This window comes from Streptomyces sp. NPDC037288 (assembly GCF_055603265.1).
The window spans coordinates 1-54,565 of sequence record NZ_JBVJVY010000042.1 but is presented as its reverse complement, the minus strand read 5'-3'; the positions used below and the strand labels follow the sequence as shown (position 1 = coordinate 54,565).

At 69.3% G+C, this 54,565-nt stretch carries 52 protein-coding genes and 8 pseudogenes (1 of these 60 cut by a window edge); 25 read left to right on the top strand and 35 right to left on the bottom strand.

The window, feature by feature from the left end:
• Positions 1–659, bottom strand: partial view of a zinc-binding dehydrogenase gene (locus ACZ7GZ_RS34025; protein ID WP_471030214.1) — the 5' portion only. The gene continues 388 nt to the left of window position 1, outside the view; only the first 659 of its 1,047 coding nucleotides appear in the window; the start codon lies at positions 657–659; its stop codon lies beyond the left edge, outside the window.
• A 77-nt stretch (positions 660–736) separates the two neighbouring features.
• Between ACZ7GZ_RS34025 and ACZ7GZ_RS34020 the strand changes: the two genes are divergently transcribed.
• A complete protein-coding gene (locus ACZ7GZ_RS34020; protein ID WP_471030211.1) occupies positions 737–1,135 on the top strand; it encodes a winged helix-turn-helix transcriptional regulator in 399 nt (132 codons plus the stop codon).
• Between the two features lie 219 nt (positions 1,136–1,354).
• On the opposite strand, the pseudogene ACZ7GZ_RS34015 reads toward ACZ7GZ_RS34020, so the two are convergent.
• Positions 1,355–1,956 (bottom strand): annotated as a pseudogene (locus ACZ7GZ_RS34015) (transposase); the annotation flags it as partial.
• A 248-nt stretch (positions 1,957–2,204) separates the two neighbouring features.
• Between ACZ7GZ_RS34015 and ACZ7GZ_RS34010 the strand changes: the two are divergent.
• Positions 2,205–2,633, top strand: a complete 429-nt coding sequence (locus tag ACZ7GZ_RS34010) for a VOC family protein (RefSeq protein WP_471030210.1) — start codon at positions 2,205–2,207, stop codon at positions 2,631–2,633.
• A 373-nt stretch (positions 2,634–3,006) separates the two neighbouring features.
• Here the strand turns inward: ACZ7GZ_RS34010 and ACZ7GZ_RS34005 are convergent, their stop codons facing one another.
• Positions 3,007–4,491 carry a protein kinase domain-containing protein gene (locus ACZ7GZ_RS34005; protein WP_471030208.1) on the bottom strand — a complete coding sequence of 495 codons (1,485 nt, stop codon included), beginning with the start codon at positions 4,489–4,491 and terminating at the stop codon, positions 3,007–3,009.
• Between the two features lie 1,047 nt (positions 4,492–5,538).
• Positions 5,539–6,234 carry an NADPH-dependent F420 reductase gene (locus ACZ7GZ_RS34000; RefSeq protein WP_471030207.1) on the bottom strand — a complete coding sequence of 232 codons (696 nt, stop codon included), beginning with the start codon at positions 6,232–6,234 and terminating at the stop codon, positions 5,539–5,541.
• 65 nt (positions 6,235–6,299) lie between these two features.
• On the opposite strand from ACZ7GZ_RS34000, the gene ACZ7GZ_RS33995 reads away from it, so the two are divergent.
• Positions 6,300–6,713, top strand: coding sequence for a winged helix-turn-helix transcriptional regulator (locus tag ACZ7GZ_RS33995; protein ID WP_471030205.1), 414 nt, complete (start codon positions 6,300–6,302; stop codon positions 6,711–6,713).
• Positions 6,714–7,028: 315 nt separating this feature from the next.
• Here the strand turns inward: ACZ7GZ_RS33995 and ACZ7GZ_RS33990 are convergent.
• The 3 genes and pseudogenes from ACZ7GZ_RS33990 to ACZ7GZ_RS33980 form a co-directional block, all read right to left on the bottom strand.
• Positions 7,029–7,346 (bottom strand): annotated as a pseudogene (locus ACZ7GZ_RS33990) (transposase); the annotation flags it as partial.
• Positions 7,347–7,480: 134 nt separating this feature from the next.
• Positions 7,481–7,681, bottom strand: coding sequence for a hypothetical protein (locus ACZ7GZ_RS33985; protein WP_471030203.1), 201 nt, complete (start codon positions 7,679–7,681; stop codon positions 7,481–7,483).
• Complete coding sequence (locus ACZ7GZ_RS33980; RefSeq protein ID WP_471030200.1) at positions 7,678–8,190, bottom strand: carboxymuconolactone decarboxylase family protein; 513 nt, start codon at positions 8,188–8,190, stop codon at positions 7,678–7,680. Before ACZ7GZ_RS33980 ends, ACZ7GZ_RS33985 begins: the two co-directional genes overlap by 4 nt.
• Before the next feature lie 103 nt (positions 8,191–8,293).
• On the opposite strand from ACZ7GZ_RS33980, the gene ACZ7GZ_RS33975 reads away from it, so the two are divergent.
• Positions 8,294–8,842: a TetR/AcrR family transcriptional regulator gene (locus ACZ7GZ_RS33975; protein WP_471030199.1), complete on the top strand. Its 549-nt coding sequence runs from the start codon at positions 8,294–8,296 to the stop codon at positions 8,840–8,842.
• Positions 8,843–9,049: 207 nt separating this feature from the next.
• Here ACZ7GZ_RS33975 and ACZ7GZ_RS33970 read toward each other — a convergent pair.
• Positions 9,050–9,368, bottom strand: a pseudogene (locus ACZ7GZ_RS33970) (IS5/IS1182 family transposase); the annotation flags it as partial.
• A 10-nt stretch (positions 9,369–9,378) separates the two neighbouring features.
• Complete coding sequence (locus tag ACZ7GZ_RS33965) at positions 9,379–10,548, bottom strand: hypothetical protein (RefSeq protein WP_471030197.1); 1,170 nt, start codon at positions 10,546–10,548, stop codon at positions 9,379–9,381.
• Between the two features lie 239 nt (positions 10,549–10,787).
• Here ACZ7GZ_RS33965 and ACZ7GZ_RS33960 point away from each other — a divergent pair.
• A pseudogene (locus ACZ7GZ_RS33960) lies at positions 10,788–10,901 on the top strand (helix-turn-helix domain-containing protein); the annotation flags it as partial.
• 348 nt (positions 10,902–11,249) lie between these two features.
• On the top strand, positions 11,250–12,011 hold the full coding sequence (locus tag ACZ7GZ_RS33955) for a class I SAM-dependent methyltransferase (protein ID WP_471030195.1): 762 nt from the start codon (positions 11,250–11,252) through the stop codon (positions 12,009–12,011).
• Between the two features lie 14 nt (positions 12,012–12,025).
• On the opposite strand, the gene ACZ7GZ_RS33950 is transcribed toward ACZ7GZ_RS33955, so the two are convergent.
• Positions 12,026–12,625 carry a TetR/AcrR family transcriptional regulator gene (locus ACZ7GZ_RS33950; protein WP_471030194.1) on the bottom strand — a complete coding sequence of 200 codons (600 nt, stop codon included), beginning with the start codon at positions 12,623–12,625 and terminating at the stop codon, positions 12,026–12,028.
• A gap of 122 nt (positions 12,626–12,747) precedes the next feature.
• Here ACZ7GZ_RS33950 and ACZ7GZ_RS33945 point away from each other — a divergent pair, with 122 nt between their 5' ends.
• The gene (locus tag ACZ7GZ_RS33945; RefSeq protein ID WP_471030191.1) at positions 12,748–13,404 is read left to right on the top strand and encodes a peroxiredoxin-like family protein; all 657 of its coding nucleotides are present in this window, start codon (positions 12,748–12,750) and stop codon (positions 13,402–13,404) included.
• Positions 13,405–13,824: 420 nt separating this feature from the next.
• On the opposite strand, the gene ACZ7GZ_RS33940 is transcribed toward ACZ7GZ_RS33945, so the two are convergent.
• A complete protein-coding gene (locus ACZ7GZ_RS33940) occupies positions 13,825–14,454 on the bottom strand; it encodes a pyridoxamine 5'-phosphate oxidase family protein (protein ID WP_471030189.1) in 630 nt (209 codons plus the stop codon).
• Positions 14,455–14,628: 174 nt separating this feature from the next.
• On the opposite strand from ACZ7GZ_RS33940, the pseudogene ACZ7GZ_RS33935 reads away from it, so the two are divergent.
• Positions 14,629–15,047: pseudogene (locus ACZ7GZ_RS33935) on the top strand (IS630 family transposase); the annotation flags it as partial.
• Positions 15,048–15,065: 18 nt separating this feature from the next.
• Here the strand turns inward: ACZ7GZ_RS33935 and ACZ7GZ_RS33930 are convergent.
• On the bottom strand, positions 15,066–15,305 hold the full coding sequence (locus tag ACZ7GZ_RS33930) for a hypothetical protein (protein ID WP_471030187.1): 240 nt from the start codon (positions 15,303–15,305) through the stop codon (positions 15,066–15,068).
• Positions 15,306–15,462: 157 nt separating this feature from the next.
• Between ACZ7GZ_RS33930 and ACZ7GZ_RS33925 the strand changes: the two genes are divergently transcribed.
• The gene (locus ACZ7GZ_RS33925) at positions 15,463–15,621 is read left to right on the top strand and encodes a hypothetical protein (RefSeq protein ID WP_471030185.1); all 159 of its coding nucleotides are present in this window, start codon (positions 15,463–15,465) and stop codon (positions 15,619–15,621) included.
• Between the two features lie 161 nt (positions 15,622–15,782).
• Here the strand turns inward: ACZ7GZ_RS33925 and ACZ7GZ_RS33920 are convergent, their stop codons facing one another.
• Positions 15,783–16,634, bottom strand: a complete 852-nt coding sequence (locus ACZ7GZ_RS33920; protein WP_471030182.1) for a LysR family transcriptional regulator — start codon at positions 16,632–16,634, stop codon at positions 15,783–15,785.
• Positions 16,635–16,729: 95 nt separating this feature from the next.
• Between ACZ7GZ_RS33920 and ACZ7GZ_RS33915 the strand changes: the two genes are divergently transcribed.
• Both ACZ7GZ_RS33915 and ACZ7GZ_RS33910 read left to right on the top strand, forming a co-directional pair.
• Positions 16,730–17,461 carry an SDR family oxidoreductase gene (locus ACZ7GZ_RS33915; RefSeq protein WP_471030180.1) on the top strand — a complete coding sequence of 244 codons (732 nt, stop codon included), beginning with the start codon at positions 16,730–16,732 and terminating at the stop codon, positions 17,459–17,461.
• 392 nt (positions 17,462–17,853) lie between these two features.
• Positions 17,854–18,311, top strand: a pseudogene (locus ACZ7GZ_RS33910) (transposase); the annotation flags it as partial.
• A 238-nt stretch (positions 18,312–18,549) separates the two neighbouring features.
• Here the strand turns inward: ACZ7GZ_RS33910 and ACZ7GZ_RS33905 are convergent.
• On the bottom strand, positions 18,550–19,023 hold the full coding sequence (locus tag ACZ7GZ_RS33905) for a hypothetical protein (protein ID WP_471030178.1): 474 nt from the start codon (positions 19,021–19,023) through the stop codon (positions 18,550–18,552).
• A gap of 421 nt (positions 19,024–19,444) precedes the next feature.
• Between ACZ7GZ_RS33905 and ACZ7GZ_RS33900 the strand changes: the two genes are divergently transcribed.
• A complete protein-coding gene (locus tag ACZ7GZ_RS33900) occupies positions 19,445–19,663 on the top strand; it encodes a hypothetical protein (protein WP_471030175.1) in 219 nt (72 codons plus the stop codon).
• A gap of 172 nt (positions 19,664–19,835) precedes the next feature.
• On the opposite strand, the gene ACZ7GZ_RS33895 is transcribed toward ACZ7GZ_RS33900, so the two are convergent.
• The 3 genes from ACZ7GZ_RS33895 to ACZ7GZ_RS33885 all read right to left on the bottom strand — a co-directional run bounded on the left by ACZ7GZ_RS33895 (position 19,836) and on the right by ACZ7GZ_RS33885 (position 21,623).
• Positions 19,836–20,159: a hypothetical protein gene (locus ACZ7GZ_RS33895; protein WP_471030174.1), complete on the bottom strand. Its 324-nt coding sequence runs from the start codon at positions 20,157–20,159 to the stop codon at positions 19,836–19,838.
• Positions 20,138–20,689 (bottom strand): GNAT family N-acetyltransferase, encoded by a 552-nt coding sequence (locus ACZ7GZ_RS33890; protein WP_471030171.1) that lies wholly within the window; start codon positions 20,687–20,689, stop codon positions 20,138–20,140. The genes ACZ7GZ_RS33895 and ACZ7GZ_RS33890 overlap by 22 nt, the downstream gene beginning before the upstream one ends.
• Before the next feature lie 397 nt (positions 20,690–21,086).
• Positions 21,087–21,623: a hypothetical protein gene (locus ACZ7GZ_RS33885; RefSeq protein ID WP_471030169.1), complete on the bottom strand. Its 537-nt coding sequence runs from the start codon at positions 21,621–21,623 to the stop codon at positions 21,087–21,089.
• Positions 21,624–22,115: 492 nt separating this feature from the next.
• On the opposite strand from ACZ7GZ_RS33885, the gene ACZ7GZ_RS33880 reads away from it, so the two are divergent.
• Both ACZ7GZ_RS33880 and ACZ7GZ_RS33875 read left to right on the top strand, forming a co-directional pair.
• On the top strand, positions 22,116–22,613 hold the full coding sequence (locus ACZ7GZ_RS33880; RefSeq protein ID WP_471030167.1) for a hypothetical protein: 498 nt from the start codon (positions 22,116–22,118) through the stop codon (positions 22,611–22,613).
• A gap of 865 nt (positions 22,614–23,478) precedes the next feature.
• Positions 23,479–25,671, top strand: a complete 2,193-nt coding sequence (locus ACZ7GZ_RS33875) for a putative Ig domain-containing protein (protein ID WP_471030165.1) — start codon at positions 23,479–23,481, stop codon at positions 25,669–25,671.
• Positions 25,672–25,674: 3 nt separating this feature from the next.
• On the opposite strand, the gene ACZ7GZ_RS33870 is transcribed toward ACZ7GZ_RS33875, so the two are convergent.
• Together ACZ7GZ_RS33870 and ACZ7GZ_RS33865 are read right to left on the bottom strand one after the other, a co-directional pair.
• Positions 25,675–25,848 carry a hypothetical protein gene (locus ACZ7GZ_RS33870; RefSeq protein ID WP_471030163.1) on the bottom strand — a complete coding sequence of 58 codons (174 nt, stop codon included), beginning with the start codon at positions 25,846–25,848 and terminating at the stop codon, positions 25,675–25,677.
• A gap of 1,815 nt (positions 25,849–27,663) precedes the next feature.
• A complete protein-coding gene (locus ACZ7GZ_RS33865) occupies positions 27,664–29,277 on the bottom strand; it encodes an FAD-binding oxidoreductase (protein WP_471030161.1) in 1,614 nt (537 codons plus the stop codon).
• 69 nt (positions 29,278–29,346) lie between these two features.
• On the opposite strand from ACZ7GZ_RS33865, the gene ACZ7GZ_RS33860 reads away from it, so the two are divergent.
• Positions 29,347–29,985, top strand: coding sequence for a TetR/AcrR family transcriptional regulator (locus ACZ7GZ_RS33860; protein WP_471030158.1), 639 nt, complete (start codon positions 29,347–29,349; stop codon positions 29,983–29,985).
• 339 nt (positions 29,986–30,324) lie between these two features.
• Here the strand turns inward: ACZ7GZ_RS33860 and ku are convergent, their stop codons facing one another.
• A complete protein-coding gene (gene ku, locus ACZ7GZ_RS33855; RefSeq protein ID WP_471030157.1) occupies positions 30,325–31,413 on the bottom strand; it encodes a non-homologous end joining protein Ku in 1,089 nt (362 codons plus the stop codon).
• 907 nt (positions 31,414–32,320) lie between these two features.
• Here ku and ACZ7GZ_RS33850 point away from each other — a divergent pair.
• Positions 32,321–33,235 (top strand): hypothetical protein, encoded by a 915-nt coding sequence (locus tag ACZ7GZ_RS33850; protein ID WP_471030156.1) that lies wholly within the window; start codon positions 32,321–32,323, stop codon positions 33,233–33,235.
• Here ACZ7GZ_RS33850 and ACZ7GZ_RS33845 read toward each other — a convergent pair.
• Genes ACZ7GZ_RS33845 through ACZ7GZ_RS33830 form a run of 4 tightly spaced genes read right to left on the bottom strand, consistent with a single transcriptional unit; the run spans position 33,225 to position 36,023 of the window.
• Positions 33,225–34,196: an ABC transporter permease gene (locus tag ACZ7GZ_RS33845; RefSeq protein WP_471030154.1), complete on the bottom strand. Its 972-nt coding sequence runs from the start codon at positions 34,194–34,196 to the stop codon at positions 33,225–33,227. The two genes, ACZ7GZ_RS33850 and ACZ7GZ_RS33845, sit on opposite strands and share 11 nt — an antisense overlap.
• A complete protein-coding gene (locus ACZ7GZ_RS33840) occupies positions 34,193–35,158 on the bottom strand; it encodes an ABC transporter ATP-binding protein (protein WP_471030152.1) in 966 nt (321 codons plus the stop codon). The genes ACZ7GZ_RS33845 and ACZ7GZ_RS33840 overlap by 4 nt, the downstream gene beginning before the upstream one ends.
• Entirely contained in the window at positions 35,155–35,505 is a 351-nt protein-coding gene (locus ACZ7GZ_RS33835; protein ID WP_471030151.1) for a transcriptional regulator, read from the bottom strand. The genes ACZ7GZ_RS33840 and ACZ7GZ_RS33835 overlap by 4 nt, the downstream gene beginning before the upstream one ends.
• On the bottom strand, positions 35,502–36,023 hold the full coding sequence (locus ACZ7GZ_RS33830; protein ID WP_471030149.1) for a hypothetical protein: 522 nt from the start codon (positions 36,021–36,023) through the stop codon (positions 35,502–35,504). The genes ACZ7GZ_RS33835 and ACZ7GZ_RS33830 overlap by 4 nt, the downstream gene beginning before the upstream one ends.
• Before the next feature lie 206 nt (positions 36,024–36,229).
• On the opposite strand from ACZ7GZ_RS33830, the gene ACZ7GZ_RS33825 reads away from it, so the two are divergent.
• Both ACZ7GZ_RS33825 and ACZ7GZ_RS33820 read left to right on the top strand, forming a co-directional pair.
• Positions 36,230–36,598 carry a VOC family protein gene (locus ACZ7GZ_RS33825; protein WP_471030147.1) on the top strand — a complete coding sequence of 123 codons (369 nt, stop codon included), beginning with the start codon at positions 36,230–36,232 and terminating at the stop codon, positions 36,596–36,598.
• A gap of 40 nt (positions 36,599–36,638) precedes the next feature.
• Positions 36,639–36,812, top strand: a pseudogene (locus ACZ7GZ_RS33820) (transposase); the annotation flags it as partial.
• Positions 36,813–36,825: 13 nt separating this feature from the next.
• Here ACZ7GZ_RS33820 and ACZ7GZ_RS33815 read toward each other — a convergent pair.
• From ACZ7GZ_RS33815 to tap, 3 genes are all read right to left on the bottom strand, one after another.
• Positions 36,826–37,413 carry a histidine phosphatase family protein gene (locus ACZ7GZ_RS33815; protein ID WP_471030146.1) on the bottom strand — a complete coding sequence of 196 codons (588 nt, stop codon included), beginning with the start codon at positions 37,411–37,413 and terminating at the stop codon, positions 36,826–36,828.
• A gap of 80 nt (positions 37,414–37,493) precedes the next feature.
• Complete coding sequence (gene tpg / locus ACZ7GZ_RS33810; RefSeq protein WP_471030144.1) at positions 37,494–38,051, bottom strand: telomere-protecting terminal protein Tpg; 558 nt, start codon at positions 38,049–38,051, stop codon at positions 37,494–37,496.
• 9 nt (positions 38,052–38,060) lie between these two features.
• Positions 38,061–40,361 carry a telomere-associated protein Tap gene (gene tap / locus ACZ7GZ_RS33805; protein WP_471030143.1) on the bottom strand — a complete coding sequence of 767 codons (2,301 nt, stop codon included), beginning with the start codon at positions 40,359–40,361 and terminating at the stop codon, positions 38,061–38,063.
• Between the two features lie 93 nt (positions 40,362–40,454).
• Between tap and ACZ7GZ_RS33800 the strand changes: the two are divergent.
• Positions 40,455–40,556: pseudogene (locus ACZ7GZ_RS33800) on the top strand (zeta toxin family protein); the annotation flags it as partial.
• 240 nt (positions 40,557–40,796) lie between these two features.
• Here ACZ7GZ_RS33800 and ACZ7GZ_RS33795 read toward each other — a convergent pair.
• Positions 40,797–41,222 carry a hypothetical protein gene (locus ACZ7GZ_RS33795; RefSeq protein ID WP_471030227.1) on the bottom strand — a complete coding sequence of 142 codons (426 nt, stop codon included), beginning with the start codon at positions 41,220–41,222 and terminating at the stop codon, positions 40,797–40,799.
• A gap of 399 nt (positions 41,223–41,621) precedes the next feature.
• Here ACZ7GZ_RS33795 and ACZ7GZ_RS33790 point away from each other — a divergent pair, with 399 nt between their 5' ends.
• The gene (locus tag ACZ7GZ_RS33790) at positions 41,622–42,662 is read left to right on the top strand and encodes a helix-turn-helix domain-containing protein (protein ID WP_471030141.1); all 1,041 of its coding nucleotides are present in this window, start codon (positions 41,622–41,624) and stop codon (positions 42,660–42,662) included.
• Positions 42,663–42,944: 282 nt separating this feature from the next.
• On the opposite strand, the gene ACZ7GZ_RS33785 is transcribed toward ACZ7GZ_RS33790, so the two are convergent.
• Genes ACZ7GZ_RS33785 through ACZ7GZ_RS33775 form a run of 3 tightly spaced genes read right to left on the bottom strand, consistent with a single transcriptional unit; the run spans position 42,945 to position 45,470 of the window.
• The gene (locus tag ACZ7GZ_RS33785) at positions 42,945–44,174 is read right to left on the bottom strand and encodes a cytochrome P450 family protein (RefSeq protein ID WP_471030139.1); all 1,230 of its coding nucleotides are present in this window, start codon (positions 44,172–44,174) and stop codon (positions 42,945–42,947) included.
• The gene (locus tag ACZ7GZ_RS33780) at positions 44,161–45,249 is read right to left on the bottom strand and encodes a cytochrome P450 (RefSeq protein WP_471030136.1); all 1,089 of its coding nucleotides are present in this window, start codon (positions 45,247–45,249) and stop codon (positions 44,161–44,163) included. The genes ACZ7GZ_RS33785 and ACZ7GZ_RS33780 overlap by 14 nt, the downstream gene beginning before the upstream one ends.
• A gap of 56 nt (positions 45,250–45,305) precedes the next feature.
• Positions 45,306–45,470 (bottom strand): tryptorubin family RiPP precursor, encoded by a 165-nt coding sequence (locus tag ACZ7GZ_RS33775; protein WP_471030135.1) that lies wholly within the window; start codon positions 45,468–45,470, stop codon positions 45,306–45,308.
• Positions 45,471–45,732: 262 nt separating this feature from the next.
• Between ACZ7GZ_RS33775 and ACZ7GZ_RS33770 the strand changes: the two genes are divergently transcribed.
• Positions 45,733–46,158: a VOC family protein gene (locus ACZ7GZ_RS33770; RefSeq protein WP_471030224.1), complete on the top strand. Its 426-nt coding sequence runs from the start codon at positions 45,733–45,735 to the stop codon at positions 46,156–46,158.
• A 104-nt stretch (positions 46,159–46,262) separates the two neighbouring features.
• On the opposite strand, the gene ACZ7GZ_RS33765 is transcribed toward ACZ7GZ_RS33770, so the two are convergent.
• Complete coding sequence (locus ACZ7GZ_RS33765; protein ID WP_471030134.1) at positions 46,263–46,634, bottom strand: MerR family transcriptional regulator; 372 nt, start codon at positions 46,632–46,634, stop codon at positions 46,263–46,265.
• A gap of 48 nt (positions 46,635–46,682) precedes the next feature.
• Between ACZ7GZ_RS33765 and ACZ7GZ_RS33760 the strand changes: the two genes are divergently transcribed.
• Positions 46,683–47,564, top strand: coding sequence for an SDR family oxidoreductase (locus ACZ7GZ_RS33760; protein WP_471030132.1), 882 nt, complete (start codon positions 46,683–46,685; stop codon positions 47,562–47,564).
• A gap of 47 nt (positions 47,565–47,611) precedes the next feature.
• Positions 47,612–48,295, top strand: coding sequence for a MarR family winged helix-turn-helix transcriptional regulator (locus ACZ7GZ_RS33755; protein WP_471030131.1), 684 nt, complete (start codon positions 47,612–47,614; stop codon positions 48,293–48,295).
• A gap of 243 nt (positions 48,296–48,538) precedes the next feature.
• On the opposite strand, the gene ACZ7GZ_RS33750 is transcribed toward ACZ7GZ_RS33755, so the two are convergent.
• A complete protein-coding gene (locus ACZ7GZ_RS33750) occupies positions 48,539–49,261 on the bottom strand; it encodes a hypothetical protein (RefSeq protein WP_471030226.1) in 723 nt (240 codons plus the stop codon).
• 32 nt (positions 49,262–49,293) lie between these two features.
• Positions 49,294–51,498, bottom strand: a complete 2,205-nt coding sequence (locus ACZ7GZ_RS33745; protein ID WP_471030128.1) for an MMPL family transporter — start codon at positions 51,496–51,498, stop codon at positions 49,294–49,296.
• 190 nt (positions 51,499–51,688) lie between these two features.
• Between ACZ7GZ_RS33745 and ACZ7GZ_RS33740 the strand changes: the two genes are divergently transcribed.
• Together ACZ7GZ_RS33740 and ACZ7GZ_RS33735 are read left to right on the top strand one after the other, a co-directional pair.
• Positions 51,689–52,312, top strand: coding sequence for a TetR/AcrR family transcriptional regulator (locus tag ACZ7GZ_RS33740; RefSeq protein WP_471030126.1), 624 nt, complete (start codon positions 51,689–51,691; stop codon positions 52,310–52,312).
• Positions 52,313–52,779: 467 nt separating this feature from the next.
• Complete coding sequence (locus ACZ7GZ_RS33735; protein ID WP_471030125.1) at positions 52,780–53,682, top strand: FG-GAP repeat domain-containing protein; 903 nt, start codon at positions 52,780–52,782, stop codon at positions 53,680–53,682.
• Positions 53,683–54,149: 467 nt separating this feature from the next.
• Here ACZ7GZ_RS33735 and ACZ7GZ_RS33730 read toward each other — a convergent pair whose 3' ends face one another.
• Positions 54,150–54,302, bottom strand: a complete 153-nt coding sequence (locus ACZ7GZ_RS33730) for a MarR family transcriptional regulator (protein WP_471030122.1) — start codon at positions 54,300–54,302, stop codon at positions 54,150–54,152.
• Positions 54,303–54,565 lie beyond the last annotated feature (263 nt).

Below are 54,565 nucleotides of genomic sequence, written 5' to 3'. Positions count from 1 at the left end.
ACGCTGCCCCCCGGAGTGAGCAGGTTCCATGCCGCGACCAGTTGAGGGCCGCCGACGCTGTCGATGACCGCGTCGACCGGTCGCTGGAGTCCCTCCAGTCCGATCAGCACTTCGTCGGCACCGGCCTCGGCCAGCCCCTCCCCGCGAGCAGCCGAGCCCACGGACGCGATCACGTGGGCACCGGCCCGCGCCGCCAGCTGGACGGCGAACCGTCCGACGCCGCCGGAGGCCCCGGTGACCAATACCCTCTTGTCCGGTCCGAGCCCGGCGGCCCGCAGCGAGCGCAGTGCCGCGACTCCGGCGACCGGCAGCGCCACCGCCTGCGCCAGGTCCAAGCTCTTCGGCACCTCGGCGAGCGCAGCCACGTCGATCGCGACGCGCTCGGCGAACGCCCCCGAGGTCATGCCCACCACTGGGGTGCCCACCGCCGGGCCGGTTCCGTCGGCTGCGGCCTGGATGACCACTCCGGCGGCGTCCGAACCGAGCACCGCACCAACCGGGATCCGCCCGGAGCGGGCGTCGTTGAGGTCGCCGTAGTTCAACGAGGCGTGGGAGACGTCCACCAGGACCTGGCCCGGCCCGGGCACGGGGTCGGGCACCTCGGCGAGGCGGACGGCCGCGGATGCGGACGGATCGACGACGAGTGCATGAACAGACATCTCTTCCCCCTAGGTTCACGACTTGTAACAACAGTCATCATCGATAACCTTGCTGGTCATCGGAAGGAGGCACTTTCATGTCACGCAGTCACACCCGTGTTACACAAGCGCTGAGGGACGAAGCCTGCCCGGTCACCGAGGTGCTCGACCGCGTGGCGGGCAAGTGGAGCATCGGCATCCTGATCGCCGCCGCCCACGGCCCCGTCCGCTTCACCGAACTGGAACGCGCTATCAAAGGCATCAGCCGACGGATGCTCACCCTCAACCTGCGCAGGCTGGAGCGGGACGGACTGCTCGTTCGCACCGTGTATCCGACCGTGCCGCCCAAGGTCGAGTACAGCCTCACACCCATGGCCCAGGAACTCCACGCTTCGCTGACCGGACTGGTGAGCTGGGCCGAGCGGCATCGGTCCGCCATCGCCGAGGCGCGCGCCGCTTATGACACCGCGGCAGAGCAGAGACCCGACTCCGCCTGAACGGGCCCGGACGGCTCGCGCTTCTACGAATCCGCAACAGCCGGCGGGGGGATGGGCCAGCCATCCACGTCACGAGACCTGCATGATCGCCCGGACAGGTCCTAGAAGCGCTTCGCCAGGTTCTGCTTCTGCTGGTCGGCGGGGGTCGGCCGCAGATGGCGCGGGTGCCGGTCCAGCACCTCAACAGCTCCTGAAGAACGTCGAGGACCTGGTAGAGAGTCAGGCCGACGTGTCTGCGTTTGGGTCGAGCCGCCGCAGGGTGAGGAAGGCCTGGGCGGCGGTGACGAGGGTGACGTGATGGTGTCAGCCGCGCCAGGTGCGACCCTCGAAGTGCTCCAGGCCCAGTCCGTGTTTGAGTTCACGGTAGCCATGTTCGATCCGCCAGCGCTTCTTCGCCCACCGGACGAGTTCCTCGACGGGGCGTGGTGGCGGGAAGGTTCGAGATCCAGTAACCGGTTGGAGCGTCCTGCCCGGCTGGCCATTCCACCAGCACGGTGTAAGCGGGCAGGACGCCGTCCCGTCGGTAGTGCCTGCCTCCTGCCTCCTGCCTCCTGGGCGGCGGCCAGGGACTGCTCGCCCGCCGGACGCATGGTGAGTACGGCGAACCGTGAGGTCATCCGCCCTTTGCTGCCCTGCCGCCAGGTCACCTCGGCGACCCTGTCCGTGGTGATCTGGGCTACCTGCTGGAACAGGGCTCGCGGCGGGGTCCGGCAACGGGGCAGGGCCGGTGGTCCGAGGCCTCCGTAGTCGGGCCGGTGCGGCTCGGCCTCCTCGGGGTGGGCGACTTCTTTCCCGGTCAGTGCCGGCACATGAGCCAGGCCGATTCCGGCAGCGACTCGGCCTGCGGCGGAGCACAGCCAGGAAACGGCGTTGCCTCACCCCGCACTGGTCACTAAGGTCAGTCACGTGACTGCCGGGTCGGCCATGGGCCATGCACGAGTGAGGTTCCCGGCCTCGGCGTGAGCGCGAGGCGGGCAAGAGGCCCGCCCCCCTTCTCCGCATCTTTGCTCCCGGCGCCCGCGCGCGGCGCCCCGTTCCAGCAGACCGCAAGACCGGAGACGCATCACTGATGTCCCATGACCAGCAGTACCCGCACAAATCCGAGCTGCCGGCGGCCGCCGTCCAGCTGAACCACACCGCCATCTACGCCAGCGACCGGCACCTGTCCGCCGAGTTCATCGCCGCGATCCTGGGCCTCAAGGTCGGCGCCCCGTTCGGGCCGTTCCTGCCCGTCGACCTCGGCAACGGCGTGACGCTCGACTATTACGAGAAGCGCGACGAGCCGATCCAGTCGCAGCACTACGCCTTTCTCGTGCCCGACGCGCAGTTCGATGCCATGATCACCCGTTTGGAGGCGGTCGGGGCCACCTACTACGCCGACCCCAGCCACACCGAACCCGGCCAGATCAACCGTCTGTTCGGCGGTCGCGGCGCCTACTTCGACGACCCGGACGGCCACAACATGGAGATCATGACCCGGCCCTACGTCCGCCCCTAGCAGGACGCTGAGCAGCGGCCCCGCCTGTCCTCCCGCCGAGCGGCTCTCGTCTTACCCGGCCCAGGTAAGAGGAGTGAGCCGCTCGGCGGCGCGGGCGATGAACACATGCCGATGACGGCGAGCCGGCTGATCGAAGAGACACCGCCCGAAAGCAAGCACGGTTCTCGCACCACCGCTGAGGCGTGCGCGCTCCCCCTCTGGCCGCGAGGAGGGACCGCTCTCAGGTTCAAGACCATTCGCATGTGGACGGTGCCGTGCATGATACGCAGACCGCGATGCGCCCGTCCTCGGTGAGTTCTGCCTGAGCAGCCCCGAGTCCCATCCGCGTTCGCCGAGAGCGGGCCGTTCGATGCCCTCGTCATCATCTGAGGTTTCAGGGCAACGTGCCCGTGAGCCGGCGGCCAGGCGGCGCCACGCCGGCGGACGGCCCTTCCGGCGCTGCCCGCCCGTCCCCGGCCCGGCGCCGCACGAGGGCGACGGCTTCCCACGACGCTGTGGCCATCGCCACCAGCATCAGCAGCAGGTAGAAGACGAAGAGCTTGTGCAGGTCGTCGAGGAAGTACCAGGCCGACGCCGTGGCACTGAACCAAAAAGCAACCAGTGAGCCGGCACCACGCTCCCGGCTACCCAGCGCACCGACGAAAAGGCAGGCCGCGGCCAGCGCCAGCAGGGCAGCGATGGCGACGTACGAATGGCTCCAGCCGACGTCGGCGCGCCGCAGTTCGGAGTTGACCGCCACGGCCTCGGCCACCGGACCCCAGCTCACCGCGCACGACAGGCGTGTCGACCACGGCAGTGTCACCACTCCCAACACGCCGGCCGCGATGGCGACCCGGCCGAAGTGAGCGGTGTCCACCAGGTGGCCATGTGCGCACAGCACCGACAGCAGACATCCGAGCAGGGCCAGAGCGCGGTCGACCGAAGGGCGCAGCGAGACACGGACCTTGTTCCGGGAGGCGGTCCGGCCGCCGGACTGCGTCACCGGGGGCCGCGGCGCGCTGTCCCGGGCGGTCGGCACGGAGGTCTGTGTCAGGGCGTCGGTGAGGGCCGCGCGCATCTGTCCCGCATCGGCGAACCGTTCCGCCGGGTCCTTGCGCAGTGCGCGCAGAATCACCGCCTCCACCGCCGGCGGTATGTGCGGCCGGAACAGGGAGACGGGCTCGGGTTCGGCGAACAGATGCCGGTGCATGACGGCGAAGGCCGATTCGCCACGGAACGGGGGGTGCCCGGTGAGCAGTTCGTGCAGCAGACACCCCATCGCGTAGAGATCGGCCCGATGATCGACCTCCGCCCCGTTGATCTGCTCGGGAGAAAGGTAGGCGGGAGTGCCAACCGCCGCACCGCTGCCAGTGATACGGGTGGCGGCCTCGGTGAACGCCTTGGCGATGCCGAAGTCGAGGACCTTCACGGTGTCGGGCCCGGTGAGCATGATGTTCGAGGGCTTGATGTCCCTGTGCACGATGCCGCGTTCGTGGCTGTGCCGCAGCGCGTCCAGTACCGCACATGCCGCATCGATCGCCTCGGCGACGGGCAGTGGGCCGCCACGCAGGGCCTCGGCGAGGGTGACGCCTTGCACGTACTCCATGACCAGGTAGGGCCGCGGCCCATCCGGGTGCGGTTCCTCGCCGACATCGTGAATGGTGGCCACCGCCGGATGGTTCAGCGCGGCGGCCGCGTGCGCCTCGCGCCGGAACCGGGCTCGCGACTGCGGATCGTGGGCCAACTCGGAGGAGAGCAGCTTGACTGCGACGGTACGGCGCAGCTGCCGGTCCACCCCGCGATGCACCGTTCCCATACCGCCCTGTCCGAGCTTCTCGACCAGCTCGTACCGGCCACTGAGGACCATTTCCCGCCCCACCCACGCCTCCCGTGAATCAGAAACCCGACGCAGCTTACGGCGCGACCTCGACGGGCCCATCGCCACCGCCGCATCCCGGCAGGTCGTAGAGCAGGGGCGCGCCCCCGTGCCGAACCCACGTGCCCAGGGGCTCAGGGGCTCAGGGACCGGGACCAGACGGTTCCGGCCGATGATCAGGAGGTCGCGCCGTGCAGCAGGACCGCGGTGCCGAAGCCCGAAGCTCGACGCGCACCCACCCAGGCGGCCTTCGAATGCCGACCCCCATATGGTCTCGGCCACTCCCAGAACGTCGACGCCAGCCGGGCGCTGACCTCCCCCGGCCAGTGAGGCACCACCAACATCGAGTCCGAACTCGACGCCGTACTCCGCCCGGCCTGCGCGGCCACGCCGATGAGAACGAGAGTCGACCACGGATCCCCGCCCGAGTGGCCAGAGCTGCACCACCCTCGCGTCCCTGACACGACCGCGACGAGTCCTCCCACTCCACAGCGACGCGGTCTGAGCAGCGGCCGGTAAAGACACTTCGACCACATGGTGCGGCTCGGACGCATCCGCCCACCGCAGTCGACCGAGGTCCGCTTCGGCACCAGCCGCGCCGGGGCCCTCCACACCGCGCTCCGCACCACGGCGTCCGTCGACGCGGCCGTTGCCTCGACCCCGAAGTCGACTGGGAGCACCTGTGAACGGTGGAAACGGCCCGCGGTCCTCACTCGCCGCCCTGCGGCCCGCCCCGGCCTGACCGGCTCCGCCCCCACCGTCGACACCTCTTCCCTTCGACTGCCGCGCGCAGAAGAGGCGTCATCGGCCCCCGGACGGCTCACCCGGGGGCTGCCTGCCGGAATGGACGGTGTTCGTGTGGGCATAGGGCGCCGAATCAGGGCCGGTGGGCCTGCCGCCGCTGTTACCACGCCATTGGCGGTGAGGCCGTCGGTCACAGCGTTCGAGGATGGTGTGCTTGATCTGTCAACGCCGCAGGTGTCGGCGGTCGCAGCGTGATCAGTACACTTCGTCGCTGCTCAGACGGCCCAAGCACGGACACGCCCACCCCTAGTCGTCGACGGCTCCGGGGGCCAGGGCTGGGGCCGGGAAAGCGTGGCGGACTTCGCTGCCGGACCACCACACGCCGATGGCGAAGACCGCTGCAGCCTCCAGGAGCGCCGCCCGCTCCAGACCGCCACACGGCAGCGGGGTGCAGCCCATCGACGTGATCAACTGCCTCGTCACAGCGTCAGCGGGCGGGGCATCCGTGCAGTAGGGCACCGCCAGCGGAGCACCCTCGAAAGCCGGTTGTGGCAGGGCCCAGATGCTCTCGTGGCAGATGCCGAACACCTTGGCTACACGGGCGAAGGGCGCGGCCGCGGCGATGCGCAGGGCGGCCGAGTCCGTACCTCCGGCAGTGGAGAGGACCGGGCCGCCGTCGCTGGAGGGCCGCATCGGCACTGTGCAGTCGAGGACGGTCCGTCCGGCGAGGTCCGCCGCCAGTTCCCCGGCCACCTGCGGTGCGACATCGGCGGGGACGGCAAGAAGTACGGCCTGGCCGTACCGCGCCGCCTCGGCGGGGCCGCCGTGCGCGGCGGCCCCGATGCGGGCGGCCGTAGCGGCGGCGGAAGCGACGTTCCGGCCGCCCACCATGACCTCGTGCCCGGCCCGTACCCAGGCCCCGCCCAGTGCCTCCGCCATGGCGCCCGTGCCGAGAATGCCGATGCGCATCGTCCTGCTCCTGTTCGCGTCGTGGAATGTCATGCCCCGGACGCTAGGCGAGCCGATGCGCACCGTCTGGTAGGCATCGGCCAGGGCAGGATGTCCGTATGGGACAGGTGGATGGGGACGAGGACGACCTGGGCGGAGCTCCGTTTGCGGCGGACTGCCGGGCTCGGATCGCCGTCGAGGTGCTGGCCAACCGCTGGGACAGCGTGGTCATCTACGTCCTCGGCGAGTCGGGTCCGATGCGGCCGCGCGCGCTGCTGGCCCGGATTGGCGGGATCAGCCCCAAGGTGCTCAACGAGGCGCTGCGGCGGCTGGAGTACAACGGCCTGGTGCGGCGCCGTCGTTACGCCGAAGCGCCGCCCCGCGTCGACTACGCCCTGACCGAGGCCGGCACCGCCCTGCTCATCCCGATCCGCGCCCTGGGTGCCTGGGCAGCGGCCTACGGAGACGATGTGCTGGCGGCACAGGACTGCTTCCACCGACGCCAACGCGTCTCGGACGGTCCGGCCGGATGACGACCCCTCGGACACACCCTGGTCGCGGGGTTCTTCGAGAAGGTCGTCCACCACATGACATCGAATTGTGGGATGCGCTCAGCGATCGCCTTACTCTCAGGGCTTCCGCCTTCCAGGTCGAGTCCCGGGCACCGTTCGCGAGTGGCGGCATCCGGCCACCGTGCGTACGCCACCCAGATGCCGTCATCGGCCTGATGCAGACGCGATCCGTAGCTGCCACAGTGCTGGCGCATCGCCTGTGTCACAGGATGCCAACCGGCTGCGAATGCCGTTCATGCCTTCGCGCGAACGCCACCGGTAGATCACCGCAGACATGCGTGCTCCGGCGTGGTGCTGGTGGGCCGGGACGATGGTGGAGTCCACCGACACGGTCCAGTCGATGCCGGCGTCGGCGTCTGCCGCTGCCAGGACGCCGGTCAGGGGCATCTCCCGGTTGTCGTCGACGGCTCATCCGAGCAGCCGTGTGCGGGCGGTCTTGAAGGGGCCGAGCTCGTCGGGAAGGTCCCGCCAGGGCGACCTTGTGCGGTACGTCCACGCGATGGCCCCGAGAGTGCGGCGATGGTCGGCCCACCGCCGTCCACGGACCGGATCGGCCGGCATCAGCGGGTCGATCCGGTCCCACATCGCATCCATGATCTGTCACCGGACAGACACATCCGATCAACTGCCCAACTCCCAAAGAGAGGCACGCTGGGCAGGAGACGCAGGGCTTTCCGGTAGGCGGGTGCGGAGGCCGCCTTGCGGAGAAGGCCAACCAGTGCGCGAGGTCAGGATTCGCAGGTGATCAGACGGACGGCCGGAGCTGAGACCACCTGGGTGTGGCGGGCGCCAGGGAGTCGGACGTTGACGAAGCCGCCCTCGAGTGCGAAGTCGACGTCCGCGGCGCGGCTGACGGAACGGCCCTCGGCGTCGGTGATGGTGTAGCCGGACACGAGCTCGACCGAGCCCCTGCGCCACTCGCGGATCACGCGGACACCTCCGGGAAGTCGAGGTCCGGCTGGGCAAGGTGGTTGAAGTAGTTGGACAGCGTATTGAGTGCGATGTGGGCGACGATCTCAGCAAGCTCGGCATCGGTCACCCCGGCTCGGCGGGCTTCGGCCAGCGCGGTGTCCTCAACGCGGCCGCCGGTGCGCATGACCTCGCGAGCGAGCCGCAGCACTGCGTCGGCGTGCGGGTCGGTGTCGTCGGCAGCCTCGCGGGTGCGGATCAGGTCCTCGTCACTCAGGCCCAGCTTCCGGCCCCGCAGCGTGTGGGCGCTGACGCAGTACGTGCAGTGGTTCTCCTGCGCGGCCAGGAGCGCGAGCTGCTCGCGGAGGCGGGCGGGCAGAACGCCGCGGCCGAGGTGATCGCGCAGGGCCAGGTACCCGGCGAGTGCCGCCGGGCCGTTGGCCAGCGCCGCATACAGGTTGGGCAGTCGGCCGAGCTGGCGGCGGGTCTGGTCGAGAAGCCCCGAGGGGTCGTCGGCGAGCTGTGGCATGCGTGGCACGAGTCCTCCAGATGGTACCGATCGGTTCCGTTTCCGTGCGGCAAGACGGTACTGATCGGTTCCGTAATCGTCAAGATCGGGATAGCCTGGTGCCATGGCCACCCACGCACGCGAACGCCTCCTCGACGCCGCCGAGGAACTCTTCTACGCCGAGGGCATCCGCGCCGTCGGCGTGGAGCGCATCCTGGCCGAGTCCGGAGTCGGCCGCGCCTCCTTCTACCGGCATTTCGCCAGCAAGGACGACCTGGTTGTGGCCGTCCTGCAACGACGCGACCAGGCCTGGCGCGCCTGGCTGGCCGAACGCGTGGACGCCTTCGGCGGAGAGCCCCTGGACGTCTTCCATGCGCTGGCCGAGCGTTTCGCCAACGCCGACTTCCGCGGCTGCGCCTTCATCAACACCATGGCCGAGACCGCCGACACCGGCAGCGCGGCGTACCGGGTGGCTGCCGAGCACAAGGAGCGCGTCACCGCGTACGTTGCGAGCCTGCTCGCCAAGAGTGGGCACGAGGACACCGAGGCACTCGCGCGACGGTTCGTGCTGCTGATGGACGGTGCGATCGTCACCGCGCTGCGGGAACGCACGTCGGCTCCCGCAGCGGAGGCACGCGCGGTTGCGGCAGCCATGCTCCGCAACGCAGCGTGACCTTGCCCAGGAGGTCCCCCCACCATGCCGCAGGCCCGCCCCGCGGTGTGTGCTTGAGTTGGCCAGCCCGGCCAACTCAAGCACTCGGTCACACGAGGACGGCCGTGTTCGACGACCTGCCCCCGACGCGCTTGTCGGAGCGTTGAGCGCGGTAGTGAAAACGATCGAGCGGAAGCGTGGCCATCGTCAACGGATCAGTGAGCCTTTTCAGCGTTGCCGCTCCAGGGTGAGGACGGCCACGGCGATTGACGACATTCGGTTCGGGCTGCACCGGGCCCTGCGGCACTCGCCACGCCTTCAGCCGCCCGACGCCGCGCTTGACCGGTGTGGCTCGTGCCGCGGACAGCGCGCGGTTGAGGGTTCGCTGTGTTCGGGCGGGGTCGCGGCCCGGCGGGCGTCTGAGGGGTGTCGTCACCCACGGACAGGCGCCAAGGTAGGTGCGGTGACGAGGGCCGGGACGTCCTGGCGCTCGCAGATCCGGTGTCCGGTGGGCACGCGCCGAGGTCAGGTCGTGGGTGCGGCGGGGACGCCGTCCTTCAGGGCAGGAGGCCGTGAAGCACTCCGCCCCAGGCGTCCATGGCCCGGCGCAGTTCCTCACCGCTGGCTGCCGCAACTGTCAACGACGAGAGTACCGATCTGATAATTCCACGGTTTCGTCGTTCAGAAGGAGTCTGCGCGGCCTCGGCGAGATACCCGACATTGTCGAGCAGGTCCCGCCGCTCGTCTTCATCCAAGCCGGCCTGGCGCAGCACGGCCTGCTCCAACTCCTTCAAAGCCTCGGCCACATCCGGGCTGCCGTGCTGGACGACACCCGCGATCGTGGAGTTGATGTTCGCGATCTGTGCGGCGAACTGACCGCCGTAGAAGGTCCCCCCGCTGAAGGACAACGAGATGCTGGGTTCGGGCACTGCCTGCCCCGACGCCTCGGCATAGTCCGGCATGCGCTGTTGCACCTCTTCCAAGTAGGCCAGACCAAGAGCCAGATAGGCCCGGCTCAAAACCACCGGATCGGTGACGACCGGACTCTCACAGGCTCCGAGACCCCGGGTCAGATCCATAAAGCCGAGTAGATAAGGGATGGCGGTCGACTCCAGCACCTTCGCGCGCCAGGACTGCACGGTCGTCTCCCCGACCCCGCCGACGGTCAGCCGCTCCTCCAGTGCCCGACCGGTGTTGATGTGGTCGGCGAGGTCCTCAGCCACAAGCCGGGCGAGTGTTCCCTCGAGCAGCTGCCCGTACCGGGGCGGATGGGACTCATCGGGGATGTCGAGCGCCGACCCGACTATCTGTGCCCCCCGGCAGTTCTCCGCTATCTGCTCGGCGAGGAGATAGACGTTCTCTATGGCTCTCCCGGCGTCGGCGTCTCCCTGCCGGAAGCGCTCAAGGTCCCGCTCCTCGTACTGAAGGTCCACTTCGGAGCTGCCGAGGCTGCCGTACTCGTGGCCGGAGACCGCGATCATGTAACGCAGCCCTCCCGGAAGCCCCCGGTTGGCAGATGCCCATCTGCTTGCATCGACGAGCGCGCGGAGAGCTTCGGGTTTTGCACGCCCTGTGAAGAGGGTGGTGGCTGAACCACTCCGCCACGGGCGGAGGGTTGCCGCGACGGCCTGAGCCTTACGGCCGCGCTCGGCCAGCATCTGTCGCAGTCGTGCCCGTACCTCCTCGTCCTGGGACCGGATGATGCGCCTGGCCGTCTCCCCGTCCATGCCCTCATCGTCTGCTGCAAGACCGGTAGTTGACAAGGGGATCGGGATCCTCGCCCGCACCGGCAACCGCGAGAGATGGTTTCCCGTCGACTGGAGTAGTCACTGAGCTCTTTCAGCATTGCTGCTGGCCGGGTGACGAGGTAGGCATCCGCAACGGACAAGGCTCCTGTGCCGTTGAGGGATGTGTTCGACACCTCATCTCACTGGCGCGGGAACCTTGTTGGTTTCCTATAAGCAGGCACGACACCCTCGCGGAGATCGCGGTCGGCTTCGGTGTTTCCATCGGCACCGCCCACGCCTACGCGACCTCGGTGATCGGCCTGCTTGCCGACCGTGCACCGGGCCGTCTGCGCGCGAGGCACGTCCGCGACAACCTCGTGGCCCGCATCATCGGGGCCGGACGCAACGGCTGGCAGGGCGAGTTGGAAGGGCCTGAGGTCAGCCTCGCCGTAGCCCAGGACAAGCGCGCAGCTGGATGCGGAACAGGCCCGCCGGACCACTGCCGTTGACCTCGGCATCCCGACCTTCCGCAACGTCGCCGGCCGGGACGGCACCTCACCCCTGCCGCCCGGGGGACGTGCGGACCCTTCCCGATTCACGGCGCCGGCCACACGTGTGCGAGAGAGCTGTTACCAGCAACGATCGCCGAGTTGCGTGCTCGGTTTTCCTGTTACACAGGGTCGGGGAACGATGATGGGGGGATGACTTCGAGAAAACGTGCTCATTCGTTCAACTCGGCTGCCGACCAGTACGGGGCGAGCCGCCCTTCGTATCCGTCGGCGCTCTTCGACTCTGTCGAGGAGTTCATGGGCCATTCTCTGGCGGGGGTCCGCGCCGCGGATGTCGGTGCGGGGACGGGCATTGCGACCGCGCTGCTGTGTGAGCGGGGTGCTGAGGTGATCGCGGTCGAGCCCGGTGAGGGGATGGCCGTCGAGTTTCGCCGGTTCCTCCCTGACGTGCCGATCGTCCGGGGCGACGGCAATGCCCTGCCTCTCGCCGATTCCTCTCATGACCTCATCACTTACGCACAGTCCTGGCAGTGGACGGATACCGGGCGTTCCGTCCCTGAGGCACTGCGTGTGCTGCGCCCGGACGGCGCGCTCGCGATCTGGTGGAACACGACCGCTTTCGATGTGCCGTGGATTCGTGCCCAGCACGAGCGCCTCGCGCACCACTGCGGTGTGCCTCCGCGTTCCGCGGTACGTCCCGATGACAGGGAGGCCGTCCGGCTCGCGGGCCTGACAGGGCTACGGGTGGTGCGCCGGCAGATCCGCTGGCAGCGAATGGTCACCCTCGACACGCATCTGGCCAACATCAGCAGTCGTTCGGCGTTCCTTGTCCTGGAGCAGGCCGCCAACCGAGCGTTTCTCGCCGGTGAACGCAGGCGACTGCGCGAGGCTTTCCCCGACGAGGTGCTGGAAGAGACCTACCTGGTTGACCTGCTGCTCGCTGCTCACCCATGACGTGAGCCGCTTCCTCACGGGCTTGACCGGCCGGTCACCGCATCGATGGCCGCCTCCACGGTTTTCTGCAACTGCCGTGCGTCCGCTCCGGCACGGGAGCGCAGATTCACCCCGTGCGCCAGGAGGGCCAGCACCTCGGCCGCGGTGTCCGGGGCGGCTCCCGCAGCGATCTGGTGCCGCCGTTGCGCCGTGCAGAGCGCGGCGTGCAACGCCTCGCGCAGCCGTTCGTGCTGCCGGTCGAGCACGGCGCGCACTTTCGGATCGCCGTTCTCGACACCTGCGTGCGCGTTGGAGACCATGCAGCCCCACTGGGCGTACTCGCCCGCGCAGCGCGTCTCGATCAGTCGGCTGAAGAACTCCGTGACGGCCGGCAGCCCGCGGTCGTCCCCGGTGAGCAGGCTGAGCCTCGGGCCGGAACGTTCTTCTACGTAGCGTTCCAGGGCAGCGAGGTACAGCTCCTGCTTGCCACCGAAGGTCGCGTACAGGCTGGAGCGGTTGAGTCCGGTCGCGTTCACGATGTCCTGCACGCCGGTCGTGGCCACGCCCTGTCGCCAGAACAGCCGCACCACGGTGTCCAGGACCGCGTCCGGATCGAAGTGTTTGACGTCCGGCATGACCCACCCCACCATCTTGAAATGAGAGTTCCAAGATACCTCCCCAGGCACTGGCCCGGCGTGCACCCGAGCCCCTATCTTGAAACAGTCGTTCTAAGAATCTTGCCGGAAGGAAGCCCCCCGTGAGCCTCAATGCCGAGCTGCATGCCTTCTACGACAGCCGCCAGAAGCAGATCCCCGCAGACGTCCGCGCCGTGATGCAGCGAGCCACTCAGGAACTGGCGCAGTCCGGCCAGGCCGACCGCGCTGTGAACGTAGGCGCCGACGCCCCGTCCTTCACCCTTCCCTCAGCCACCGGACAGGCCCTCGCCCTGGACGAGTTGCTCGCCGAGGGCCCAGTGGTACTGACCTTCTACCGCGGCGCATGGTGCCCGTACTGCAACATCGCCCTGCGTGCACTCCAGCAGCACCACGACGCGATCATCGCCCGCGGAGCCCGCCTGGTCGCCGTCTCCCCGCAGATCCCCGACGAGTCCCTCTCCCTCGCCGAGAAGCACGAACTGACCTTCGACGTCCTGAGCGATGTCGGCTCCGACACCGCCAAGCAGTACGGCCTCGCCTTCGACCTGCCCGACGACCTCGCCGCCGTTTACGACCGCCTGGGCATCGACCTCGACCGGGCCCATGGCGGCCACACCCGCACCCTCCCGGTGCCCGCGACCTACGTCATCGACCGCCAGGGCATGATCCGCTGGGCCTTCGTCAACACCGACTACACCACCCGCGCCGAACCGGCCGACATCCTCGCCGCACTCGACGCCCTCGACGCCCTCGACTGAGCACGCTCCCTGTGGAGTACAAGTCCCGGATCGACGACCGCTAACACTCCGCAGCTACGGCGGCATTGCCGTAGCTGTGGACCGAGCCGGACATAGTCGAATTCCGTCGGCGTTTCGACACGCAGAGCTTCTCTGCCAATCCCGTGGCCGCCGAGCAAGGACCGTTCAAGGGCCTGTAAGGGGTGCAGGTCGCGGCGGATGCGGACCTGGCCGGCGATGACGGCGGCGTCTTTGGCGTCGGTCCTGCCTTCGCCGCGGTAGCTCGAGGGGATACCTCGTTGGCAGCCGAGTCGTCGTGGGGCGCCGAGCGGCCAATCGTTTCCAGCTACCAGCGGCAGATCAGTCAGAGCCACGCTCGACGCCCCTGGGTGGGTGAACCATACGAAGACACCGCGGCCCGCAGAACACCGTAGGGACCAGTTACTGGTACAGGCGCTCCAGGTACTGCGAACCGTAGTACGCCTCCAGCTCCTCCACGCTCTCCGAACGGCGATCGTGCGCCTTCGCCAGCACCGCGCGGGACGGCGCCGCTTCCGGCCGCCAGGTCTCCGGCTGCCAGACTCCACCGCGCAGCAGGGCCCTCGGGCAGTGGTAGAAGACCTGGTCGATCTCGACCAGCAGGGCCAGCTGTGGACGATTCCCCTTCACAACCATGTCGTCGAAGAATGGTGCATCGCGCAGGATGCGCGCGCGGCCGTTGATGCGCAGCGTGTCGGGGCGACCGGGTATCAGGTAGAGCAGCCCCACGTGGGGATTGGTCAGGATATTGCGGAACCCGTCGGCCCGGCGGTTCCCGGGACGTTCGGGAATCGCGATCGTCGTGTCGTCCAGCACGAGCGTGAACCCGGCCGGGTCACCCTTCGGTGACGCGTCGCAGGTGCCGTCGGCGTCCGAGGTCGCCACCACGCACAGCGGCGACGCGGCCAGCCACTGGCGGTCGTGCTCGTGCAGGCTCGGCCGGACCTTGACCAGCGCGCCCGGTGTCGGCTCGCCGAGCAGTTCCCCCAGCTCGTCCGGTGACGTCACCTCGACCAGGTCTGTGAGCAGCACGGACCTCACCCCCTCCCATTGGTACGTGAACAGGTCGAGCGTAGACGACGGCTCGCTATCAGTGGCCGGTGCGAGGATCCCTCGCGCATGCCCGAGTCGTAGGCGCCGCAGGGCTCTGGGGCACCGGGGGTGCATGCGCTGGACGGCGCCTGCGGAGCGCTACGCGTCGACCATGGCCGGCCCGAGCGGCATCCCGCCACCTTCCACCGCACGCACGGGGTGCGCTATTTCCACAGCTGCTACTCCGTCGGCGACGACGAACTCTGGGGCGTCAACCGCATGAAGAAGGGCGGCGCGAACACCCTGGCCGCACTGAGGTCGATCCGGGCCGCCCGGCCGGGGCGAAGAAGGACCGGGTCGAGTTGTGCCTCACCCCAGCCTACGCCTCGTGGGCGAACCCGATCGAGGCCCACTTCGGACCGCTGCGGCAGTTCGTCATCGCCAACTCCCACCACCGCAACCACCCAGCACAGACCCGGGCCCTGCCCGCGTACCTCCGATGGCGCAACACCAACGCCCGCCACCGCGACGTACTCGCCGCCCAGCGTCGCGAACGCGCTCGTAACCGCAGCGAGAAGGGCATCCGCTGGTGAGCCCGAGCGGCAGCCTGATCAGTTGCTGACGTTGAACGTTGCGTATGCCTCGACGCCGAGCTCGCCGAGCGTGGCACGCAGCCGATCCAAGGTGGGGCCGGGATCCAAGGTTGCGTCGGTCTTCACGTCGAGGCGGCAGCGTCCCGTGCCGCTGCCCGCTCCAGTGATCTCGCCGTCGGGGCCCAGCGCGCCTTCCAACGCGTCCTCGACGTCATCGCGATCGATCGGCAGACCGGCGAGGACGATCTCAACGCACACCGTGCTCCTCCCCTCCAACCCGGCGAACGAGACGGGTCAGATCACTGGCCACGAGCCATTTGAACGTGTTCAAATAATGGTGCGTGATCGGAGAGAAGACTGCCGATGCACGCCGGGCGGGTGACAAGAGGGGGCATGCATGGGTTCAGGTGCGAGTGTGATCGTCTTCGCCGTCTTGGTCGTCTGGCCCATCCTCATGACGGCATTCGGCCTCTTTGTCGGTTCAAGGACATCCTGGAGGATGGGCTTGCTGATGTCGGTTCCCTTGATCGTCATGCCCTACGGGTTGTGGCTGTTCGGCGTGGCTACCCAGTGACTGCAGGTCCGTGAGGGAGGACTAGATGAATGATGCGAGGGTGTGAGTGGTCGAGATGGATGTCACCTGGTCGCGCAGACTGACACCAGCCGCGTGCACCCACCGCGATCTGCCGCCTGAGCCGGGCCACGATGGGTGGAGCCTGACCGGGCGGGTGGGAGCTACTGGAGACGTGTCGCAGTCCGGATGAGGTCGGCGACGGCTCTGGACCGGCTATGCGGTGGCCAGGCGATCACGGTGGTGACCGTCGGCGCATCCAGCACGGGCACGGCGGCGAGGTCACCGTGCAGTTGAGCTCGGCACGACTCCGGTGAGACCGCACAGGCACGGCCGAGCGCGACGAGCTGCAACAACTGCGCATGGTCGCGGACCTGCGGGCCGGGTCCGGGCGGGTAGGTGCCGTCGGGGTCGGGCCAGCGTGGGAGGGGCAGGCCCGGCAGCCCGGTGATGTCGGCCATGTGCACATAGGCCCGGGCGGTGAGCGGATGCCCGGCCGGCAGGACCACAACCTGACTCTCCGTGCTGAGCTCTTCGGTGTGGAATCCGGCCGTCGAGTCGAACGGCCGGTGCAGCAGCGCCACGTCGGCCCGGCCCTCGCGCAGGAGTCGTTCCTGCTCGGCCGGACCGCACAGGATGACGTCGACGGGGACCGCGCCGGGTTCGGCGGCGTACGCGTCGAGCAGTCTCGCCAGCAGTTCCCTGGACGCGCTGGCCTTCGTGACCAGGACCAGGCCGGGGCGGCCGGTCACGGAAAGGGCGGCGCGGCGGGTCCGACGCTCAGCGGCCTCGACCGCGTCGAGAGCCGCCCGGCCCTCGACCAACAGCACCGAGCCGGCCTCGGTCAGCGTGACAGTGCGACTGGTCCGATCCAACAGCACTGCCCCGAGCCGGCGTTCGAGCCGCTGGATCGCCCGTGACAACGGTGGCTGCGCGATCCCGAGCCGCTGCGCGGCACGTCCGAAGTGCAGCTCTTCAGCGACAGCGACGAAATACCGCAGTTCCCGGGTCTCCATCCGGCCACGCTATCCCGGATCAATACCCTGACGGTATCGTTGCGCACTCGATCGGTCTTGGACCCCTGCCGAGGCCCGAAGGCAGCATCGTCCCTATGACTGAACGGACGATCGCGCTGGTCACCGGCGCGAACAAGGGAATCGGCTACGAGATCGCCGCAGGCCTGGGCACCCTCGGCTGGAGCGTCGGCGTCGGCGCCCGCGACGACCAGCGCCGAAGCGCCGCGGTGGAGAAACTGCGCGCCGCTGGCATCGACGCGTTCGCCGTACCGCTGGACGTGACCGACGACGCGAGCGCGACCGCCGCCGCACGGCTGATCGACGAACAGGCCGGACGCCTCGACGTGCTGGTCAACAACGCCGCCATCGCAGGCGACATGCCACAGGAGCCCACCCGGATCGACCCCGCCACCATCCACACGGTCGTGGACACCAACGTGATCGGCGTCATCCGCGTCACCAACGCGATGCTGCCGCTGCTGCGCCGCTCCGCTGCACCACGGATCGTGAACATGTCCAGCAGCGTCGGCTCTCTCACCCGGCAGTCAGGACCCGCCGCCGAGCAGACGGCAGGTCCGGTGTCCGCGGCGTACGCGCCGTCGAAGACGTTCCTGAACGCCGTCACCCTCCAATACGCCCGGGAGCTTAGCGGCACGAACATCCTGATCAACACCGGCTGCCCCGGCTACGTCGCCACCGACCTCAACGGCTTCAGCGGCGTGCGCAGCCCCGAACAGGGCGCGGCGATCGCCATCAAACTCGCGACCCTGCCCGACGACGGCCCCACCGGACAGTTCTTCGACGACGCCGGCGTAGTGCCCTGGTGATGTGCACGGCGGCCATCACCCGCCAGGCTGATGCCGCTGCGCCCACACATCTCGAACAGATCCGTGGTGGCCGTCCTTGCCCACGCTCCGGTGCCCGGGGCAACGCCCCGCACCGCTACCGGCTCCAACAATCGTGACCCGGGATCCGAATCGCAAGACCTGACTGCTATTCACGAATCCTCCGACCTGCCGAATCTCCATGTGCTCGGTGACAACTGGGCCGGAAACTCGGAGCACATGGCAACAAGGTCGACCATCTGCTGACAAGTGGCGCGACCGCTGCGCCACCGAAGCCCAGGTCGGCCCGCAGAATTGGTGACACCTATCTTGGCAGGTCACAGAAGGGCTCGCTGGCGCGCATGACATGAAGCGAGGGAGTCCGAAGGTCGGTCGTGACGCCAGACCTGGACTCCCTCGCGACCGCGCTCTACGTGAAGACCGACGACCTGCTGAAGGAATCGCCGCACCTGGCGCCGTGGCGCGAGACCGCAGAGCAATCCGACCTGGCTGGCTGGGCCGAGTACGGCTACTACGCCAGCCACTCCCGGTACTTCTGGGGCCTGCGCCTGCACCTGGTGTGCACTCTGCACGGCCTGCCCCTCGCCTTCACGCTCACCGGCGGAAGGCCGACGAACGGCAGACCCTGCTCGACATGCTCCACGCCGAGCCCGACCTCGTAGCCTCCCGCCCGGGACAGACCCTCATCGCCGACCGGCACTACTACGGCCGCACCTTCGAACACGAGCTCACCGAGGCGGGAGTCCGCCTGCTGCGGCCGGCCCGCAAGGGCGAACCCCCACGGGCCGGATCCGCCCTGTTCAAGCCGCTACGACAGGTCTTTGATTCCGTCAGAAACCGCGGCGCCGCGACCGCCGCCGGTGCCATCGTGGCGTACGCAGGCGTCTGGATTAGACCTGCTGAAGCAACCGCTGGCAGTGCATCAAAGGCCCGGCCCTCAAGCCGGGGGGCGATCACACCACACCGCGACCAGACGATGCGCATGGACTCCATCTGCTCGCGGGTCCCGAGCCCAGCAGCCTCACCGCTACGCATCCCGCGAGCCAGAGCGCACTCGTTCTGCCGTGCCGTCAGCAGTAGGTCCTCTGGGACGCCGGGACGAATTTCACACGGGTGTGGTAGTGGGCGAACTGGACCCGGTTGTAGTCGCGGCGGTCGACGCGGTACCAGACGTTGTCGCGGTCGTCGTCGCCGTTGACGTCGTCCAAGCGGACGCACCAGCGTTCCGGGCGGATCTCCTTGCGGTAGGACTCGGTGCCGTGCTGCACCCTGTGACAGTCCTGATGGCGCTCGGTGGTGTACCAGGTGCGGGTCCGGCGGTGGCTGCCGGAGCCGGTGGTGGAGGAGTGGCCGACCCGGACGGTGCTGGTCGTGCACTGCTTGACCATGTGCGGGCGGGTGGCTGGGATGGTCTTCCGGGGGATGTGCCGGAGGTCGTCCTTGAGGCCGTAGACGGGATCGGGGCCGTCGAGGCCGCAGGCGGTGAGCGTGGCCAGCAGGATCGCCGCCAAGGTGAGTGTCGCTCTCAGCCGTCTGTCGAACATCCGTTGCTCCCCCTGTCATTTGGACGCGTAGCGTATCCGACCGACGCGGGGCCGTGGCCAGTTCACGGCGAAGGGCCGTTCTTCCGCGAGGTGGCTGCGGAGGTACGGCCCTTCGGCGCATCGATTCAGCCCGCGAAACGCGAGTCAAGTGACCGGGTGTGAGGCGCGGACCCGCGTGATCGCCCGAAGTTGCCAGACTTCACCGGATGAAGGAGCCGTCGGGCAGCGCGTCCCGGGCGTCGGATCGTTCAGCTCGCGCGGGCGGCTTCCTCCAGCAAGGCTCAGCTCTGTAGCTCGTAGGCTCGCAGATCCCAGGGAGCGCGCCGTTGGGTGGTTGCCCACGTTGGGTTCCCGTGCTGCGGTGGGCGTTTCGACTGCTCAGGGGGTGCTGTCGTCTGAGTTCTACAGAGTACGAGGTGCCGTGAAGCTCCCATCCGGCGGTGCCGTCACCGATGTCCGCCACGATGGTGTCGTTGACGAAGTGGTCCTCGAACGCGTCGGTGAACTCGCCGGCCAGCCAAAGTTCACCGCGCTCGCGTTCGTCGTCGCCCGTTTTGACCATGCCACTGATCTCGAACTGGCCCCCTTCTTGACATGGTCGGGGATCGGGTCATCGGGGACGATGGCGGCGTTCTCGTAGGCGCGGTGGATGATGTCGCGGAAGCGTGGCGCCCGGGGAGCCGCCGTGGCCGGTGGGGTCCGGCCATCAGTCGTGCCTTCGGGGATGATCCCGCCGCGCTGGATGAACCTGGCCTTCACTTCACCGAAGCCGGCCCCGATCCGGTACGTGTCGGGCGGGGTGCTGGGAGGCGTCAGAAGACGACCCCGTCGACGTTGCGCAGAGCGAGGAGTGTACGGCCTTCCCGGACGGCCTTGAAGGCCACCGTCCAGTGTCGGACGGAGGCTTCGGCGGCCATGCTCATGCGCCAGTCAGGCCGCCAGGACCGGGGGCGCTGTTCCTGACGCTTGGGCCACAGCAGGCGCAACGCGATGGACAGCGGGGTCTTGTATGCCTTGTCGCGGATCGCCGCCAGCCTGGACCAGCTCGGCGCGTGCCTGCCGGGTCGCCGTGCAACCTGCCGGGTCGCCGTGTAAAAGGGCTTGAAGAGGCTGCTCAGCTGCCCAAGCCCTGCCACTCCCGTGCCAACACCGACCAGACCTCGGCGTCGTGGCGGACGCCCCGGTAGAGGTAGGTTTCGCGCAGGACGCCCTCACGGGTCATGCCGAGCCGCTTGGCGACGTTGATGCTGGGTGTGTTCTTCGGCGACGCCAGCCACTGCACACGGTGTATGCCGCGTTCGTTGAATGCCCAGTCGATGATGTGCCGTACCGCACGTCCGACCAGGCCCCGGCCTGTGGCGGCGGGCTCCAGCCAGCAGCCTGCCTCGCAAATACCGGCGGCGGCGTCGAATTTCGGGAAGGAGACGCCACCCACGAGGGTGCCGTCGAGCCAGATTCCGTACAGTCGGCCAGTGTCGGTGGCTGCCTTGTCGGCGTAAAGCTGGAGATAGCTGCGGGCGGAGTCGAGGTTTGTGGCGAGGTCGGGCAGCTCCATGTACTGACCGACGAACTCCCGGCCCCGGTCCATATGCGCTAGGAACTCCTCGGCCTGCCACGGCTCCAAAGGCCGCAGCTCGGCCCCGTCCCCCAGAGAAATCGCGAACATAGCCGTCCTTCGAAGTGCGCGTATCCGACCGTTGGATCTTCGCACGCCCGCCCGCCTGCTCCGGACGGCGGTGGAGCTTGCCACCTCATACGGGGCATTTAAGGATGTTAAGTCCGATCTTTCTCGATTCGAGATCGCTCGATCGTGGTACTGATCGTAACGCGAGCCTTCTGCCGGGCATGTCCATCGTGGGATGCGGGGCATACACAGAGAGCCCGGCCCCAGCGACTTATCGGATGCGCAATGGGCGTTGATCGAGCCGATGTCACCCCGCCCCACTTCTCCACTTCGCCGAAACCATCCACAGCCAGGCGAGTCACACGACCTGTCGGAAAGGACCTAGCCACGTCACGATCTGGTCCATGTCCGTCATGCGGCCAGTGTGTGGCATAGTCCGTCAGCCGATCCCATCGACGGCTGCCTTGTAGTGCTGGGCCTGCGCCGGGGTCAGGAATCGCGAGACGCGGACCAGGATCGTGCGGCTCACGTAGTCGTACTCCGCGAGCGCGGGCATCGATTTCGTGACGGCCTGGATGTACTTCGCCCGGATCTGCGCGTCCGACGGACTGCCGAAGACCTCGACCGCGCCGCCGCGTTCGACGTCCCCCTTCTCCGTACCCTCGACGTCGCTCGCCTTGATCCGGGAGTCCGTGAAGGTGACCTTCGACGTGTACTGGTTCGGCCGGCCCAGAAGATGGTTCGGGTCGTCGGCCGCCGTGACGGTGCCGGACAGCTTCGCGGAGGCGACCTTGCCGGCGATCTGCGTGAACGCGCTGCCAGCGTCGAGTCGCTTGCCGGCGGCAGGCGTCGCGGAGGCGCCAGCCTTCCCGTTGGAGGTCTGCTGGTGCGAGGACCTGCTGCCGCTGTTGCTGCTGCAGGCGGCCAGGCTGGCGAGCAGGAGAGTGGCGGCTGCGGTGGTGATGGTTCTGTTCACGGAGTGATATTGGCGGTTCGCGAGGGCCTGTGGCAGGCCTATGGCGGACTTGTGATGGTGTGTTCGGATGCTCGCACACGCCGAAGACCCGCTCCCCCAGGCGTGTGCACCGACCTTCACGGCGCGGGACCGGTGTGTCCGGACGGGGGCCAGCCATCGCGGCCTGCGGCCGGCGCCAGGCCGCCGTGCGCGGTCTGAAGATGCCGGACCACGTCGTCATCGGCGTCGGCTGAGCGGTCGCGTCTGTGGTACACACTCCCCGTCAGGCCGGAACGCCGTGTGCTCAATCGCGGACCGGGTCGTAACTAGGCCTGAGAAGGGGCCCGGCCCTGAACACGGCGACGGTGGCCTAGGTTCGGCGGGCAAGCGTGGGCCGGACGAGTGGGGACACTGAACAGGCCGTGACAGAACGCAGCGTCGACTGTTGTCAATCACCACGCTGGCGGTGCCCGCCGAGGTTAAAGTCTGCGCTGAACAGCCTTGGGGGGCTTCATGATCACCAGACGCGCGGCCATCGCCGCCTCTGCCATCTGCGCACTCACAACCGCCGGCTGCGGTACCGGCAAGGGCGCCGGACACGGCACCGATCCCATCGTGCCTGAGGTAGCCGTCGGCCTGCCCCGCACGCTCGTGGGCAGCGACTACAACTCCGTCAGCTTCCTCGAGACCCAGACACGGAACGGCAACATCACCGGCACCCTCGACGAGACCGAGGTGAAATACAGCAGCCCTGATCACCAGCGTGGGGTCGTCACTGGAACGCTGACGGGGTCCCGGGTCACCCTCAATGTGAAGTTCACGCTGGGCAGCACGGTCATCAACGGCACCCTGACCGGCGACACTCTCACCCTCCAGGTGCCTCAGTCGAACGGCCAGATCGAGGACTACACGCTTCAGCCAGGCAGCGTCGACGACTACAACCAGCGCGTCGCCCGGCTCGAATCCGGAGGCAGCTCCAGCCCAACGGTCCAGCCCTCCAAGTTCTACTGAGTTCCCTCGACCGTGCCGGCCCGGTTCGGCGGAGATACGTGAGGGCGCCGGCACGTTGGGACAGCGGAGTGCGCCTGTGCCCCGACAGTCGGGTGCTGCTCGCGGTGGGTCAGCCCGTGAAGTCGGCTGATGGGTGGGTTATGGCGAGCAGTCAGATACCGCTCCACGAAGGCACAGTCGACATCATTCAGCAGGTCGCGGCGTACACGATGGCGAGGATCACACGTACCGTCTCGCCGGGATGGGCGAGGGCAACGGCGCGGGGTTGACGACGTTCTGCCAGTCGGGCCGTAAGACGTACCTCGACCGGCGTCGCCGGGCTGCGATGCGTGAGGGCCTAGACCGAGTGCGCGAGGTGCGGGGCGCCGGCGGAGTTGGCGCCACCCCTTGCGCGGTGTCATGTACGGGTCCAGAATCCGCCTTGCGAACACGCGTGCACCTCGCGCGAACGTCCTTCACCCCCACCGCCGGACGCCCCCCGGCTGCCTGAAGGGATGTTCAGTGTCACGCTCCACACCAAGCCCAAGACGGCTCATCACCGCATTCACCATGCGTGCGGCCACGGTCAGCCCAGCAGCTCGAAGCGGCGGGAAAGCAGCCAAGTCGGCGACACCTGCCAGGGGCGCGATCGGGACCACCAACCCGCCGGGCACCACCGCCGCTTGGAGCGCACCGCCTCGCTGATCGGTCGTCGGCGTGGCTTGCCGCCATGCCGGACCCAAGCACGACGCGCACGCGTCGGTCCGTGGTGCAGCCATGCGAAACCCCTGCATCACCTGATGCGAGTCCGCCGTGCCGCGTTCCCGCCGGTTTTGTACCGCCCTTTGTCAGCGGTCGCCGGTACCCACACACCGCCAGGAGCGACATGTCCAGACCGGCAAGAGGAAGAGCCTCCCTGCTCATCGGTGCTCTGGCCGCGGCGATGGCGTTCGCCACCCCGGCCTTCGCCAACCCCTCGAGCTCCGCTGCCGCCTTAGTGACCCCTCACGCCGCTGCCTCCTCTCTGGCGCAGGTCAGCAGTGACCCGTACTCCGACTCGCAGGCCCAGCACGCCACCGAGGTCGAGCCGGACACCTTCAGCTTCGGTAGCACCGTCGTCGCCGCCTTCCAGGTCGGCCGGGTCTCCGGCGGAGGCGCGTCCAACATCGGGTGGGCGACCTCCACCGACAACGGGCAGAGCTGGACGCACGGCTTCCTGCCCAACTCCACCACGAACACCGGCGGCCCCTACTCCGCCGCCAGTGACGCCTCCGTTGCCTACGACGCCAAGGACGGCGTGTGGATGGTGTCATGGCTGGGCATCCGCTCCGGAAACAGCGTCGACGTCGACGTCAGCCGCTCCACGGACGGCGGCCACACCTGGAGCGCCCCGGTCATCCTCTCCACCGGCACCTTCGACGACAAGAACTGGACGGTCTGCGACAACCACCCGTCCAGCCCGTACTACGGCCGGTGCTATACCGAATACGACGACGCCAACGCCGGCGACGCGGAGCATATGAAGACCTCGACCGACGGAGGCGCGACCTGGGGCGCTCAGCAGAGCCCGGCCGACCGACCCAGCGGGCTCGGCGGTCAGCCCGTCGTGCAGCCCAACGGCACCGTCGTCGTGCCGTTCTCCTCCGGCAGCGAGGACAGCGAACGGGCGTTCACCTCCACGAACGGTGGCAGCAGTTGGGGCTCCAGCGTTCAGATCGCCACGGTCTCGCACCACCCGGTCGCCGGGCTTGAGGACGACGCCACCGACATGTCCCGGCTCGACACCCTGCGTGAAGGGCCCCTGCCGTCCTCGGAGGTCGATGCCTCCGGCCGCGTCTATGTGGTCTGGTCCGACTGCCGCTTCCGTACCAACTGCACGAGCAACGACATCATCATATCGACCTCGACGAACGGTACTTCGTGGAGTTCACCGGGCCGCGTGCCGATCGACGCCGCCAGCAGCTCCGCCGACCATTTCGTGCCCGGCATCGGCGTGGACCCCAGCAGCTCGGGCGACACCGCCCGCATCGGGCTGACGTACTACTACTACCCGAACGCCTCCTGCACGGACACGACCTGCCAGCTCGACGCGGGCTACGTCTCCTCCGCCGACGGCGGTGCCACGTGGACGGCACCGACCCAGCTCGCCGGCCCCATGACGCTGGCCTGGCTGCCGAACACCACGCAGGGCCGGATGTTCGGCGACTACATTTCGACGTCCGTCCTGCCCGGCGGCAACGCCGTCACCGTGATCCCCATCGCCCACGGCCCCAGCGGCAGCACCTTCGACGTGGCGATGTACGCACCGACCGGCGGCCTGCCGATCGGCGGCCAGACGGGCGGCAACACCGTCACCGTCGCCAACCCCGGCGACCAGACGGGCAGGGTCGGCAGCTCGGCGAGCCTGCAGATCACCGCGACCGACTCCTCCGCGTCCGCCAAGCTCACCTACAGCGCGACCGGCCTGCCACCCGGCCTGACCATCGCCTCCGGCACCGGCCTGATCTCCGGCACGCCCACCGCTACCGGCACCTACCACGTCAGCGCCACCGCAACCGACAACACGGGCGCCTCCGGCTCCACCACCTTCACCTGGACGGTCAACCCGGCCGGCGGCGGCACCTGTACGAGCCAGCAGCTCGGCAACCCCGGCTTCGAGTCCGGCAACACGGTGTGGTCCGCCAGCGCCAACGTCATCGGGCAGTACAGCTCACAGGGCGAGCCCGCACACAGCGGCACGTGGGACGCATGGCTGGACGGCTACGGCAGCTCCCACACCGACACCCTCTCCCAGTCGGTGACGATCCCGTCGGGCTGCAAGGCAACCCTCAGCTTGTACCTGCACATCGACACCGCCGAGACGACCACCTCCACCGCATACGACAAGCTCACCGTCAAGGCGGGCAGCACCATCCTGGCGACCTACTCCAATCTCAACGCCGCCACCGGCTACAGCCAGAAGACCTACGACATGTCCCCCCTCGCCGGCCAGACCGTCACCATCACCTTCAGCGGCACCGAAGACCAGTCTCTCCAGACCTCATACGTCATCGACGACACCTCCCTTGCACTCAGCTGACCCTCAACCGAATCCGAGCTGCCAGCACGCTGGACGTTCCGGTGCGGCGCCGCCCGTCGGCGCCGCCTGGAGGGTCACTTTCCGGAAGCAGACCGCGGTGTGCAGCTTCGTCTCCACCGGATCCGTCTTGTGGTTGATGCCGTCGGCCGACTTGTCTCCCGGGTCGGCCGGTTCCATCCAGGGATTGCGGGCGTCGTTCGGGTCGCCGCCGAGCTGACGGCTGCTGCCAACGGCAAGCCCGAGAGATCAACCGGGGCAACATCGCATCCTCACCGACACCCAGGGCATCCCGCTCGGGGATGTCCCTGGCGGGCGGCAACCGCGACGACGTCACCCAACTGCTCCCCTGCCGGACAAGGTCCCCGCCGCTACCGACCGCTGCTACGACCACGACAAGGCAGCGCGACGTCCACCCGGTGATCTCCGAACGCGGCCAGCCGCACGGGCCTATCGCCGACGATCATGGCACTCGTCGCCGGACTATTCAGTCGCGACCCCGCACAGCGGCCCTGATCTACGCATCAGTTTCACGAGGGCCTCACGCGTGTTCACCTGGACCAGGTGAAAAACATCATGGTCCAGGCGATCGGCTTGTTCGAGGGGCGCATGTGGAGGGTCTCCACCAGCGTCTTCCTGAAGTCCTTGCACACCACCGGTAATGAACATCTCCGGACAACGTCGCATAGGCAGCAGGTGGGTGGCGTTGTTGCGCTTCCCGCCAGTGGGCGACCCCGCGAGCGGGACGCCCGGGTGATCGATCCGTGGCCGGCGGGTCTGCCGCTTGAGGCCCGGCTGGTCGCTGCCCCTTCCGCGACCCTGGATACTCATTCCGTCACATGATCGTCTTGCTGTGCGGCGGGTGCCGAGCCGTGCCCATTTCAGGAGAAAGGTCCCAGCATGTTCCAGGAAACCCCGATCTTCAACCGGCTTGTCGCAGAGCGCGGAGATGTCCCCGCCCAGGCTCGTGGTGAAGCCGACCGCGTACGTCACGAGCTGGCGCGGGTCTTGCCCTCCGCGCCCTGGCCTGCCGCCCACCTGCCCCGGCAGCAGCCGCAACTGCCCGGCAGGGGCGTCTCTGCCGCTGTCTTGTGAACGGTGCTTGGGCAGCGATCGTCGTCCGCGGGTGTCCCGTCCATGTTCAGGGCGGCAGCCGGCAATACCCGGAGAAGCATGGCGGCCGATTCCGCAAGGGGACCTCACGCACACCCATTTGACCGCTTCCCCAACGAGCCGCGACCGAACTCGGCGCCGCGTCCCGCTTGTCAGAGGCAGGCGCTCAACGGCCCGTATGGACCCAGAGACCATGCGCACTGCCCTGCTCGACTTCTGCGCCGAACTTTCGGTGCCGATTTCGCCGCCCGTCTCGCCCGCCTCGTCCGGCCCGGCTTCCAACTCACGGCAGCCGGTCGCGGGGAAGCCGCCGGCCACGCCGGTTCGGCGGCCGGGCGATGCCCGGACCGGGCACGCCTTGGCCAGCCTGCGACGGCCTTCCGCTGAGCCTGAGCACTGTCCTCCACACCGACGCCCCGGCCCCCCGGCCCCCCGGCCCCCTGGCTCGATGCTGCCCTCCCGGCGGGGACGTGCCTGCTCCGCCTTGGCAGCCAGGCCCGGATCCGACTCGCACGGCACCTGTGGTCCGGTGCCGTCCAGGGCTCGTACGGTGCGTGCGCCGGGGTCGGTGGGCATGGTGGCGGTTCCGGACTCGGTCCAGCGGATCGCCGCCGGGACCGGCGTGTGCCCGCCACAAAAGCGCCTCCTGGCACCTGATCGCCGTGCCTACCCTGGCTGTTGCCTGCCCCGGCACGTGGCCGACCGGGCTCAGACACACACCTGTGCCGATGCCGCCGAAAGCTGGATCATCACTCAGCGTCCAGTCACCACAGAAGTTGTGCCAGAACCCCAGAAGTGACAGCGCTTGAGCGCGACTTCGGGCGGCACCTCATTTCTTCCTCGGTCACTTTCACGAGAGACGACAGCTTTCCGCCGTCTTGCTTAGTCGATCAGGACGCCTGGGTTGAGGATGCGGTTGGGGTCCAGGGCGTCCTTGGCGGCGCGCAGGGCCAGGGCGAAGGGCTCCGGGCGCTGGAGGTCGTAACTGTGGCGGTGGTCGCGGCCGACGGCGTGGTGGTGGGTGATGGTCGCGCGGTAGCGGTGCAGGACGTCGTTCGCGGCGGCTTTGATGTCGTCCCAGACCTCAACTTCGTCACCGGGTCGGCCGGCGACGGCCACGGTGAAGTAGGGGGCGGCGCCGTCGGGGTAGACGTGGGTCAGGCGGCAGTTGATGGTGGCCGGGTGACCGGTGGCCTTCAAGGCGGCGGCGCCGACCTGGGCGCGGACGGCGTCGATCAGGGCTGGAACCTTGTCCCAGGTGGCGGCGGTCTCGAAGGTCTCGACAACCGCGCCCATGCGGGCCAGGCCATCGCGTAGGTAGGGCATCCGCAGGAACGCCGAACGCCAGGCGATGACGGCCGTGTCGGCCGTGTCGGCCGGGGCGTCGCGATCCGCCGCCGGCGCCCTGCCGCGGCCGCCGTGGGCGCGGGCCAGCTCCAGGGCGCTCGTGAGGTGCTCGTCGACGCGGGTGCTGGCGGATTCGAAGCCCAGGACCAGGACGGCCGAGCCATCATGCGAGGCGCCGGACAGCAGTGCCTCGCCTGAATCGAGCAGACGGCAGTTGGCCGGGGCGAGGTCGGATTGCGCGATGGCACGCACCGCGCCCAGCGCTTGGTGGAAGTCGGCGAAGGCCACGGACGTCGAGGCCTTGTAGCGCGGGCGCTCCTGCAGGCGCATCCACGCCTCGGTGATGACGCCGAGCGCGCCCTCCGAGCCGAGGAACAGGCGGTCCGGAGACGGTCCGGCGCCGGATGCGGGCAGACGCCAGGACGTCCCGGAGCCTGCGGGTGTGACTACCTGCAGGGACTGCACGAAGTCGTCGATGTGGGTGCGGACGGTGGCGTAGTGACCGCCGGCCCGGGTGGCAAGCCAGCCGCCGAGGGTGGAGAACTCGAAGCTCTGTGGGAAGTGGCGCAGGGTGAGGCCGTGGGGGCGCAACTGCTCTTCCAGCACGGGACCTAGCGCGCCGGCCTGGATGCGGGCTGAGCGGCTGGCGGTGTCGATCTCCAGGACTCTGTCCATCGAGGTCAGGTCGAGCGACAGCACGGCGCGATGGGCGTCGCCGCGGTACTCCACGCCGCCGACCACCGAGGAGCCGCCACCGAAGGGGATGACAGCCACGCCCTGTCCGCCGGCCCAGTCCAGCAGGTCAGCCACCTCCTGGTCATCGGTCGGCCGGGCGACCAGGTCGGGGATCCGGCCGGGCCGGCCGCGCAGGGCCCGGATGACGTCACGGTAGGCCTTGCCCATGGCGTGAGCGGCGCGTGCTTCGGGATTGGCGGTCACCAGGTGCGCCAGCGTGGGCGGTGGTGTCGCGCGGGGGCGGGCGATCAGCAGGTCGGTAACCCGGGGTATCGGCAGCGGGCGGGCCAGGGTGCCCGGCAGCAGGGCGCCCATGGCGGCGCATTCGGCGTCGTCGGGGTGGGCGTCGGCGTAGCCCCAGCCCCACCAGGAGCGGGTGCGGGAGGTTCTGGGTTCGGACGGGGTGGCAGGCATGAGTGTGCTCCCAGCGGGGGTCCGGTAATTTACCCAACAGAAAATTACCCTAAGGTAATATCGGCTTCCATGACAGCACCCTCCTCCAGAGCCGGCACCAAGGGCGTGCCCCGGGCCACGCGCGAACAACAGGTTTTGGCCGCGGCCACCGAGGAGTTCGGCCGCCACGGCTACGAGGCCACGACCGTCGCCGCCATCGCCGCCCGCGTGGGCGTCACCAAACCGCTCCTGCACCACTACTTCGGCAGCAAGCAAGACCTCTATCTCGCCTGCCTTAACCCGGTTGGCGACCGGCTGCTGGACGCCATCCGCGCCGCGATGGCCGAACCCGCTTCCGGCGCGCCGCCCACCGCCCTGCGCGTGCTGCACGCTCTGTTCACCACCCTGGACGGGCAACGCGAGGCGTGGTTCGTCCTGTACGACGCCACGCTGCCGCCTGACAGCGACGCCGCCCAACGCGCGGCGTACTACCGCGACGCCATCGACGACCTCGCCGCGATCGGTACCGCCGGCCTCCTGCACGAGGCAGGATCCCGCGACCCCCTTGACGCCGACGCCCTCACATACGCCTGGCGCGGTCTGTGCACCGCCCTGGTCCGCTGGTGGGTCAATCACCCCGACCAGTCACCCGAAGCCATGACACAACGCTGCGCACGGCTCTTCGCGGCCAGCCGTACCATCCTCGCCGCCGACGACGAGAACACGTGAGCCGGACGCCCGGCTCCCTTCACAGTGCCAACGATGCGGCGGCGCTCAACGCCCGCCGCTGGGACGCCAGAAGCGCAACCATAAGGGAGGATCTCCATGCCCCGGGTCCTCTTGTCCGCCCATGCCCAGAATGGAATCGGCGCCCAGGGCAGCGGGGTCCTCGTCCTGGAGCTCCGCCCACGCGTTCGCCGACTGGTGCTGCAGGTCCGCGGCGAATCCGCGGCGAACAGGTCCAGCAGCTTCTGTCACGCCTCGCGACTCGCCGGCACCCGGAGCCAAAAGTGGTCCTCCGCAGCAGGTGGTGGCGTCCGTGGGCCGATCATGCGGCGGGGACTCCTGTCAGGCGGCGCTCTTCTTGCGGCGACGTCTGCTCGCGAGTGCGTCGATGAGCTCCTCTCGGCTCATCTTGGACCGGCCGGCAACATCCTGATCGGTCGCCCGCTGGTACAGCTCCGCCTTGCTCAGCTTCTGCAACTCGCTCTTGCCGCCGGTGCCGGGGCCGCGGGAGCGCGCCGATGCCGCCCCGGCCTTCTTCGGCGGGGCCTTACGCTCCGGCGTCTTCGCCGTCTTCCTGGCCGCAGCGGTTCGGGCGGTCTTGCGCGGCTCGGGCTTGCTCTTGCGCTTGGCCGGTTCCTCACCGCCGCGGCCGGAGCGGGCGGCCTGCAAGCTGCCCTCGAGAACCTTCATCAGGTCGATGACGTTGGTCGCCTCCGGCGGCACCTCGGCCGCCGCGACCTCCTGGCCCTCCGCCTTGGCCTTGACCAGCTCGCGCACCTTCTCCTGATAGGTGTCGTGGTACCGCTTCGGATCCCAGTCACCGCTGAGAGCGTCGACCAGCTGCAGCGCCATCTGCAGTTCCTTGCCACGGCCGGCCCGGCCCGAGGGCAGTTCAGGCAGTTCCTTCCCCGGGTCGCGGACCTCGTCCGCCCAGTGCAGCGTCTGCAGCACCAACACCTTGTCCTCGGCGCGCAACGCCGTCAGGTACTGCTTGTTGCGCATGACGAACGTGGCGATACCCACCTTGTTCGCCTCTCTGAGGGCGGCACGCAGCAGCTCGTAGACCCTGGTGTACTCCTTGCCACGTGGGGCGACGTAATAGGTGCGGTCGAAGTACACCGGCTCGATGGCGTCCAGGTTGACGAAGTCGGAGATGTCAACGGTCTGCGAGCGGCCGGGCGCGATCTCGTCCAGTTCGTCGGGCTCGACGATCACGTACTCGCCCTCGCCCGTCTCGAAGCCCTTGACGATGTCGCTGGTGTCCACCTCGTCGCCGGTGCGCTCGTTCACCCGCCGGTTGCGGATCCGGTCGGACGTGCCGCGTTGCAGCTGATGGAAGTGGACCGTGTGATCTTCCGTTGCCGTGTACAGCCCTACGGGGACGGTAACGAGTCCGAAAGTGATCACTCCTGTCCAGATCGCCCGCGCCATGACCCTGCTCCGTTCCATCCACCCAGCGCGACATGTGGGATCTCACGCTTCATGCCGTCATCTCACGATGCGCCGTGGGGATGCCGCCACGCTGAGACGATGCAGGCCGGACGACCTTCGCCCATGTCCATCACCTCCAGCGCCCGGAGATACGACACCGTCCGTGCGAGTTCCTGCACGACAGCCGGAAGTGCCGGTACTGCCGGCTTTCCCTCCACGCTCGCACCACCGTGTTCCATCCGCGCGCCGGGCCCAGGAGCAGGCACCCGAACGGCGGCACACCACGGTGAAGGGCATCACTGCGTGACGTGGTCCTTGCCCGAGCCCATGCTGACCGTGGCCGTGGACAGCCCTGCCGTGTCCCCCGGGTGCGCTGCGGAGGGAGGCGGTGTCTTCTGCATGCACGGGTTCACCGCCCGTGGCGGCATACGCCTGCTGGGAGCGCGGTTGCCAGGTGGACTGTTCATGCAGGGTGCACACCTGGAGTGCCCGTACCGTTGGGACGCCCAGGGCCGCGCGGAGTGGCCCTGGCTCTGGACAGCGTCGTGGCGTCGACGCTGAACTTCTGCGGAGGCTTCACCGCAGACGGGACTGTGAGGCTGCGCGGCGCCCGGGTCTCAGACGACCTGACCTTCGAAGGAGCTGTCCTGAACGCGGCAGCCGACGGTGACGGCACGGCCCTGGCGGGCCTCCTGATGCGGGTGGCCGACTTTGACTTCGCCCTCGCCCGGCCGCCGTCAGGCACCGTGGACCTGCGAAGCGCGCAGGTGTCCTGTCTCCACGACAGTGAGCACAGCTGGCCGGACGTGGAGGGAGCTGGACGGCTTCGGTCTACGGCTCCATCAAGGCCGTCGAGGCGGGTGAACGACGGGAGGCGGTGGGGCGTCGACACCCTGTGGCATACCGTGTGGAGTGGATACGTCGCAGCCCCGGCTACAGCCCACAGCCGTACGAGCAGTTGGCGAGCTGGTACCGGATGGCCGGCCACGATGACGATGCGCGTCGGGTGCTCCTGGCCAAGCAGCGTCACCGACGCAGCACACTGCATCCGGCGGGGCGAGCGTGGGGGCATCTGCTCGACGTTACCGTTGGCTACGGCTACCGACCCTGGCTGGCCGGCGTCTGGCTACTCGCGCTGACCTTGCTGGGCACGCTGTCCTTCAGCATTCACTCCCCCAACCCAGTCCAACGAGGTCAAGGCGCCCCCTTCGAGCCCCTCGTCTACACACTCGACCTCTTGATCCCCGTCGGTGGCCTGGGTCAGCGCACCACCTGGCACTGGTCGAACGACAGCCAGCAGTGGCTGGCTTACCTGCTGATCGCCTTCGGCGGGGTGCTGACGACCGCCGTCATCGCCGGTGTCACTCGCGCACTGCAGAAGAATTGGCGGGCGACTGCTGAGTCCAGGCGTCGCCAGCAGAGCAGTGCGCATCCCGGAGTGAGGAAGGCTTCGTGGATGTCGTCGCGTAGCTCCCAGCGAATCGCAGGCGGCGAACCAGTGCAGATGGGCGAAGACGCGCTCTGCGACCCGGCGTTGGATGCCAAGGCCGGAGCCGTGCTCGGTGCCGCGTCGCGCGATCAGCGGCTTCACGCCGAGGTCCCAGGCGAGGCGGCGGTACTTGTCGTGGCCGTAGCCGCGGTCGCGCTGAGCTTGCGAGGACGGTGCCCGCGTGCCCAGGGCGTTGCACAGCAGTTCGCCGTCCGGTCGGCGCCGCAGCACAGCGAAGACGGCCTCGGCGTCCTCCGGACCCGTGTGATTCTTGAGGGCGAGCAGGGCGCTGGCATGGTCAGCTCCCCAAAGCGATGTCGCGTCATATCGTGAGCGCGTCGCTCATCCGCGCCTTGCCCTGGCGTTCGGTCAGCCGGGAGCCGGACTCGCGCCGGGCGGCGCGGCGCAGCAGCGGGACGGCGAGCAGGAAGCCGACGACGGCCCAGCCGGCCAGCACCAGCGCGACCGTCGGCAGCTGCCAGGAGCCGGACGGCTCCGCGACCCGCGCGGCGTCCGGCAGCAGCGCCGAGCGCACGCCCTGCGCCATCCAACGGAGCGGGAAGACGGATGCCACGTCCTGCACCAGCACCGGCAGCCGGCCGATCGGGAACATCGCCCCCGAGGTCACCAGCAGCGCCATCGCGGGCAGCATGATCATCGCCAGCGCCTCGCGGGCGTTGGGCAGCACGGCGCCGATGGCCGCGCCCAGCGGTACGACGGCGAGCAGACCGAGGGCGATGACCCATATCAGCGTCAGCCAACCGCCGGGGCTGTGCGGCAGCGGCCCGTCCACGAACAACGCGGCGGCGCCCAGCAGGACGGTGATGATGCCCATCGCCATGCTGACGATCAGCACGGACTTGGCGACCAGATAGGCCGCTATGCCACCGGGCGTGGCCCGCAGCCGCAGCAACGTGCCCTCGTCGCGCTCGGTCACCAGGATCTGCGGCAGGTTGATCAGCCCCACCTGGAACAGCAGATACGCGGCGAACCCGGCGATCGTCAGGTGGGCGGCGGGGATATGGGTGCCGGGCAGGTCGTCATGGATGAAGGAGGCGACCATCAGGGCGACCACCACATTGCTGAGATAGCTGACGAACTCCTTGCGGTTGCGCAGGAGATGACGCACCTCGATACCGCCGCGCCGCAGCCCGGCCTGCCATGAGCGCAGCCGCCGGCCGCGGGCGCGGTCCGGCCCCGGGGCGCCGGTGCCCCCGCCGGCAGCCCCGTCCGTCGTGCCGGTCCCGCCCCGCGCGGTCCCGTGCCGCACCGCTGTCATGTCCGTCTCCCTCATGTGGATCGTTCCTCCCCCGTTCCGGCGCCCACCAGGGCTGTGTTGCCGGCGGTTCCGGCGTCCGCGGCGCTCCGGGCGCCCGTGGTGCCGCCGGCGTCCTGGTGCACCATGTGCAGATAGGTGTCCTCCAGCGTCGGGCGGCGGACCTCCAGGTCGGCGATCGGCCCGTCGGCCTCGCGGTGCAGCTCCCAGACCAGCAGGGAGGGATTCGCGGTGCGCTCGCGGCGCGGCGCGCCGTCCGGTGCCGTCCAGCGGACCTCCGCCTGGGCGGCGGCCCGCCGGGCGAGCTCGGTGGGTGTGCCGCAGGCCCGGATACGGCCGTTGACCAGCATCGCTATCCGGTCGGCGAGACGCTCGGCCTCGGCCAGGTCATGGGTGGTCAGCAGGATGGTGACGCCCTCGTCGCGGGCCAGTCGCTCGACCAGGTCATGGAACTCGCGCCGCGCCTCGGGGTCGAAGCCAGTGGTCGGCTCGTCCAGGAAGAGGAGCTCGGGGCGGCCGACGATGCCGAGCGCGACGTCGACACGCCTCCGCTGGCCGCCGGACAGCTGGTCGACCCGGTGCCGGGCTCGGTGGGTGAGACCGACCAGCTCCAACAGTTCTTCCGGGTCGCGCGGATCGGGGTAGTACGTCGCGAAGTGCCGCAGCAACTCGGCGACCTGCCAGCGGCGGTGGTCGCGCCACGACTGGAGCACGAGGCCGATCCGGCCGCGCCAGGCCTCGTCGGCGTGCGCCGGGTCCTTGCCGAGGACGCGGACCTCGCCGGCGGAGCGCTGCCGGAAGCCTTCCAGGATCTCGACGGTGGTGGTCTTCCCGGCGCCGTTGGGGCCGAGTAGGGCGAAGATCTCCCCGCGGTGGATGTCCAGGTCGACGCCTTGGAGCACCTCGGTGCTACCGTACGACACCCGCAACTCCCCTGCGGTGACGACGGGTTGGCGGGAGCCGGCGGCTGTGCTGGTCATCGGCTCGCCTCCGCGTGGTGCTGTTCGGGGGCCGTCTGCTGCGCCGCCGCGGGGCCCGCGCCCTCGACGATGGCGCGGAGAGCGGCGACATGGCCGTCGAAGGCAGTGCGTCCGCGGGCCGTCAGCCGTACCTTGGTGCGGCGTTTGCGCCCGCCGCCCTCCTTGCGGATCTCCAGGTACTCGGCCTCCTCCAGGGTGTGCAGCTGCTTGGAGAGCGCGGAGTCGCTGAGCGAGAGGCTGTCGCGGATGAACGGGAAGTCGGCCCATTCCGTGGCGGACAGCAGGGCAACGATCGACAACCGGGTGGAGGGATGGATCAGTTCGTCGAAGCCCGTGGGGGTGCTCATAGGTCCGGCTCCTCGTGAATGGCTTGTGTGGCGTGGCCGCGCAGCGCGCGTTCGCGGAGTGGGCTGACCGCCCAGCGGTTCGCCGGTCCCGTGAAGAGGACGAACACGGCAGCTGCGGCGGTGGCCGTGATCAGGCTGGGGCAGGGCAGGGCGAGTGAGTCCGCCAGGTGGTCGGAGAGCACGGTCGTGCCGCCGGTGAGGCACCCGCCCGCGATGAACGTGGCGAAGCTGCGCCAGCTGTACCTGGAGCGGTGCAGCCGCATCCGGGTGCGGCGGCTGTAGACAACAACCAGGGTGCTCAGGATGCCGATATAGGCTGCGAGCGTCAGCCACAGGCCCCACGCCGGGAGGTTGAGTCCCATGCCGGCGAGGAAGACCCACATGATCGCGGCCGTGATGTAGGTGGCCTTGGGATCCCCGTGCGCGCATCGCTCGATCTCGTCGTACACCCGCTCCTGCGGCACCCGGATCCGCTGGAGATCCTGCCAGGCCCGCTCGGCATCCACCGGTGTGGTCATGCCATCGCCTCCCCGAAGACGTTGCTGGATCGCCGGGGCGCGCCGGACCGAATCAGGCCGGAACGCCCCCGCGTTTACTTGCCTACCGGGAAAGTTAGCTCCGTCTTTCCCGGTAGGCAAGTCGAATTGGCAGGGCGGTTGTGCCGATGAGTTCACCGTCCTCGAACGGTCTACCCAGCGACACGACCGTTCTCGACAGGAGTGCCATGTCCACCATCCAGCCAGTGATCTTGACTGCCGACCACGACGTCCTGCTCGGCTTCTATACGAAATTGTTCGGCGCCAGGGAGATCTTCCGCGTGCCGGAGGAAGGCCCGGTCTTCTACCTCGGCTTGCGCATCGGCGACACCGACCTCGGGCTGGTGGCCAAGGCGAACCCGGGAGACCGGGGGGCCTCGCGGATCTTGCTCAGCATCGGGGTCGACGACGTCGATGAGACGCTCGGCCGGGTAACGGCGCTGGGCGGCTCGGTCCGCGGCGGCCCCAACGACATGCCGTGGGGACAGCGCGTCGCCCACATCCAGGACCCCGACGGCAACCCGGTGAACCTCACCCAGCCGATCCCGGCTCAGTGACGCCGTTCCAGGTGCTTGTGCTGGTCGTGAGCTGCCTGCTGAGTCCATCCGGCGCCTGGACCGCCACCGTTGGACCGTGGAACGGACGCTGGCCTGGCTGGCCGGCTACCGCCGTCTGCACCGCCGTCACGAACGCAAGGCAGAACAATTCCTCGCCTTCGCCGGCATCGCTGCGGCTCTCATACGCTGGCGGCGCCTCTCACGGCAGGCGTGATGCGGCGGGCTGACTACGGGACGTTCCAGGCAGAGATGAACGGTTGCCCATCCTCAGTGGCCAGGAAGCTCAGAGTTCCCGGATGCGGGTGGCCCAGTAGCCGGCTGGCCGACGCGTCCAGGCCCAGCCACCGCACGGTGAGCACGCGCGCTAGATGACCGTGAGCGACCACGGCGACGTCGCCGTCGTTCAGCAGCGGCCGGATCCGGTCCAGCACCGCGTCCGTACGCGCGGCCACCTGCTCGAGCCGCTCACCGGGATGGTCAACGTCGCCGGGAATGACGCCGTCCCGCCACAGGTCCCAGCCCGGCCGCCCCTCGCGGATCTGCGCTGCGGTCAGGCCCTCATAGCCGCCGTAATCCCACTCCACCAGGTCGGGATCGGGCCTGACGCCGGCCAGTCCCGCCAGCTCGGCCGTCCGCATGGCGCGGCTCAGCGGACTACTGAACACGCCGACCAGCGGGCGTCGGGCCAACCTCGATGCGAGCGCCTTGGCCGATGCCTCACCCGCGTCAGTCAGCGGAACGTCAGTGCGCCCCGCGTGCTGGCCCGACAGGCTCCACTCAGTCTGGCCGTGCCTGATCAATATCAGCTCCCCCATGAGCGAGCACGCTATCTGATCACGGGACACGGTGGGCCCGACTGCCCGTCTTCGCTCGTGGGCTCTTCGGTCCGCGCCTGCTACAGGTCGAACTCCAGGTGCTCGATGTCCGTGAGGCGGACCTCCTCCAGCTGGCCGGCACGGCGGCCGTCGTCCTGGAAGTACACCTCCCTCAGCCCTTCGGCCGCGATCTCCGTGAGCTGCTGGTCGCTGGCACCGGCCTCCTGGGCAGCGAAGAGGCGGGCGGCGTAGCGGGGCGGCAGCGCCACGGTCAGGTGGCGGAGCCGTGCATCGTCCGTCGAACCGATCGGCGCCGTGTAGCCGATCCGGGCCTGGGTGTCGATGACGATGCCGCCGGTCGTCGCTGCCCTTTGGCGCGCCCTGGCGCGGACCTGCGGTTGCCACCGGTTCCTCACTTCGCGCTCCAGGCGCGCCGCGAGGTCAGGCCGCGGCTTCTTGATCTGGTCCTTGACGTACCGTTCGACGGTGCGCTGGGAAATGCGCAGGAGCTGGGCGACCGCCTTGGTGCCCTTGAGCTGCCTGACCAGGTAACGCATCCGCGCGCCGGCGCTCTTGGGCGCCGGGCGGGTGAACGCCTTTTGCACCGCGGCATCCAGCCCGTCCCCGAACAGGGTCATCGCCCTCTCCTACTCTCCGTTGTCGGCGTCGGTGACGGTGCCGTCCTTGATGTACCGGGCGAGGTTGAGCTCCGGCGCGTTGAACCGCTCGCGGACCTCTTCTCCCCACAGGACGGTCTGGGTGCCCTCGTGCTTGACCAGGCCCGGGTTGATGCCGAGCTTGAAGCCGCCGGGCAGCGGCTTGCCGTCCCGGTAGGGCAGGAAGTCCAGCGGCGACTCGCCGCTGGACGCGTACACGACGCAGTCGGACAGGATCGCGACCGGGTACTGCCCGGTGAACGCCGCGTGCTTGACGATCTTCCTGTGGAGGTTGATCCGCGTGCGGGAGATGACCGCCGCGCGAATGTCCGGCCGCCACGTCGGGCGGGACAGCGCTCGCCACGGCTGGCCCGGCCGCCAGCCCTCACCCCGCGGGCGCTCGCGAAGCTTGCCGATACCGCCCTTGACCGTGGCCTTGATCGCGGAGACGATGATCGCCAGCTGCGGGTCGCGGTCCTTGTAACCGTCCATGGCGGCCAGGAAGTCGGCCGGCGCCATGTCCGCGTGCACGCCGAGGTCGGCCATCGTGGCGAGGAAGGCGTCACGGAGCCGGTTGTACCAGCCGTCCAGATAGCGGCCGTTCTCGTGGCGGACCCACGCCTCGCTCGGGCGCGCCTCGTAGCCCAGCTCCACCGCGTACGCCACGGTCGGCGTCGTGTACCAGGCCGGGCCCTCGGGGCGCTCGCCCTTCGGAGTGAACGGGCTGGGCATCAGACTCGCGTCCAGGTCCGCCCACTTGTCCTTGCCGACCTTTACCCGGGACAGGTCGACGTGGGACAGGTCGACCAGCCACGATCCGGGCAGCTTCGGGTCGAACACCGGGTTCTTGACGTGCGTGGGCGCGCCGAGGCCCACGGTCAGGCCGTTGGCGCCGGCGCCGAACGCGAGGTTCACGTCGACGCCGACCAGATACCGCAGGGTGCACTCTGCATCGGTCATCGGCCGTGCCCAGTCGTACGCCTCCTCGAACAGCTTCTCCGCCGGGCCGCGCACGTGGAACCGCGGCAGGTCCGCCAGGAGCGGGTGCCCGTCCGGGGCCTCGCACGGCGCGCAGTCCACCGGGTCCTTGCCCAGCGAGCCGGGGTTGTGCTCGGAGTGCCGGCGACCGTCGGCGTCGGGCTCGGAGGCGCGGGTCGGCGGGTGCAGCGCGGTCATCAGCTCCAGGCCGGTCACGGCCGTGGAGCCGCGCGGCGTCATCACGCGGGTGGCGTACACGGTCAGGAGTTGGGCGAGTTCCGCCGGCGGAAGCTGAGCGGCGTTGCCCCAGTGGCGGGAGTCCAGCGCGTGCCAGGACGGGATGCACAGCTGGACGCAGGCCCGCTCCGAGCCCTGCGCCGGGCGGTAGATCCGCGCCCACGGTCCGAAGCCTCTCTTGGTCAGGCTCCAGTCGGCGCGGGCCAGCTGCGCGATGACCTTGTGGCCCTCCGGAATTCGACCGGCGAGCCGCTCCTCGTCGGTGAGGGCGACCGGCAGACCGTAACGCTCCAGCGCGGACTCGGTGAGTACGAGCAGCGGGTCGGCGTCCTTGCCCGGGCCGGACAGCTTCGGCTGCCCGAGCTTCGCCTCCTTCAGGGTCCACTCCACCAGGCCCGGGAAGGACTTGGCAGGCACTTCCAGGACCAGGCCGCCAGCGCAGTACGCCACCACTTGGCCATTCTCGACGTCGACCACCGCGAGCGGCCCGTGCTCGAAGCGTGGATCTGCGCCGCCCGCCGGGATGTTCGCCGGGACGGCCTTCCGGACGGCCGGGCGGCGCGACGACGACGGCCTGGCGGTGCGCGCCGGACGCGACACGGCAGCCGGAGCAGCGGTGCCTGCGGTGGGGCGGGCCTGGATGTTCTCGGAGGGGCGGGCCTGGGTGTTCTCGGAAGGGCGGCCCTGGGTGTTCTCGGAATCAGTCATGGCCGCGGTCTCGGGTGCCGGGGCTGTGGGCAGGGGCCGCACCTCCGGCGACGGGGCCGCTGGGCCGGTGAGCGTCTCCGGCACCGCCGATTCCTGCACGGGCGTGGCCGGGCCGGCGTCGGCGGGGAATTGCTCCGCCCATCCGTCAAGGAGTCGCTGATATGCCTGGCGGCGCGGGGGGCGCGGCTCGGAGCGGCCGGCCTCCCAGTTCTTCACCGTCTGCGTCGTCGTCTGCAGTACCTGCGCGAGCCGGGCCTGGGTGACGCCAGCCGCTTCGCGGAGCCGGGTCCGCTCGGCTGCCTCGGGCAGCTCCGGCTCTCCCGCGAGCAGCGCGTCCACGGCAGCGAACAGCTCGTCTTCCGTCGGCATGCTTCACCTCCACCCGAAACCCTACCATAATTTACCTTTGAATTTGGACCCCAAGTTTTACTTTCGATTTATCCTTTAATTTGCGGTCAGAGCGTGCCGCAGGAGCAGCCGGTCGAGGTGATCGTCGGTGGCGAGCCCGGGGCGGCGAAGACGAAGGCCGCCGACCTGGTCCAGGCGGTGCTGGAGCGACGCGGCGGGGCCGTTCGCACCGTCGGCGCCGCAGGTCCGGCCGGATACCACCCGCTGGCGGGCTGCGGTCGAAGGGCACGTCCTCGCCTGTCAGTTCGACGCGGTCGCCGAATCCGCCCTCACCGATCCCGACGAGCCCCGCATCTCCTCGGTGGCATACCGCCGCTCCCGGCACCGATCGAGGTGGTCGCGCTCGCGACGCCGGAGGCGCTACCCGGCCCCGCCGGGCGCGCCCGGCATCGACGATCACCGGGTCTCGCCCGCCGAACACCGCTGGATCTTCGACGAGCTGATCGTCTGTCCTACCTCAGCGGCATCATCGGCCTGGACGACCCACGGGCCGTACAACTCTGTGGGTCGGCTCGGCGCAGCAAGCTGTAGTGAGAAGTCGTCGTCGGGCGACAGGCCGTCGTACATCTTCTGCACGTGGTCCCCGGAAACGGTCAGCTCGTGGAACGAGTCCAGCGCGTCCGCCTCCCTTCGGCTGGACCGGCCGAAGGGATTCCGCCAGGTCCGGAAGTCGGGCAGAGACTCCCGGCGCCAGCGGTCCCAGCGTTCTCGTGCGAACGGGGCGTCCCGCTCCGCGGCGATCAGCGGGAGCAGCCGCGGAGCAAGAGTCCTGATGAAGTCGTCGTTGTGGGCGCTGATGGACCAGGCCGAGGTGATACCCATGTGAGGACCGTACGAGGCGCCGCAGACACTGTTCTCGTAGCGGGCCCTGATCGGGGGGGACCGGCTTGGATGGCAAAGCGCCGGTGGCGGTGAGGCGTTGGCGCACCGACATGCCGAAGGCGTACGCCTTCGTGGTCAGCTCCGCGCGGTGCTGCCCGAAGCGAAGGGGACGCAGCCAGTGATCCGCTGGCCGCAGCCACAGAGCCCCACTCCCTGAGAACCGGCCTGCGGCTCCCAACGAGGCGGTCTCCCGCAACGTCGCGCCACAGGTTCAGCAAACCCGGAGAAGGGCCACGTATGAACCGACCGCGGCGCGGGGGGAGTTGATGGGCGAACGGCCTGGCACCGCACCCCTGCACGCCTGACGGCCCCTGCTCAGCCCTGTGGTTGACTACCCTCGTGTTGCCTGAAACCGTCTTCACCACCCAGGAACTGCCGGCGAGCGACCGTTTCGAGGCGTGGACGGAGCAACTGGGGCGTACGCACGCGCCGATGCACCTGAGCAGCGATCGCAGCGCCGACTACCGGGGGGACCAGCGCGTGATCGGGCTGGGCGAAGTGACGGTGTGGCCCGCGACCTTCGACCACCTGGTGTTCCGCCGGACGCCCAGGCTCGTGCGCCAGTCCGACCCGGAGGTGTTCCACCTGTCCCTGCTGCGGCGCGGCGACGGCGCGGCAAGCTGGGGCAGGCAGCACGTGGGGTACCGGATCGACGACTTCCACGTGAACTACTCGTCCCGGTCCTACGAGATCTCCACCGGGCCCGACCCGGTCACCATCGTCGGGGTTGAGGTCCCGCGCGCCGCGGTGGACCTCCCGGCCGGCCGCGCGGACGGGGTCGTCGGACGGCGGATATCGGGCCGCGAGGGCATCGGCGCACTGCTGGCGGGGCTGCTCGTGCAGCTGGCCTCGGACACCTCCTCCTACCGGGCGGCCGACGCCGAGCGGCTGGGCAGGGTCGTCACCGATCTCGTCACCGCCGTCTTCGCCCACGCCCTGGACGCGGAACCGCACCTGCCGCCCGAGACGCATGCCCGCGCCCTGATCCTGCGCATCAAGTCGTTCATCCAGCAACATTTGGGCGACCCGGACCTGACCCCCGTGAAAATCGCCGCGGCCCACCACATCTCACGCAGCTATCTCTACCGCCTCTTCCAGCAGGAGCAGCTGACCGTGGCCTCGTACATACGCAACCAGCGGCTGGCCCACGCCCGCAAGGACCTCACGGACCCCCGTCTGCTCCAACTCCCCATCCACGCCATAGCCACCCGCTGGGGCTACCCCCGCCCCGGCGACTTCACCCGAGCCTTCCGCACCGCACACGGCACCACACCCAGCGAGCTACGAGACCAGCTGCTGACCCGAACAGGCGTGGACGGCAGGCACACCGAAGTGGACGCTGTGCGAATGACAACCGCCGGCACACAGGCACATCATTGATCTCGGTCGCTCAACAGGCCCAGTGCCCCAAGCGCGCCAGGGCCACGGGGGTGCCCTGCCCCGCCCACGGCACAACGGCCCCTCGACGCCGACGGCGTCCATCCCCCTCAACAGATGGACGCCGTCGGCGCAGCCACGTCACAGTGCACGGCTCGACGCACCGAGTCCCCTCCTCGAACGCCTGGTGACTGGAACTCGGCTCCGGTTCGGGCACGGCTGGGAGCCGGTCACGTCGCGGGACAGGATCGCGTGCGGGGTACGAACCCATCCCCTCGCACGATGTCAGCGCAGCCGGACCGGCAGGCTGAGCAGTCCGCGGTGTCGCGGGTTGTTCTGCCATCGGGGGGCACGATGCGTCGGATCGGCCGGTCGCAGGCCGGGGAAGCGCCGCAGTACGTGGCTGAACGCGATCTCGGCCTGCAGGCGGGCCAGTGGTGCGCCCAGGCAGTGGTGGATGCCGTGGCCGAACGCCAGGTGCCGGGAGGCGTCGCGGGTGATGTCGAAACGGTCGGGGTCCTCGAAGACGTCCGGATCGCGGTTGCCGGCCAGCAGCGCGATCTGCACGAACTCCCCCGCCGGGATCGTCGTGGCTGCGATCCTCACCGGCTGCGTGGTGTAGCGCAGGCTCGCGATGCCGAACGGGCTTTCATGGCGCAGGACTTCCTCGATCAGGCCGCGGATCAGTAAGGCGTCGGCGCGCACGGCGGCGAGTTGCCCGGGGTGCGTGAGGAGCGCGTGCAGGCCGTTGGCGATGAGGTTGACGGTGGTCTGGTGGCCCGCGATCACCAGCAGGAACGCCATGGAGGTGACCTCCTGCTCCGTGAGGCGGCCGTCGTTGTCCTGTGCGGCGAGGAGAGCGGAGAGGAGGTCGTCACCGGGGTGCGCGCGTTTGTCCTCGACCAGGGCGCGCAGGCGGTCCAGCATCGCCTCAGCCGTCAGGGCGGAGACCTCCCCGTCTCCCTCGTCGCCGGTCACCGAGTGACCCCGGACCTGAAGAATCCCGTGGTCGTCGGCGTCCGCGCCAAGCAGGTCGAAGATCACCGCGAGCGGGAGCGGGAGCGCGAACCGGCCGATCAGGTCCACCTCGTCCGCACCGTCCAGGGCGTCCAGCAGTGCGGTGACACGTGCCTCGATCCTGGGGCGCAGGTCCGCCACCCGCCGCATGGTGAAGGCCTGTTGCACCAGCCGGCGCAGGCGGGTATGGCGGGGCGGGTCGGAGTTGAGCATGTGCGTGGTGAGCGCTCCGCCGGGGCCGCCCGGGGGGAGTCCGGCGTAGCGTGCGAACAACTCGGTCGCGCCGTCCTTGCTCAACCGGGGGTCGGCGAGGGCCGCCCGGCAGGCGGCATGGCCGGTGACGACCCAGCCGGCCAAGGGGGCAGGACCCGGGAGGCGGACCTTGCGGACACCGCCCTCCTCGCGCCAGCGCCGGTAGACGTCGTGCGGACGGGAGCCGAAGGACTCGTCCACGATCTCTGTGGTCTCCGAGTGGTGCGACGGCTCAGGCGGCAGCATCGCGCACCTTGGTCACGTGTACGTCCTCCACACCGAGCAGCCCGACGAGGGGAACCCTGGCGGTGGTCTGGGCGGGGCTGACCGCCAGGCCCGCACCGCGTGTCAGGTCCAGGAGCAGCTCGGCGAGCGGCATCACCATGTGCCGGCCCCAGCAGCGCTCGGAGGAGTGGCCGAAGGGAAGGTAGCCAGGAGCGGTGTCGGGGTCGAGGATGTCCCAGCGCTCCGGACGGAACTCGTGCGGGTCCTCCCACAACTTCGGGTCACGATGGGAGAGGAGGGGCAGGACGAGGACGTCGTCGCCCGCGCCGATGCGCCGGTCGACGGCAGGGTATTCGGAACAGGCGTTGCGCAGGATGTTCCACGACGGCGGCAGCAGCCGCATGGCCTCGTAGAGGATGTGCCGGTTCGGCGTGCCGGAGTCGAACGGCGAGCCGAGCCACAGCGCGTTCGCGACCAGGGTGGAGACCGTGAAGCACACGGGGGCCGCCGCGCGCCGGTACATGCCCATGGCGTACCGGCGTTCGTGATAGCCGGTGGCGTCCGCCGTCAGCCCCCCGATGCCCGTCACTCGGCCGCCACTTCGCCCCACCCGCCCCGGGAGCGCGGCACCCGCGGCTATCACCGCCCACGTGAGCTTGGGGGTCAGTTCGAGATTGCGGCTCATCAGGATCCGCAGTCGGTAGGGATCCTGGCCGAGGATGAGGTCCCGCAGGAACAGATGCCCGGTGAGGGGCCAGACCCCTGACAGATCGAGGTCCTCAGGCCGGGGCCGGGGCCGTTTCAGCGCCTCGCGCACGTCACCGCCGATGGTCCGCATCACCGAGGACGCCTCGTTACGCGAGATCGAGCGCCCGTGCAGCGGCTTGAACGTGGGCCGTTCGGTCTCGGTGGCGCGGCGGGCTGCGAGGATCCTGTCGGCGACCTCGTGCCCGGCGACGCCGACGGTGTCGGGTTCGAGCCGGAAGACGTCCTGGCCGAGGTGATCCCGGAGCAGGGCGGCAAGTCGTGGATGGAACACCGTGGTACGCATGTGGGGTCTCCGGGAAAAGCCGAGGGCCGGTGAGGCCGTCCCCATCGTGCGGCGGGGACGACCTCACCGAGTTCTACGGGTACCTACGGGTATGTGTCGGCTCAGTACCAGAAGTACCAGGCGCTGGCCTTCAGGCTCTTGTGAGCCGACACCTTGTTGCGAATGGCGAAGAGAAGCTTCATCACCGCACCCCCTTTCAGGGTGGAGACATCACGCACACTCCCTTGTGAGGATCGTGCGCAGCTGACTTCGGCATACTTCTTCACAGCAATCAACAAACGATCAACGCCCTGGTCAGCTCATGCAGAAGGGAGGCAGGGGCACCCGCAGGAAAGCCGCGGTTCGCACGGCGATGCGGAGCAGACCGAACCGGCTCACGCTCACGCGACGTCGGCTTGTCGGCCAGTACAGGACACACTGGATGCTGGAAGTCCCCCAGCAGAAGGCTGACGAAAGGCGCTCGCCCTGCGCGGCGATGGCATCCTGGGGCTTTCACTGAAGATCACACGCCGATACGGTGGCCCGGTGATGCCGGTCAAGAAGTTCCAAGTCACCTTCGACTGCGCAGAACCTGAGCGCCTCGCCCGTTTCTGGTGCGAGGTGCTGGGGTACGTCGTACCGCCGCCACCCGAGGGACATGCCACGTGGGACGATTTCAAGCGCTCGCAGCCCCCTGAGCAGCAGGACGCATGGTTTGCCTGCGTTGACCCCTCAGGCGTGGGTCCGCGACTGTACTTCCAGCGCGTCCCCGAAGGGAAGGCCGCCAAGAACCGGGTGCATCTCGACGTGCGGGTCGGCACCGGACTCGTGGGTGAGGAGCGCCTCGCCGCACTCGAGGCCGAGTGCGCACGGCTGGTCCCGCTCGGGGCGGTACACGTGCGAACGCTGTATGACGGCAACGATTCGTGCATCCCGATGCTGGACATCGAGGGCAACGAGTTCTGCATCGACTGAGGGGCCGCGCACGTCCCCCACCTTCGGTCATGTCCCGCAGAGCGGCGCAGATCGGGCAGTTCAAGGCCTGAAGATCCCCAAGCTGCGGACGGGGCCTTCTCCGCTCAGGCTTCACGGACGAAAGTCGCGCAGTCCGGACAGTCGTCGAGGTAGCGATGCCGACACTCAAGGGTGTGCTGCAGGAAGGTGATTGCCTCCTGCCTCTGGACGACTTCGCCTTCGAGTTCAGCGATCTTCGCCCTCACGACCGCCTGCGCCGCCGACTTCTTCGGCGCCATGGCGGCGGTCACCTCGGGCAACGAGAGCCCGACGCGCCGCAGTTTCAGTACCGTGCGTGCCTGTTCCACAGCGTTGTCATCGTAGATGCGGTAGCCGTTGCCGTCGCGACGCACGGTGAGTGCCCCGACGTCTTCCCAGTGCCGCAGCACGTGGGCTTCGATTCCGAGTCCTGCGGCTACTTCTCCGATCGTCTTCACGATACGCGCCTTGCCTTCATGTCGACCTGAACCCTTAGCGTCTCGATCATGCCTGATGTCACTGGCCCCACGGGCTCCCCTTGCCGTTCATCGATCCTGGTCACCGGCGCGGCCGGCAACCTCGGCCGTGAGGTCGTCGACCGCCTCCAAGCACACGGCGCGCGCGTACGATGCCTCGTGCGCGATCAGGCCGGTCCGCGCGCCGGAGTCGAGTGGGCGGTCGGCGACCTCACGAACCCCGCTGCCGTGCGCGCGGCGCTCGTGGGCATCGACGCTGTCTTTCTGATCTGGCCGCTGCTCGACTCCGCCCCCGCCCACGACCTGGTTGCGGAGCTCGTCGCAGCGGCACCCCGTGTCGTCTACCTGTCCTCGACAGCCATCGACGACGAAGCGGCTCGCCAGAGTGATCCCATCGTTCAGGTGCACGCGGATATGGAAGCTCTGCTCCGCAATGCCGGTCTGCGTCCCATAGTGCTGCGTAGCGACACGTTGGCGTCCAACGCCCGTGGATGGGTTACCCAGTTGCGGGCGGGCGACGTGGTGTCAGGCCCGGACATCGCACGCACAGCCGTCGTCGACGAGCGCGACGTCGCTGATGCCGTCGTAGCGGCATTGCTCGTGCGCCACCACCAACTCGACCACGGACCCTACCTGCTGACAGGACCAGAGGTACTGAGTCGCGCCGACCAAGTCGCTCTTCTTGGTGTCGCGCTCCGGCGCCGTCTGCGCTTCCAGGTGGTCGCCGCTGACCTCGCGCGGTCGAGAATGCTCGCAGACGGACGTCCAGAGCGGCTGGTGGAAGCGCTGATCGCTGCCTCGCTGCACCGGCCTGAGTCGAACCGCACCACCGATCATGTTGAGCGCCTCACCGGCCGACCGGCCGGCACCTTCGCGAGGTGGGCCGTTGACCATGCCGTCGAGTTCAGCTGACGGAAGAACCGCGGCACGACCCCGCCCGGCCATGACGAACGTGCTCGATGGCCTGGGCCTACCAGGCCCTGGCTGCGGGTGTGTTGCCCGCGGAGGGCTGCCGTCGGGGTCCCTTCGGCGTCTTGACGGTACCCGATCCGATCGCGTACTACTTCATTATGAAGCAGGTAACTAATTTCGAGCAGCTCGCCCAGAACGCGGACGGGTTGCTCTATGACCCTCAAGTCCGGGAAGCCATGGCCGAGTTCATGGCAGGGGGTGACACCCTGCGCCTGGAGGCGGCTGCCGCGGCGCGTGCCGCACACAGGTCCGTTGAGCGGCTTCGCACCCACGGATCGGAAGGCCGTGGTCTCAGCGCGGGAGCCAGCGATGTCCTCATCCGGCTGCGCACGCTCGGCGAAGCCGGTGCGAATCTCGGTGACCTCGCTCGTTCCGCAGGCATGACTCCCCGCAACGCCACCGGTCTGGTCGACACACTCGAACGAGAAGGGCTCGTCCGACGCGACCCCGACCCCGATGATCGCCGGTCCATCCTCGTCCGCATCACCCCCGCCGGCCTGACATGGTTGGACGAATTCCGGACACCGACACAGCGGGCGATGGCGGCACTGTTCCACGGATTCACCGACACCGAACTGCACCAGCTCCGCCACCTGTGCCTAAGGCTTGTTCAGAACCAGCAGCGCATCGCCACCCACCTCGCCGCCACCGAAAGGGTCAACCCCTCATGACGACGGCCACGACACCCAGGAACGCGGCCGGGCCGCCGAGGTGCCGGTCCATAGGCCACGCGCCTGGTTCGCGGCCCACGGCCTCACCCGGATCGAACGCATCGTGACCGACAACGGCGGTTGCCACCGCGCGGACTCGGTGGCCTCGTCGCTGCCAACCGCCTTACGCACGACGAGGCTGTGCGTGCACTCAAGGAGACCTCGGCTCCCGTCGGTCCCCCAGGGCATCTGCCGCTCGGACGGTCAGACAGGTCCCCCGCCCGCGCCCGGTGTCGGCCCGGCGGCGATGGAGAAGCCGAGGACGAGGCCGTCGCCGGTGGCGTGCGCCGATGTGAGCGCGACGCCGCGGGGCAGCCCGGTGACGGCTACGGTCCTGGGCTCCAGCTCGTCGCGGAGCCCGGAGCCGGCCGGCAGGTCGGCGAGGTCGTCGACGGCCACGCTTCGGCCGAGGACGCTGACCGTGGTGGGCGTGATGGTGAAGGCGTGCGCGGTCGTGGACAAGGTCGCCCGCACGGTGACCGGCAGTCCCAGGCCGCCGACGCCTCCGCCGAGGATCAAGTCGCCGTCCTGACCGCCGGCCGTCAGGCCGTTGCCCAGCGCGCCCAGGCGCCGGGTCACCTGGTCGTACCCCACGGTGGCGGTCCCGGTGCCGCCTGCGCTGTCACCGTTCGTCGTGACGTCTCTCAGACGGACGGTCACATCCAGCACGGCGTGCTGACGGCGTACGCCTTTCGCGCTCACCTCGACGTCTCCGACGTCCCCGCCGAGGGTGCGCAGGCCCGCGAGCGGGGTGGTGAGATCGGCGTGCACCGGGCCTTGCGGCTTCAGCCGGCGCGAGGCCCGGGCGACGACCCGCTCCTCGGTCCGGTGCTCGACCAGGAGGTCGGTCGCGCAGGTGAGGAGGGCCAGGGTCGCGGCGGTCGCGACCAGGATGACGCGGGTCCTTCCGCGGCGGTTCGATGTCACGTGGTCACTGCTCCGGAACGGTCGGCGGGCGGTCAGGCGTGCAGGCGCGGGAGGACCCGGTCGAGCCTGCCGGGTATCCACCAGTTCGCCCGGCCGATGAGGAACATGGCGGACGGCACCAGGACCAGGCGGACCACCGTGGCGTCGATGATCACGCTGATCGCCAACCCCAGGGCGAGCATCTTCACGACCACGGTCGGCGAGGCGGTGAAGGACAGGAACACCGCGGTCATGATGAAGGCCGCCGCGGAGATCACGCGCGCCGTCGCGGACAGCCCCTCCCCCACGGCGAGCCGGTTGTCACCGGTGCGGTGCCAGGCCTCGGCGATCCGGGACAGCAGGAAGATCTCGTAGTCCATGGACAGCCCGAAGACGATCGCGAACATCATCATCGGCACGTACGACTCGATGGGCACCGGCTCCGAGAGCCCGAGCAGTGAGTCGCCCCAGCCCCACTGGAAGACCGCGACGAGGACGCCGTAGGACGCGGCCGTGGTGCAGAGGTTGAGCACGACCGCCTTGAGCGGGATCACCAGGCTGCGGAAGACGGTCATGAGCAGCAGGAAGGCAAGGACCAGGACGATGCCGATGACGACGGGCAGCCGTGTGCCGACCGTGTCCCGGAAGTCGGCCTGGCCGGCCACGGTTCCGGTGAGGTAGGCCTGGGCGCCCGTGCCGTTCAGGGCCTTCGGCAGTGTCCGCTCGGAGAGGTTGTCGAGCAGGTCGCCGGTCGCGGCGTCCTGCGGGCCGGTGGTCGGGGTGAGCGTGCTGACGAGGATCCTGCCGTCGGCGCTCGTCTTGACGGGGGTGAAGGCGGCCACGCCGTGGGTGGTCCGCAGGGCCGTGGTCACGGCGTTGGTGATCCGGTCGACGGGCGACTTCGCGCCGCTCACGTCGACGACGGTGACGATCGGGCCGTTCACCCCCGGACCGAAGCCCCGCCCGTCGGCGTGCGCGATCCAGTCGTACGCGGTTCGGGTGCTGCTGCCGGGTCGGTCGGCGCCGGCGTCGACGTGTCCGAGGCGCATCGACAGCAGGGGTACGGAGCACACGCCGAGGACGGCGACGCCGACGGCGAGGAACGTCCAGGGGGATCGGGCGACGACGTCCGCGTAGCGGTTTTGGCCCTTGCCGGCCACCGCGCCCTCAGCGACCGGGCGGCGCAGCCGGAGCCGGTCGATCCGCCTGCCGACCAGTCCCAGGGCTGCCGGTACGAGGGTGAGGGCGGCAGCGGCGGTGACGACGACGGCGAGGGTGGCCGCGAGGCCGATCTTGCCGATGAAGGCCAGCCCGCAGGCATAGAGACTGAGCATGGCGACGGCCACGGTCAGGGCGGCTATGAGGACGGCGCGTCCGCTGGTGTGCGCGGTGCGGGCCGCGGCGTCGACCGGGTCGCGCCCGTCGATGAGGTCCTGGCGAAAGCGCGTCGTCAGGAACAGGGCGTAGTCGATGCCGACGCCCAGACCGATCATGCCGGCAAGGGTGGTGGCCGAGGTCGCGAAGGAGAGCGTGGCGGCGACGATGCCCACGATGCCGAGGCCGACCCCGACGCTGATCAGCGCGGTGATCAGCGGCAGCAGCGCGGCGAGGACACTGCCGAAGGCCAACAGCAGGATGACCAGGGCGGTGACGACGCCTACCCCCTCGCTCAGCTTGTCATCGGCCGGTGCACGGACGACCTGATCCAGATCACCGCCGTAGGCGACGCCGAGCCCCGCCGCCCGGGCGGGCCCGGTCGCCCTGTCGAGCTGCCCGGTGTAGTCGTGGCCGAGGCTCTTCAGCTGCTCGTCGAAGGCGACGGTGGTGTACGCGGTGCGTCCGTCGGCGCTGGTGACGGGCGCCGAGACAGCGCTGACGTGCGGCAGATCGCGCAGGTCGGCCAGGGTCCGGTCGAGCGCGGATCGCTGGTCGGCCACGGTGCCGGAGCCGGTGTGGAACACGACCTTGCCGCCCGGCCTGCCCGCCTGCGGCATCGAGGTGGCGAGGAGATCGGCGCCGGTGTGTGAGGCGGTGCCGGGCAGGCTGACCTGGTCGCTGAAGGTGGGCGCGGCGAGGTGCCGGCCGGCCAGGGCGACGACGAGGACCAGCAGCCAGGCGGCGATCACCGCCGCCGGGTGCCGGGCGCAGAAGCCGCCGAGACGGCCGAGTCCGCGGCGGGCCGCGGCGGAGTCCGTCGCCGGATGTGCTGCGCTGTGCGCCCCGGTCGGCGCGGGTGGGTGCTGCAGAGGTCGGGCCACTGTGGCCTCCCAAGGAAAGTGTCACGAGTGACACGAACTCTAGGGAAGAAGTGGCACTAATGACAATTGGCAGTAGTGCCATTCGCGGGTGCGACGCCCCTGGAAGGCAGCAGGCCCGGACCGCGACCGCCATGGGGGTGACAGGGGTGTCAATTGACAGTCGCGACACCATGGCGGGAGGCTTCGGACCATGCCGAGTGAGATCACCCCCGCCGGACTGCGCGAACGCAAGAAGGAGGAGACGCGGCGCCGCCTGCTGGAAGGGGCCGCACGCCTGTTCAGACAACGAGGCTTCGAGGCCACCACGGTTGCCGACATCGCCGCATACGCGAACGTCTCCGTGCGCACCTTCTTCCGCTACTTCGAGAGCAAGGAGGCGCTGCTGCTGCCGGACGGCGTCGAGATCTTCGCCTACGTCGAGAACGCTCTGGCCCGGCGTCCGGCGGACGAGGAGCCCCTGGACGCGGTGTGCAACGCCCTGCTGGAGGCGGCCGAGCCGTTCGCCGCCTCCACTCTTACCGCCCTCAGCCACCCGGTCCAGGACATCGAGAACGTCGTCACCGCCCGGCTCGTCCAGGCCTTCTCCGACTTCGAGGAGCGGCTCACCGTCCTGGTCCAACGCAGGCTGCCGCCGGACACGCCGGACGCCGACCTCACGGCCGCAGTGATCGCGTGCGCCGCCCTGTCCGCGGTGCGTGCCGTACTGCGCACCCGCAGGGCGCGCCGGGCGTCCGGAGACACGGACACGGGCCCGGCACCCCTGCTGCGCGCCTTCGGGATACTGCGCGGGATCGGCTCTCCCGAACGGCCCTGACGGCGGGCCGGGGTGACCGCGGCGGGACCGGCGCCGGCCCGGCACGGCTCGGGGGTACGCCGGCTCCACCGCCGCGACGACGCCGCAACTCGGCACCGAAGTCGCGGGCCGGTTGTTTCATCCAGGAACTGCATCGCGGCATCCTCGCCGAACCCGAGCCCGGCCTGCTCAGCCTCACCAAGGCGGCACCAGCACCCCTGAGGCCAACTCACGCCGACATTCCGCGCACACCCGCGGAACACCCGCCGAGGCCGACCCTTTTCGGCCACAGGAAAGGGCCGCGGCGCAAGGCGGTTACGGTCCTTCCGCAGTGCCATCTGGGCAGAATTGCGCCTTCCGCACCCCACCACACAACCACTGCGACAGACGTGCGAAGATCCGGACACTGATGCGGGCGCTCCCCAACACCTATGCAGAGCGCACCGCCTGATTCCGCACACCTCTCCGCATACCTCATGGAGTCGTACATGACGCAGTCTTCCGGGCGTGCGCGCGCCCTGTCGCGTCTCGTCACGTCGGCGATCGCCGTCGCCCTGGTCGGCGCCACCGCCGGCACCGCTCTGGCCGGCGCCCCCGCGACGACCGGTCCGGCGAAGAACGTCGCCCGGAGCGCCGCCGCGGCCGGGCAGCACAAGCCCACCCCCGCCGCGCCGTTCTTCTTCCTCTCCGGGATCCTGCCGTCGGGCCAGATGTACGCCTACATGCCCGACGGGAAGGGCGGCTTCGACGACCGGTCGGGCGCCTACGTCTGGCCGCACTTCAGGTACGGGGTGTCGATCGACCCCGATCTGACCGGCTACCAGGACGGTGAGTACCACGTCATGGACGACGGCACACTGAATCTCTGGCGCAACGGGCGCCTGTCGAAGGTGGCCACCGGCTGGGGTCAGTACAACGTCGTCTTCTCCCCCGGCACCCTGGGTGGCGCCAAGCACCCCGACCTGCTGGCCCGCGACAAGCAGGGTGTCCTGTGGCGCTTGCAGACCAGGGCGGACGGCTCGCTGGCACCGCGCGTGAAGGTCGGCGCCGGCTGGAACCGGTTCACCCAGATCACCGGCCAGGGCGACCTGACCGGCGACGGCAAGCCGGACATCGTCGCCCGCGACAAGCAGGGCGTCCTGTGGCTGTACAAGGGCACGGGCGATCTGCGCAAGCCGTTCGAGTCCCGCGTGAAGGCAGGTCCCGGCTGGAACCAGTTCAACAAGCTGGTGGCCACCGGTGACGTCGACGGTGACGGCCACAGCGACCTGCTCGCCCGCGACCCCAAGGGCAACCTGTGGCTGTACAAGGGGACGGGCAAAGCGGCCGCCCCCTTCGTGTCCCGAGTCAAGACAGACACCGGCTTCAACCAGTACCGCGAACTCTTCTGAAACCCCCTCAGGGACCAGCCCTTGCGGTCGACGGCGGCCGGGCCAGCCACGGTCAGCGCAGTCCCGACCCGGGGCGGTGGTGGGCTGACCGCGGAGCGGCGGCGCGGGGGCCGGCCGTGCATGGCTGGGAGGACCAGCGCTGGACCGTGGCCCGGATCAGGGCGGTGACCGCCCGCAACTTCCGGCTGAACTGCTCGCGGCGGTGTGGCGGCGGCTGCACCGGCACGCCTGGTCCTGGCGGTGTCCCGCCCGCCGGGCGCTGGAGCGCGACGAGCAGGCGGTGACACCGCCGCCCTCCCGGACCTGGGACCGAGGTGCACACGCACCGGAGCGACTACCGCGCCTTGTCGTCCGCGACCACGTCCAGCTCCAAACCCCCATCGTCCTCGTCTGGGACAACCCCAACACCCCCCCGGCCGCCGGGATGCGCGAGTACGCCGCCACACACGACTGGCTGACCACAGAGATCAGCTGTCGTCTCTGCGCACGCGGCTGCCGGGGCGGGAGGCGACCCAGCCGCGGATGGTGTCGGCGTTCCAGCAGGGCCTCCCCCACTTGATGTGGTCGGGCGGGGGCAGCAGCCCGTGCTTGCGATAGGACCGTACGGTATCCGGCTGCACCCTGAGGTGTGCCGTTCCACGGCCATAGTGACTCCTCTTCGGGGACGGGGCTACGCGTGGTGGGGTGCTCGGCGGCCTTGGCGACCCGGCGTGGTGCATGGATGGGTGACTGCCCGGGTGAGGGCGGGGCTTCTCCGGCTGCCCTCCCCCGGCTACAGCTGCCGTGTCAGAGGGCATTTGATCTAGGCGAATTGCCCTTTCTGTTCTAGTAAGTCCCTCGCCAGGTTGGTGTCGTCTCGTCCGTTATGCGCTTGGTGAGGTTG

Bases quoted from the DNA above. Each gene is read 5' to 3' on its own strand.
- ku (WP_471030157.1), bottom strand. From the start codon at position 31,413: ATGGCGCGGGCGATCTGGACAGGAGTGATCACTTTCGGACTCGTTACC.
- ACZ7GZ_RS33875 (WP_471030165.1), top strand. From the start codon at position 23,479: ATGTCCAGACCGGCAAGAGGAAGAGCCTCCCTGCTCATCGGTGCTCTG.
- ACZ7GZ_RS33840 (WP_471030152.1), bottom strand. From the start codon at position 35,158: ATGACCAGCACAGCCGCCGGCTCCCGCCAACCCGTCGTCACCGCAGGG.
- ACZ7GZ_RS33845 (WP_471030154.1), bottom strand. From the start codon at position 34,196: ATGAGGGAGACGGACATGACAGCGGTGCGGCACGGGACCGCGCGGGGC.
- ACZ7GZ_RS33975 (WP_471030199.1), top strand. From the start codon at position 8,294: ATGGCCACCCACGCACGCGAACGCCTCCTCGACGCCGCCGAGGAACTC.
- ACZ7GZ_RS33760 (WP_471030132.1), top strand. From the start codon at position 46,683: ATGCCTGATGTCACTGGCCCCACGGGCTCCCCTTGCCGTTCATCGATC.
- ACZ7GZ_RS33950 (WP_471030194.1), bottom strand. From the start codon at position 12,625: ATGCCGGACGTCAAACACTTCGATCCGGACGCGGTCCTGGACACCGTG.
- ACZ7GZ_RS33735 (WP_471030125.1), top strand. From the start codon at position 52,780: ATGACGCAGTCTTCCGGGCGTGCGCGCGCCCTGTCGCGTCTCGTCACG.
- tap (WP_471030143.1), bottom strand. From the start codon at position 40,361: ATGCCGACGGAAGACGAGCTGTTCGCTGCCGTGGACGCGCTGCTCGCG.
- ACZ7GZ_RS34020 (WP_471030211.1), top strand. From the start codon at position 737: ATGTCACGCAGTCACACCCGTGTTACACAAGCGCTGAGGGACGAAGCC.
- ACZ7GZ_RS33870 (WP_471030163.1), bottom strand. From the start codon at position 25,848: ATGGAACCGGCCGACCCGGGAGACAAGTCGGCCGACGGCATCAACCAC.
- ACZ7GZ_RS33785 (WP_471030139.1), bottom strand. From the start codon at position 44,174: ATGCTGCCGCCTGAGCCGTCGCACCACTCGGAGACCACAGAGATCGTG.
- ACZ7GZ_RS33860 (WP_471030158.1), top strand. From the start codon at position 29,347: ATGACAGCACCCTCCTCCAGAGCCGGCACCAAGGGCGTGCCCCGGGCC.
- ACZ7GZ_RS33815 (WP_471030146.1), bottom strand. From the start codon at position 37,413: ATGGGGGAGCTGATATTGATCAGGCACGGCCAGACTGAGTGGAGCCTG.
- tpg (WP_471030144.1), bottom strand. From the start codon at position 38,051: ATGACCCTGTTCGGGGACGGGCTGGATGCCGCGGTGCAAAAGGCGTTC.
- ACZ7GZ_RS33890 (WP_471030171.1), bottom strand. From the start codon at position 20,689: ATGTTCGCGATTTCTCTGGGGGACGGGGCCGAGCTGCGGCCTTTGGAG.
- ACZ7GZ_RS34000 (WP_471030207.1), bottom strand. From the start codon at position 6,234: ATGACATTCCACGACGCGAACAGGAGCAGGACGATGCGCATCGGCATT.
- ACZ7GZ_RS33995 (WP_471030205.1), top strand. From the start codon at position 6,300: ATGGGACAGGTGGATGGGGACGAGGACGACCTGGGCGGAGCTCCGTTT.
- ACZ7GZ_RS34010 (WP_471030210.1), top strand. From the start codon at position 2,205: ATGTCCCATGACCAGCAGTACCCGCACAAATCCGAGCTGCCGGCGGCC.
- ACZ7GZ_RS33740 (WP_471030126.1), top strand. From the start codon at position 51,689: ATGCCGAGTGAGATCACCCCCGCCGGACTGCGCGAACGCAAGAAGGAG.
- ACZ7GZ_RS33825 (WP_471030147.1), top strand. From the start codon at position 36,230: ATGTCCACCATCCAGCCAGTGATCTTGACTGCCGACCACGACGTCCTG.
- ACZ7GZ_RS33770 (WP_471030224.1), top strand. From the start codon at position 45,733: ATGCCGGTCAAGAAGTTCCAAGTCACCTTCGACTGCGCAGAACCTGAG.
- ACZ7GZ_RS33835 (WP_471030151.1), bottom strand. From the start codon at position 35,505: ATGAGCACCCCCACGGGCTTCGACGAACTGATCCATCCCTCCACCCGG.
- ACZ7GZ_RS33830 (WP_471030149.1), bottom strand. From the start codon at position 36,023: ATGACCACACCGGTGGATGCCGAGCGGGCCTGGCAGGATCTCCAGCGG.
- ACZ7GZ_RS33955 (WP_471030195.1), top strand. From the start codon at position 11,250: ATGACTTCGAGAAAACGTGCTCATTCGTTCAACTCGGCTGCCGACCAG.
- ACZ7GZ_RS33755 (WP_471030131.1), top strand. From the start codon at position 47,612: ATGGCCTGGGCCTACCAGGCCCTGGCTGCGGGTGTGTTGCCCGCGGAG.
- ACZ7GZ_RS33980 (WP_471030200.1), bottom strand. From the start codon at position 8,190: ATGCCACAGCTCGCCGACGACCCCTCGGGGCTTCTCGACCAGACCCGC.
- ACZ7GZ_RS33915 (WP_471030180.1), top strand. From the start codon at position 16,730: ATGACTGAACGGACGATCGCGCTGGTCACCGGCGCGAACAAGGGAATC.
- ACZ7GZ_RS33920 (WP_471030182.1), bottom strand. From the start codon at position 16,634: ATGGAGACCCGGGAACTGCGGTATTTCGTCGCTGTCGCTGAAGAGCTG.
- ACZ7GZ_RS33780 (WP_471030136.1), bottom strand. From the start codon at position 45,249: ATGGGGACGGCCTCACCGGCCCTCGGCTTTTCCCGGAGACCCCACATG.
- ACZ7GZ_RS33880 (WP_471030167.1), top strand. From the start codon at position 22,116: ATGATCACCAGACGCGCGGCCATCGCCGCCTCTGCCATCTGCGCACTC.
- ACZ7GZ_RS33905 (WP_471030178.1), bottom strand. From the start codon at position 19,023: ATGTTCGACAGACGGCTGAGAGCGACACTCACCTTGGCGGCGATCCTG.
- ACZ7GZ_RS33865 (WP_471030161.1), bottom strand. From the start codon at position 29,277: ATGCCTGCCACCCCGTCCGAACCCAGAACCTCCCGCACCCGCTCCTGG.
- ACZ7GZ_RS33965 (WP_471030197.1), bottom strand. From the start codon at position 10,548: ATGGACGGGGAGACGGCCAGGCGCATCATCCGGTCCCAGGACGAGGAG.
- ACZ7GZ_RS33795 (WP_471030227.1), bottom strand. From the start codon at position 41,222: ATGGGTATCACCTCGGCCTGGTCCATCAGCGCCCACAACGACGACTTC.